The 57,671-nt window shown below is 39.4% G+C and carries 46 protein-coding genes (2 of these 46 only partly in view); 38 read left to right on the forward strand and 8 right to left on the reverse strand.

All coding sequences use genetic code 11. The features are described from left to right. Together QNH17_RS02330 and QNH17_RS02335 are read left to right on the forward strand one after the other, a co-directional pair. Positions 1 to 1,003 carry the 3' portion of a M28 family peptidase gene (locus QNH17_RS02330; RefSeq protein ID WP_283877216.1) on the forward strand. The gene continues 392 nt to the left of window position 1, outside the view, so 1,003 of the gene's 1,395 nt are visible here — the last part of the coding sequence; the start codon falls outside the window, past its left edge; the stop codon is at positions 1,001 to 1,003. 304 nt (positions 1,004 to 1,307) lie between these two features. After that, positions 1,308 to 2,768 (forward strand): PAS domain-containing sensor histidine kinase, encoded by a 1,461-nt coding sequence (locus QNH17_RS02335; protein WP_283877217.1) that lies wholly within the window; start codon positions 1,308 to 1,310, stop codon positions 2,766 to 2,768. A gap of 57 nt (positions 2,769 to 2,825) precedes the next feature. Here the strand turns inward: QNH17_RS02335 and QNH17_RS02340 are convergent, their stop codons facing one another. After that, the gene (locus tag QNH17_RS02340; RefSeq protein WP_283877218.1) at positions 2,826 to 3,362 is read right to left on the reverse strand and encodes a ribonuclease H-like YkuK family protein; all 537 of its coding nucleotides are present in this window, start codon (positions 3,360 to 3,362) and stop codon (positions 2,826 to 2,828) included. 316 nt (positions 3,363 to 3,678) lie between these two features. On the opposite strand from QNH17_RS02340, the gene QNH17_RS02345 reads away from it, so the two are divergent. Together QNH17_RS02345 and QNH17_RS02350 are read left to right on the forward strand one after the other, a co-directional pair. Beyond that, on the forward strand, positions 3,679 to 3,843 hold the full coding sequence (locus tag QNH17_RS02345) for a hypothetical protein (RefSeq protein ID WP_283877219.1): 165 nt from the start codon (positions 3,679 to 3,681) through the stop codon (positions 3,841 to 3,843). A 342-nt stretch (positions 3,844 to 4,185) separates the two neighbouring features. Further along, complete coding sequence (locus QNH17_RS02350) at positions 4,186 to 6,567, forward strand: M14 family zinc carboxypeptidase (protein ID WP_283877220.1); 2,382 nt, start codon at positions 4,186 to 4,188, stop codon at positions 6,565 to 6,567. 141 nt (positions 6,568 to 6,708) lie between these two features. On the opposite strand, the gene QNH17_RS02355 is transcribed toward QNH17_RS02350, so the two are convergent. Continuing rightward, positions 6,709 to 8,373, reverse strand: coding sequence for a M14 family metallopeptidase (locus QNH17_RS02355; RefSeq protein WP_283877221.1), 1,665 nt, complete (start codon positions 8,371 to 8,373; stop codon positions 6,709 to 6,711). Beyond that, the gene (locus tag QNH17_RS02360) at positions 8,334 to 9,116 is read right to left on the reverse strand and encodes a hypothetical protein (protein ID WP_283877222.1); all 783 of its coding nucleotides are present in this window, start codon (positions 9,114 to 9,116) and stop codon (positions 8,334 to 8,336) included. The genes QNH17_RS02355 and QNH17_RS02360 overlap by 40 nt, the downstream gene beginning before the upstream one ends. A gap of 1,107 nt (positions 9,117 to 10,223) precedes the next feature. Here QNH17_RS02360 and QNH17_RS02365 point away from each other — a divergent pair. From QNH17_RS02365 to QNH17_RS02375, 3 genes are all read left to right on the forward strand, one after another. Beyond that, positions 10,224 to 11,297 (forward strand): DUF2157 domain-containing protein, encoded by a 1,074-nt coding sequence (locus QNH17_RS02365; protein ID WP_283877223.1) that lies wholly within the window; start codon positions 10,224 to 10,226, stop codon positions 11,295 to 11,297. Further along, positions 11,290 to 11,820, forward strand: coding sequence for a GDYXXLXY domain-containing protein (locus tag QNH17_RS02370; RefSeq protein WP_283877224.1), 531 nt, complete (start codon positions 11,290 to 11,292; stop codon positions 11,818 to 11,820). The genes QNH17_RS02365 and QNH17_RS02370 overlap by 8 nt, the downstream gene beginning before the upstream one ends. Before the next feature lie 214 nt (positions 11,821 to 12,034). Continuing rightward, positions 12,035 to 12,631 carry a biotin transporter BioY gene (locus QNH17_RS02375; RefSeq protein ID WP_283877225.1) on the forward strand — a complete coding sequence of 199 codons (597 nt, stop codon included), beginning with the start codon at positions 12,035 to 12,037 and terminating at the stop codon, positions 12,629 to 12,631. Between the two features lie 91 nt (positions 12,632 to 12,722). On the opposite strand, the gene QNH17_RS02380 is transcribed toward QNH17_RS02375, so the two are convergent. Further along, complete coding sequence (locus QNH17_RS02380; protein ID WP_283877226.1) at positions 12,723 to 13,970, reverse strand: GGDEF domain-containing protein; 1,248 nt, start codon at positions 13,968 to 13,970, stop codon at positions 12,723 to 12,725. 429 nt (positions 13,971 to 14,399) lie between these two features. Here QNH17_RS02380 and QNH17_RS02385 point away from each other — a divergent pair, with 429 nt between their 5' ends. Further along, positions 14,400 to 15,275, forward strand: a complete 876-nt coding sequence (locus tag QNH17_RS02385) for a 6-phosphofructokinase (protein WP_283877227.1) — start codon at positions 14,400 to 14,402, stop codon at positions 15,273 to 15,275. A gap of 119 nt (positions 15,276 to 15,394) precedes the next feature. Here the strand turns inward: QNH17_RS02385 and QNH17_RS02390 are convergent, their stop codons facing one another. Then, positions 15,395 to 16,342, reverse strand: a complete 948-nt coding sequence (locus QNH17_RS02390; protein WP_283877228.1) for an iron-hydroxamate ABC transporter substrate-binding protein — start codon at positions 16,340 to 16,342, stop codon at positions 15,395 to 15,397. 361 nt (positions 16,343 to 16,703) lie between these two features. Here QNH17_RS02390 and QNH17_RS02395 point away from each other — a divergent pair, with 361 nt between their 5' ends. The 4 genes from QNH17_RS02395 to QNH17_RS02410 are packed head-to-tail and all read left to right on the forward strand — an operon-like array spanning position 16,704 to position 20,515. Further along, positions 16,704 to 17,660, forward strand: a complete 957-nt coding sequence (locus QNH17_RS02395; RefSeq protein ID WP_283879409.1) for a FecCD family ABC transporter permease — start codon at positions 16,704 to 16,706, stop codon at positions 17,658 to 17,660. Beyond that, the gene (locus tag QNH17_RS02400; RefSeq protein WP_283877229.1) at positions 17,660 to 18,679 is read left to right on the forward strand and encodes a FecCD family ABC transporter permease; all 1,020 of its coding nucleotides are present in this window, start codon (positions 17,660 to 17,662) and stop codon (positions 18,677 to 18,679) included. The genes QNH17_RS02395 and QNH17_RS02400 overlap by 1 nt, the downstream gene beginning before the upstream one ends. A gap of 17 nt (positions 18,680 to 18,696) precedes the next feature. Further along, positions 18,697 to 19,521, forward strand: a complete 825-nt coding sequence (locus QNH17_RS02405; RefSeq protein ID WP_283877230.1) for an ABC transporter ATP-binding protein — start codon at positions 18,697 to 18,699, stop codon at positions 19,519 to 19,521. Between the two features lie 19 nt (positions 19,522 to 19,540). Further along, positions 19,541 to 20,515, forward strand: a complete 975-nt coding sequence (locus QNH17_RS02410) for an NAD(P)/FAD-dependent oxidoreductase (RefSeq protein WP_481858563.1) — start codon at positions 19,541 to 19,543, stop codon at positions 20,513 to 20,515. 139 nt (positions 20,516 to 20,654) lie between these two features. Here QNH17_RS02410 and QNH17_RS02415 read toward each other — a convergent pair whose 3' ends face one another. Next, the gene (locus QNH17_RS02415; protein WP_283877232.1) at positions 20,655 to 21,857 is read right to left on the reverse strand and encodes an MFS transporter; all 1,203 of its coding nucleotides are present in this window, start codon (positions 21,855 to 21,857) and stop codon (positions 20,655 to 20,657) included. A 197-nt stretch (positions 21,858 to 22,054) separates the two neighbouring features. After that, a complete protein-coding gene (locus tag QNH17_RS02420) occupies positions 22,055 to 22,789 on the reverse strand; it encodes an IclR family transcriptional regulator (RefSeq protein WP_283877233.1) in 735 nt (244 codons plus the stop codon). A 182-nt stretch (positions 22,790 to 22,971) separates the two neighbouring features. Between QNH17_RS02420 and QNH17_RS02425 the strand changes: the two genes are divergently transcribed. The 22 genes from QNH17_RS02425 to QNH17_RS02530 all read left to right on the forward strand — a co-directional run bounded on the left by QNH17_RS02425 (position 22,972) and on the right by QNH17_RS02530 (position 52,278). Next, positions 22,972 to 23,826, forward strand: coding sequence for a dimethylarginine dimethylaminohydrolase family protein (locus QNH17_RS02425; RefSeq protein WP_283879410.1), 855 nt, complete (start codon positions 22,972 to 22,974; stop codon positions 23,824 to 23,826). Between the two features lie 17 nt (positions 23,827 to 23,843). Beyond that, positions 23,844 to 24,605, forward strand: coding sequence for a dimethylarginine dimethylaminohydrolase family protein (locus QNH17_RS02430; protein WP_283877235.1), 762 nt, complete (start codon positions 23,844 to 23,846; stop codon positions 24,603 to 24,605). A 46-nt stretch (positions 24,606 to 24,651) separates the two neighbouring features. After that, positions 24,652 to 26,058: an amino acid permease gene (locus QNH17_RS02435; RefSeq protein WP_283877236.1), complete on the forward strand. Its 1,407-nt coding sequence runs from the start codon at positions 24,652 to 24,654 to the stop codon at positions 26,056 to 26,058. 100 nt (positions 26,059 to 26,158) lie between these two features. Further along, entirely contained in the window at positions 26,159 to 27,778 is a 1,620-nt protein-coding gene (locus QNH17_RS02440; protein ID WP_283877237.1) for a M20/M25/M40 family metallo-hydrolase, read from the forward strand. Positions 27,779 to 28,086: 308 nt separating this feature from the next. Beyond that, the gene (locus tag QNH17_RS02445; RefSeq protein ID WP_481858606.1) at positions 28,087 to 29,466 is read left to right on the forward strand and encodes an alkaline phosphatase; all 1,380 of its coding nucleotides are present in this window, start codon (positions 28,087 to 28,089) and stop codon (positions 29,464 to 29,466) included. A 114-nt stretch (positions 29,467 to 29,580) separates the two neighbouring features. After that, positions 29,581 to 30,252: a DUF4352 domain-containing protein gene (locus QNH17_RS02450; protein ID WP_283877239.1), complete on the forward strand. Its 672-nt coding sequence runs from the start codon at positions 29,581 to 29,583 to the stop codon at positions 30,250 to 30,252. Positions 30,253 to 30,769: 517 nt separating this feature from the next. After that, positions 30,770 to 31,150: a GntR family transcriptional regulator gene (locus tag QNH17_RS02455; protein WP_283877240.1), complete on the forward strand. Its 381-nt coding sequence runs from the start codon at positions 30,770 to 30,772 to the stop codon at positions 31,148 to 31,150. After that, a complete protein-coding gene (locus QNH17_RS02460; RefSeq protein WP_283877241.1) occupies positions 31,147 to 32,049 on the forward strand; it encodes an ATP-binding cassette domain-containing protein in 903 nt (300 codons plus the stop codon). The genes QNH17_RS02455 and QNH17_RS02460 overlap by 4 nt, the downstream gene beginning before the upstream one ends. Continuing rightward, positions 32,030 to 32,779, forward strand: coding sequence for a hypothetical protein (locus tag QNH17_RS02465; protein ID WP_283877242.1), 750 nt, complete (start codon positions 32,030 to 32,032; stop codon positions 32,777 to 32,779). The genes QNH17_RS02460 and QNH17_RS02465 overlap by 20 nt, the downstream gene beginning before the upstream one ends. Before the next feature lie 2 nt (positions 32,780 to 32,781). Then, positions 32,782 to 33,501, forward strand: a complete 720-nt coding sequence (locus QNH17_RS02470; RefSeq protein WP_283877243.1) for a hypothetical protein — start codon at positions 32,782 to 32,784, stop codon at positions 33,499 to 33,501. 252 nt (positions 33,502 to 33,753) lie between these two features. Further along, positions 33,754 to 35,313, forward strand: coding sequence for a response regulator transcription factor (locus tag QNH17_RS02475; RefSeq protein WP_283877244.1), 1,560 nt, complete (start codon positions 33,754 to 33,756; stop codon positions 35,311 to 35,313). A 13-nt stretch (positions 35,314 to 35,326) separates the two neighbouring features. Further along, positions 35,327 to 37,090 carry a sensor histidine kinase gene (locus QNH17_RS02480; protein WP_283877245.1) on the forward strand — a complete coding sequence of 588 codons (1,764 nt, stop codon included), beginning with the start codon at positions 35,327 to 35,329 and terminating at the stop codon, positions 37,088 to 37,090. Positions 37,091 to 37,265: 175 nt separating this feature from the next. Next, on the forward strand, positions 37,266 to 38,552 hold the full coding sequence (locus QNH17_RS02485) for an ABC transporter substrate-binding protein (protein ID WP_283877246.1): 1,287 nt from the start codon (positions 37,266 to 37,268) through the stop codon (positions 38,550 to 38,552). Positions 38,553 to 38,775: 223 nt separating this feature from the next. After that, on the forward strand, positions 38,776 to 39,645 hold the full coding sequence (locus QNH17_RS02490; protein ID WP_283879411.1) for a carbohydrate ABC transporter permease: 870 nt from the start codon (positions 38,776 to 38,778) through the stop codon (positions 39,643 to 39,645). After that, complete coding sequence (locus QNH17_RS02495; protein ID WP_283877247.1) at positions 39,638 to 40,462, forward strand: carbohydrate ABC transporter permease; 825 nt, start codon at positions 39,638 to 39,640, stop codon at positions 40,460 to 40,462. The genes QNH17_RS02490 and QNH17_RS02495 overlap by 8 nt, the downstream gene beginning before the upstream one ends. A gap of 38 nt (positions 40,463 to 40,500) precedes the next feature. Further along, complete coding sequence (gene lacZ / locus QNH17_RS02500; RefSeq protein WP_283877248.1) at positions 40,501 to 43,536, forward strand: beta-galactosidase, LacZ type; 3,036 nt, start codon at positions 40,501 to 40,503, stop codon at positions 43,534 to 43,536. 213 nt (positions 43,537 to 43,749) lie between these two features. After that, positions 43,750 to 45,993, forward strand: coding sequence for an alpha-galactosidase (locus QNH17_RS02505; protein WP_283877249.1), 2,244 nt, complete (start codon positions 43,750 to 43,752; stop codon positions 45,991 to 45,993). A gap of 221 nt (positions 45,994 to 46,214) precedes the next feature. Then, positions 46,215 to 47,486: an ABC transporter substrate-binding protein gene (locus QNH17_RS02510; RefSeq protein WP_283877250.1), complete on the forward strand. Its 1,272-nt coding sequence runs from the start codon at positions 46,215 to 46,217 to the stop codon at positions 47,484 to 47,486. Positions 47,487 to 47,569: 83 nt separating this feature from the next. Continuing rightward, positions 47,570 to 48,460, forward strand: a complete 891-nt coding sequence (locus QNH17_RS02515) for a carbohydrate ABC transporter permease (protein WP_144555350.1) — start codon at positions 47,570 to 47,572, stop codon at positions 48,458 to 48,460. A gap of 6 nt (positions 48,461 to 48,466) precedes the next feature. After that, complete coding sequence (locus QNH17_RS02520; RefSeq protein WP_283877251.1) at positions 48,467 to 49,297, forward strand: carbohydrate ABC transporter permease; 831 nt, start codon at positions 48,467 to 48,469, stop codon at positions 49,295 to 49,297. Between the two features lie 31 nt (positions 49,298 to 49,328). After that, entirely contained in the window at positions 49,329 to 51,137 is a 1,809-nt protein-coding gene (locus QNH17_RS02525; protein WP_283877252.1) for a glycoside hydrolase family 2 protein, read from the forward strand. Positions 51,138 to 51,234: 97 nt separating this feature from the next. Continuing rightward, the gene (locus QNH17_RS02530; RefSeq protein ID WP_283877253.1) at positions 51,235 to 52,278 is read left to right on the forward strand and encodes an aldose epimerase family protein; all 1,044 of its coding nucleotides are present in this window, start codon (positions 51,235 to 51,237) and stop codon (positions 52,276 to 52,278) included. Positions 52,279 to 52,323: 45 nt separating this feature from the next. On the opposite strand, the gene QNH17_RS02535 is transcribed toward QNH17_RS02530, so the two are convergent. Continuing rightward, positions 52,324 to 53,502: an ROK family transcriptional regulator gene (locus tag QNH17_RS02535; RefSeq protein ID WP_283877254.1), complete on the reverse strand. Its 1,179-nt coding sequence runs from the start codon at positions 53,500 to 53,502 to the stop codon at positions 52,324 to 52,326. 291 nt (positions 53,503 to 53,793) lie between these two features. On the opposite strand from QNH17_RS02535, the gene QNH17_RS02540 reads away from it, so the two are divergent. The 4 genes in view from QNH17_RS02540 to QNH17_RS02555 are tightly spaced (at most 18 nt apart) and all read left to right on the forward strand, a layout consistent with a single transcriptional unit that may run on beyond the window. Beyond that, positions 53,794 to 54,975: a galactokinase gene (locus QNH17_RS02540; protein ID WP_283877255.1), complete on the forward strand. Its 1,182-nt coding sequence runs from the start codon at positions 53,794 to 53,796 to the stop codon at positions 54,973 to 54,975. Then, positions 54,976 to 55,965 carry a UDP-glucose 4-epimerase GalE gene (gene galE / locus QNH17_RS02545; protein ID WP_283877256.1) on the forward strand — a complete coding sequence of 330 codons (990 nt, stop codon included), beginning with the start codon at positions 54,976 to 54,978 and terminating at the stop codon, positions 55,963 to 55,965. 12 nt (positions 55,966 to 55,977) lie between these two features. Continuing rightward, positions 55,978 to 57,462 carry a UDP-glucose--hexose-1-phosphate uridylyltransferase gene (gene galT / locus QNH17_RS02550; RefSeq protein ID WP_283877257.1) on the forward strand — a complete coding sequence of 495 codons (1,485 nt, stop codon included), beginning with the start codon at positions 55,978 to 55,980 and terminating at the stop codon, positions 57,460 to 57,462. An 18-nt stretch (positions 57,463 to 57,480) separates the two neighbouring features. After that, positions 57,481 to 57,671 carry the 5' portion of an aldose epimerase family protein gene (locus tag QNH17_RS02555; protein ID WP_283877258.1) on the forward strand. The gene runs 868 nt beyond the window's last position, so 191 of the gene's 1,059 nt are visible here — the first part of the coding sequence; it begins with the start codon at positions 57,481 to 57,483; its stop codon lies beyond the right edge, outside the window.

The following is a 57,671-nucleotide window of genomic DNA, read 5'->3' on the forward strand; positions in this document are numbered from 1 at the left end:
GCTTGTGAATGTTGGGAAAGCAAAACTTGGGGAAATTCCAGATGGAGTTGCAGGGAAAATTGCTTTGGTGGAACGAGGGGACATCACGTTTATTGAAAAAGTACAAAATGTGTTAAACAAAGGTGCAGTTGGTGTCCTCATGTATAACAGCAATCCAAATGGTAACAACTTTGGACAAGCGGCTGAAGGGCAAAATATACCGGCAGTAGCGATTACACGGGCCCAAGGCTTGGCTTTGGTGGAGCAATTAAAGTCTGGACCAGTTGAGGCAACCTTAGATGTAGATATCGAAAAGATCGAGAAAACCTCTTATGTTGTTGAAGCTAAATTGAAGCCGAACAAGAATAAGGATACTGGCCAAATCGTTACAGTCGGTGCCCACCATGATTCTGTTCATGGGGGACCAGGGGCAAACGATGATGCTTCAGGGGTATCCGCCGTTCTAGAATTAGCAAGGATTTTCGCAAAAGCGCCAATTGATACGGAGGTTCGTTTCTTAACCTTTGGTTCAGAGGAAAGAGGTTTAGTAGGATCATCTTTTTACGCTTCACAGCTTCCGCAAAGTGACGTGGATCGTATGGTTGCCCACTTCCAAATGGATATGATCGGCGGCCGTGATGCCGGAGCGGATCATCCGGCGGGCGGCTTAATTATGTATACGATTGACGGTAAGAAGAACCTAGTTACCGATTTAGGTGCTGCAGCAGGAGTAAGGACGATGAATGTGGCTATTCCTTATGGACAATTAGGGCGAAGCGACCACCAGCCGTTCCATGAATTAGGAATTCCATCCGCACTATTCATCCACTCACCGGTAGAGCCGTGGTACCATCAGCCAACAGATACATTAGATAAAATCAGCAAGGAAAAGCTGCAGCAGGCTGCGGAGATTGTTGGTGCATCCGTCTATCAAATTGCGCGTCCGGAAACACCAGCATTAGAAAAGGCACATGTTGCAGCAGGAACTGTTGACTACGATTTTGAGGACCGCCCAGTCGATTAATCAAATTTCAAACAGTCCTAAAAAGAAAGAGACACGCTTGGCCACCTTCCTGTGGTCTAAGCGTTTTTTTGTATCAACACCTACCCGCGGTGGTCCATGTATGGTGGACAAAATGTACAATAGTGTCCTTTTATAGTGTCCTTTTATAGTGCCTGACACCCCACTTTACACCCTACCTGACACTCCACTTTACACTGTCCTAACACCATACTGATATCCGACTTGTAAAATTCTTCTTTTCTTTATCGAAAAACTCTGTAAAATGGAGATTAAGAGTATAATTGATGTGTTTGGAGAGATCTCTATGTCAAAGTTTTTCCCGATTTTTACAAATGAGAAGGATTCTGTGGTTTATAATCCAGATGATTTAATTGACTTATTTTTAGACTGTACAGCGGACGGGATTTGTATGGTTGATATGGAGAATCGGTTTATTCGAGTGAACCATGTATATACGAAAATATTTGGCTATACAGAGGACGATGTAATAGGTAGAAGAATTGATGAATTTCCAAATCCGGACATAGTGAATGAAACGATAGAATCAGTTAAACGTGGTAAAGCATTTTCCGATATGGTTACTCAACAATACCATAAAGATGGGTCCATTCTTGATATTGCAGTTTCGTATTCCCCTTTTCGAAATCGTTGTGGGGAGATTATTGCCGTCCTGGCAATCTTTCGGGATATTACGGAGCATATTAATATTGAAAGAGAATTAAAAAGAACACGTGAGATGTACAAGCTAATTACAGAAAATACAACAGATATGATTAAGGTTTATACAACAGATGGAAAGGTCCTTTATGCATCTCCATCCCATGAAGAAGGAATTGGGTATACTCCTGATCAATTATTAGGTAAAAATGTCTATGACCTTATCTTGCCAGAGGAAATTGACCATTTTGAAAAAGTTTATCAACGCCTGATAAAAACGAAGGAACCTCAATTGCTCCAAACGCAGGTCAAAACGGGTGATAATGAAGTAATCTATTCAGAGACAATGATTTCTCCCATCTTAAATGAACAAGGCGAAATCGATTCGTATGTTACGGTTGGCAGAAATATTACGGACCGAGTTAAAAATGATGAAGCCCTCCGAAATTTAGATCGTCTCTCTATTATCGGACAATTAGCAGCAGGGGTTGCTCACGAGATCCGAAATCCTCTAACTTCATTAAAGGGATTTTCAAAGTTGTTAAAAGAGACACTTAACAAAGAGAAACAAGGTGAATATTTATCAATCATCATGAACGAACTAGATCGTATTGATATTATCGTCAATGAATTTATGTCGTTGGCAAAGCCACAGGCGATTCTATTTGAACAAGAAAGTTTACATACAATCTTAGAAAGTACGGTTAATATTTTACATCCACAGGCATTGTTGCATAATGTTCAGATTAAAAATCATTATCGAAAAAATGATATCATTTTAAATTGCAATCCTAATCAATTGAAACAGGTTTTTGTTAATTTTTTAAAAAATGCAATTGAATCGATGCCATTTGGCGGGAATGTCAATATTCATGTCCAAAGGATGGAAGGCAATTACGTGCAGATACGTTTTTCAGATGAAGGGATGGGAATTGACACCGAATTGATGCGCTTTTTGGGAACACCGTTCTATACGACGAAGGACAAAGGAATTGGACTCGGCCTAACCGTCAGCAATAAAATTATCCAGGAACACAACGGCACCATGAACATTGAAAGTAAAATGGGCAGGGGCACAACCGTTAAAGTTGAACTGGAATGTGTTTAAATTTGGAGAATAAAAAAGGGTGTCAGGCACCACGGAGTTACGTGATGTCTGATACCCTTATTTGGTGTATCGATTTGCGTAGCTGGAAGCAACAAAGGCGTTTGGTTTGATTTTTGGTTCAACGCCCATAGATTCAATTCTGGTAACCATTTCTTTCACAAACTCACTTGTCTTGTTCCGCTTTCCTGCACCAATATCAATATGCCCCTCCATGGTGAAGGTTGCTCCTTGATAGATATAGGGAAGGACAAGATTGATTAACTCATTTTTCCTATCTTCGGTGAACATCGAAACAATTTCTTCCGTTAATGATAGTTCAAGAGATATCCGCTCATGCAAGTGTGTCATTTTCCTAGGAATGACCACCTTCCTTATGCACGCCCATACGCCTTTTCCCTTATTCTGAATAACAAGCCCGGTAATAAAAACAGTCGTAGATTTATGGACTTGAGAATCTGTGCCGACCATTAGTTTATAGTTTCCATTAGGATCTACCTTCATGAATGATACGATTCGTTCAAATACCTGCTCGAAGGACATCCCATTTTCTTGGAGATTTTGAAACAAATCTTGATAACCTCCGCTTTTTTTCATATTGAAGCACCACATCTTTCCTTTCCAACTGAAAAAGTTTAGTCTCGCCTCTTATTCCTATCTTATGGAAAGAGTTATATAGTCGTGCAGCCATTGAAATAAATGATCTTCTTAGAAATGTATGTAGAAAGGTGCGCAAAAATGCCAGATGGTTGTCTAAGGTGTCAGGCACCGCTCGTGGACAAATGCTTCACTTGTACGAAAACGAAAAATTCGATCAGCTTTTTTTCTAAAAACAATTATATGCCTAACAATATTTGTGCCAGTCCATCATTAGATAAAGAAAAGAAACTAAAAAGAATAGGGATGGATGGAGATGGCAAAGAGAAACCGAGGGAAAACAATCAGCTACCTGCCTTCAAATGGGCGCGGAACCTGCCCGATATGTGAAAGAACAAGAATCAAACTACTATATCCACATCAAACAGAAACAAACGAAACCATTAAAGTTTGCAAATATTGCCGGGATAAAAAATATTAATAAACTAAAGGTGTCAGGCACCACTCGTGGACATTTTTCTTTTTTGAGTGGAACGTTAGAAACAAATTTATAATGAGAAAACAAGGGCACCCTAATTAATATAGGTGCCTTTTTGTGCCTTAAACTGGCTTATAGAGTCCGCGTGAGACGGAAAAATTGCCGCGAGTGTCTTTTTACGGTGCCTGACACCAAACTATATCTTTTGACCCATATTTGGTAATGAATGGGTTTTCTGTTTGGTATTTTGGTAGGATGGAATTATTTCAGGTTTCGTAATAAAATAAGTCTCACGGAATAAAAATACATAGAAACTAATAATGATACATAGGCGGAGGGGTACATATGAAAAAGAAGAAGGCGGTTGCTGGTCTACTGACTATAGGTTTGTTAACGTCAGCTCCATGGTCTGTTGGACTTGCTGAGGCTCCAAAATGGACAAACGTTAATGCATATGAAGAACAAAATGGAAGCTTGTTTAATAGTGAAAACTATGATTTTGTTAAATTCTCGCAAATTGGCTCAAAGTTAGCTGACATACAAAAGCAGTCTAATAGAGTTAAAGTGGAGGTACGCGGAAAATCAGCGGATGGCCATCCTCTATATGTTGTAACGATTGCAGACCCAACTACGCAAGGAAAGTTTGGAAAAATCCAATCCCTAAGAAAACAAATGTTTAAAAACCCTGGTAAGGCGCAAGATTGGATTAAAAATAACCCTGACTTTAAAGTTCCAATCATGATTAACGGTTCTATTCATGGAACAGAATTCGTTGGTTCTGATGCACTTCTTCAGCTTATTGAACGCTTTGCAACACAGAATGACCAGGAGACCAAAAATATTTTAGAAAATAATATTCTGATCTTCAATGTCGTTCAAAACCCTGATGGACGTGTGAATGCTACTCGTTTTAATGGAGAGGGTATTGACTTGAATCGTGACTTTATTACCCAGTCACAGCCAGAAACGAAAGAAACGGTTGAACTTATTAAAGAATGGAATCCGATGGTATTCCTTGATACACATGGATACGTGAAAAACTACGGTCCGAACTTACAAGGATTAATCGAACCATGTACGCCGCCGCATAACCCTAACTATGAGTATGACCTTTATAATAAGTGGGCTATTGAACAAGCGAAAGCAATGGAAGCATCAATAATGAAAGATAAGGTTAATTATAAGGGAAACCTATATCAAAGCATGTTAGGTGCTTACGTTCCACAGCGGGATGATGCTGCTGGATGGGATGATTATCCGCCAATCTTTACACCAATGTACGCCATGTACCACGGGGCTTATGGCCATACATTAGAGGCACCGACCAATGATTTAGACGGTGTTCGCTGGCAATACAACGCCATATTAGGCGCGTTAAAATTTGCTACAGAAAATAAACAAGGCATGATCACAGACCAAATCGAAATGTTTAAACGAGGGATTAACTTTGATCATCCATTCCATCAAGATGGTTTCTTCCCGAAAGCCTATATCCTACCAGTTGACGAGAAGGACCCAACTGTAATGAATAAGGCTGTTAATCACTTAATTAATAATGATATTGATGTGGTTCAAGCTACGAAGGCCTTTACGGCAGATGGAAAAACCTATCCAAAAGGAACCTATCTTGTTCAAATAGATCAAGCAAAGGCTGGTCTAGCTAATACAATGCTGTGGGATGGAGAAGATATCTCTAACGATACGCCAGCAATGTATGATATTTCTGCCTGGAGTTTACCAGAGCTTTGGGGCTTTGAAGCGGTGCCAACACAAAGCACGGTGGATGTGTCAGCAACAAAGGTTAATCAAGTCACAGGTCAAGGATCCGTTTCTGGTAAGGGGCCATTCTTGATTCCAAACAGCTCCGTTAAAGCTGTTAATCTAGTAAATACATTGTTACAACAAGGTGTTTCTGTAAAGCGTGATGCAGAGGGGAACTTCTACACAGAAGCGGCGGCGAACCAAATTTCAGCAGCTGTGAAAGCATCAGGATTACAGGTTGCATCTACAGATAAGGTGCCTGCTGATGCAGTGGGGTTAACTAAATTGAAGGTAGCCATTTTGAAGGATGGCGGAATGGGCAAAGTCCAGTCCCATAGCGGAACGAAGCTTGCTTTGAAACGACTTGGCTTTGATGTGACTGAAGTGACGCCAGTGGAAGTAGCAGAAAAAGGGCTCGAAGGGTTCGATACCTTTGTTTATAGCGGTACAGAAGGCCTTATTTCAAAAACTCCAACCGCAGCTAACAAAGAATTCGGCTTCCAAAATGCAGGGCAGTTCGATTTGTTTAAGGCAAATGTTAATAATTTTGTCAGCAACGGCGGCAAGTATATTGCTGTGGGAGCAGGGGCATCAAACGCAACAAAAACTCTTGGTCTTACCGACGATGGAATTAATCCTGCTGGATCAAATAGCAATGGAATCGTGAAGGTTAACTATGAAGGAACTGGCCTAACTGCTGGCTATGGCCAGAACGACCTTGGTTTTGTTTATCGCCCGGTTTGGTATACCGGTACAGATAATGATGAAGTTGTTGCAACTCTAGCAAACACTGATGATTTCTTTATGGCAGGCCATTGGATTAATAGAAAAGAAGAGGCCAAGGGTCAGGCTGTAATCGTCAAAGAGAAGGATAAGGATGTAACAATGATTGGTTTAGAAGCAGGCTTCCGTGATCATACAGATTACCTATTCCGCCTATTATCTAATGCCATTTTTGAAAAGTAAAAAAAAAGCGAAAGCCCGGATCAGATAAATGAACCGGGCTATTTGTTATGCATTAAAGGTAAGTAAAGTGCGTCATAAAAATCCCTTAAAAGTAAGGCCAAATAAAAAAAGAGCTGACCTAAGGGCCAGCCCTTCCCTAGATTACTTGATTGTAATTGTAGCAGAATTATAGTTATTCTTCTCTTTACTAATTGGGTTATAATTCTTTTCAATGTTTCCTGCTGCGTCTATAGCGAACCATTTCAATGTTGTCGTTTTATCAATTTTTAAAGCTTCGGCATCTTCACGAATGCCGCTTAAATTAATTTTTGCAGATTCAAAGGTAGGACGGCTGCCGTCAAGGGTATAATAAATAGTCGCAGGCTCGCTAGTCTTAAAGGTAACATCTACTGGTCCAGTGAATTTACCGCTTCCTGGTACAACTTGGGAAGTCGGACGCTGATGGTCCTTCGACTGATTGTAGGCAACTTTAAACATCCCTATTAAACCATTTGCAAATTCCATGGCTTCTTCGTGCCCTTCTTCAAAAGATGGCTGGAATCCAACTGCTTGCCATTGTTGTGTCTCCTTATTCCATAAATCCGCACCAACTTCAAAATCCCAAGCATAGATCCCTTTTTCATACCATAGGTAGTCTGCGGAATTTCCCGCTGCAGAGTAAAGAACATCTGGAACTGGACCAGTGCGGCTCGGAAGAATGACTGTGCCGCGATAATCCTGAATATCGTTTAGAATCGTATCGGAAGCTGCCCAGTAAAAGGCTTCTTCACCAGCAGTTGGACGTGGCAGAGTTGTACGATTTGCATCGTAGGCACCAGGTGACCACATAAAGTAACCCCCATAGCTATGAATATTCATGGCAAATTTAATGTTAGGATTTTCATTGGCTAACCAAACTATGTTTTTAGCTTCTGGTTCAGAGGTTTCCGCAGGGCCTGCATAGGTTCCACTAGTACAATTTGTTGTGGATGCACCAATAAATCCATCAAATGCAGAACCTACAGAATGGTTTCGATTAATATCAACTCCCCAAGAATTACGGGATCCTGGATCAGATTGAGCAGGACCACAATAATTGGTCATATTTTTCCGCTGCATGTTGTAGTCATAGAAAGTGTAATGCGCACCATCAGGATTTACAGACGGTACAAGGAAAATATCCAAGTTATCTACAAGGCGTTTCGTTTCGCCGTCGTGTGCATAATTTCGGAGTAAGCGCTCTGCTGTTTCAATCGTCACTAGCGGTGTAACCCATTCACGGGCGTGCTCTTGTGCATACCCTAAAACACCTGGTTTCGAGCCATCACGATGTTTCCCAATACGAATCGCTTTTACGGTAAAAGGCTCACGGGAAATGTTTGCTGGTGCTTTTAAACCGTCCGTTAATTTCGCAGTAGCTGGTAAAACAGTTCCTGTCCCAGCATTGCCGCGATATGTATTAGCGGTGATGAGTGAACTTGCAGAAGAGTCAGCATTTATGGCATCTATCACTTGTTTCGCCGTACTGGTAATCTGGCCAGAAGAGTCAGATGCTAAAGAGACTGAAACCTTTTTCCCCTCGACGTTAATTTTTAAGGAAGAATCATTACTTTTAGGATCCTTGAACTCTACTGAAATATCATTACCGCCTTCATGGCCCCATGCTTTGGATGTAACTACAACAGAGGTAGCCTGGGTGCTGCCTATTTGAGCTTGTGCAAGTCGTCTATATCCATTTGTTTTATTAGGCATTTCAATGATATCTACTAAACCAGGAAACTCTTTTGCTAGTTTTTCAGCCCGTTCATATAATTCTGTTGGATCCATATATGGTCAACAAAGTCTTTGACATAGTGTGTCTGCGGATTCCCAGGCTTGTCCGCTCCGAGCCATTCCGTAACAGGGCTTGAAACAGTTCCACCAAGGTTACTTGCTAACTTTACAGAAGCTGGGATAGTGCTCACGGGAACCTCAAGATAATGATATAAGTATTCACCGGCATCCACCTTTCTGGAGAGTGTGGCCGATTTTTCAACGCCGTTTTCTGTCCAAGTAGCTGTAAGTGCGGTGCTTGCTGAAACACCTGCAGTTGATTTCGCCTCGATATAGAGAAAGGTTTCAGATTGGTTTGTGTAGTAATTGGCGCGAAGGATTTTAAGAGAATCCTCAGAAGCCGTCAAGTTTGACTCTTGTTGTAAAGCCGTTTGTCTCTCTACCGTTCTCGTATTCCATTGCTTTTCTGTGATCAGTGTGTCTTTTACCTTAATTCCAAATGTTTTTAACATGGCAATCTCAGTTGGTGTAACAACCGCATCCATTTCAAAAATTCCATTGTTTTCACTGGCCCGGTGTGTAAGGTCAATGCCTAACTCTAAAAGTTTATCCTTTGCATTCTGATTAGGTACCTCTAGTTGAACGATTGAGAAGGATTCTGCCTTTGGCAGCGGTAGATCGGGCTGCCCAGCTGCGCTGGCGGATGTACTAAAATCTGGATTGAATACCGAAAAGCCTAATCCAGTCATAGCAGTCATGACCATCAAATTCTTTTTCCATTTTTGTCTCTTTTTCACGAAATTACTGCACCTCCTGATTTATCACTAAATTTTGATGATACAAGCCAATATTAAATATAATTTTGAGAATACCTTGTCGAAATTACCGAACGGTACTCATAATTCGTCCTACAAAAATTTCGGTGTTCGAAGAATTGAATATTATTTTAGAAAATTGATTATTTAGGAAATATTATCCAGTACAAAAGTTTTAGGTATATCTAGGAAACTGTCGAATTAGGGAATAAATGCTTCGAAGTGCGCTATTTTATAATATTGTTATGACAAAATCCAACTTGATTTGTGTCTCATTCCCTGTAGCTTTCTGTCGAATCCTACAAGTTTATGAAGATTCTTTTTTTAGCAATTTGCACCACATTTTGCTGATTGCCCGGCTTTAAAACTTTTAAAAAAACTATATTGAACTTTATAAAGAACGATCTTTCTGTAAAATAGGAGTTTTCCCATTATGGTTTGGGAGGATACGGTAAAAATCGCAATATTGATTGTTTAACTATCCAATGCCTAACCTAGATATTTTATATAGAAGGGGGAAATTGCTGTTGCAGCACTTCCCGTGGAGGTAATATTATGCTCACAGCGGTAAATGAAGGGGGCGTCCATTGCCCCTGGAGGTAAAATTATGCTCCCAACGGTAAATGAAGGGGTCTTCCATTGCCCGTGAAGGTAAAATTATGCTCCCAACGGTAAATGAAGGGGTCTTTCATTGCCCATGGAGGTAAAATTATGCTCACAGCGGTAAATGAAGGGGGCGTCCATTGCCCCTGGAGGTAAAATTATGCTCCCAACGGTAAATGAAGGGGTCTTCCATTGCCCGTGAAGGTAAAATTATGCTCCCAACGGTAAATGAAGGGGTCTTCCATTGCCCGTGAAGGTAAAATTATACACTCAACGGTAAATGAAGGGGTCTTCCATTGCCCATGAAGGTAAAATAAAGCTCCCAACGGTAAATGAAGGGTCTTACATTTCTCCCAGGCAATTGATGCACTCTTTTATAAAAGGATATAAATACTACTTGTCGAATAAACATAATTGTAAAGAATTGGTTTGGAGTTGGTTGAAGGGGAGCAATTAGAAAAATAGATGCGAAAAGGGGTGGGATGATTGACAAAACGTATCGTAAAACAGAATGAATTAAATTTTTTAAAGAGGGAACTTAAGTACTTAGAAGATTCGGAGATTCTGCCAGAAGGTAAGGCCCAAGAGATAGAGGCACTTTACGAAGTGCAGAAACTTTCGTTTACAAAAACACTTTTGTATGTGGGTTCGATTTTAATTGGGGCAGGAGTGCTCAGTTTTATCGCGAGCAATTGGGATGAGATTGGAAAAACCGTGAAATTCCTTCTAATTATCGCCTTGTTTATTGCCTGTAATCTTGCGGGCTATAAAATGGAGAAGAACTTTCCTAAGACATCGAAGAGTCTTTATTATTTAGGCTGTCTTGTATTTGGGGCGGGGATTTTTCTTGTCGAGCAAATGTTTCATCTCGGAACCAATTCTCAAAATGCCTTTTTATGGTGGTCGCTTGGCATTTTGTCCTTGGCTTGGGTTTTACGGGAAAAATGGATTTTACTAGCATCTTCCCTTTTTGTCCTCAAGTATATGCTTGATGGCCAATACCTCCTAGGTGTAGACATCCCTTTTTGGACGCTGCTATGGATTGCAGCGATATATATTCTTAATGAAAAAATAGGTTTTTCAAAGTTGACTGGTTTTGTCACTGGCTTGCTGTCGCTGGCATTCATCGGGACAATCATTAGCTATTGTATCAATGGCTATAATTTTGATGATCTTGCTTATGTATACGGTCTAACCTATTTGATTATCGGTGTCGCACTGGTTCTTTCGAAAGGGAAAATTAAAGACGTTTACGTTGTATTAGGCTACCTCGTTCATGGAGCGGCAGCACTTTTATTATCTTTTGAAGACAGCTGGCCGCTCGATTGGCTGTATATTCCTTTTTCCATCCTCTACCTGATTTATGTCTTGTATTTAATCAATAGAGGAAGCCTGCTCAGTATCATCATTCTTTGCGTTATGATTTTTCGTTTTTACCTTGATTTATCCTTTGAGTTTTTACCAAAATCGTTTGTCTTTATCATTGGAGGATTCCTGTTGCTAGGTTTCGGCTTTTATTTTGAAAAACAAAGGAAAAAAGGGGTGAGTGTGCATGAATAAGCGTGCAAAGCAGTTAGTTTTGGCTTGTTGCGTGCCAGTGCTCATTCTTTTAGGTATGTGCGTCAAGCCCCTTTATACCTTGCTTACGGGGGAAGAAATGATTCTTCAAACGAAACCACTGGATCCATCTGATGTATTTAGAGGCGACTATGTGACACTAAAGTATGAAGCGGAAGAAGTCCCGAAAAAATTGGTGGAACAATCAGTGGTCACAAGATTACAAGACCGGGGCGGAGAGTTTGAAGTGTACGTTCTAATGGAGAAAAAGAATGGGGTCCACACACCTATTAAAGTCACCCTTACGAAACCGGATAAGGGAGAATTCCTCAACGGGACGATCAGCTATATCGATAAAGACAACCAAGGCCAAGAAATCGCCTTTATTAGCTACAACTTGGATAACTATTACCTTGAGGACAACACAGGAACAGAATGGGAAAAAGCCTCAGCAAAAGGAGAAATACTAGCAAAACTAAAAGTAAACAACGGCTACGCCATCCTGACCGATATATTCACGAAGTAAAAGAAAGTGTTAAAAATGAGTTTTAAAAGTGGATGTTAAAAGTGGTGTCAGGCACCGTTTGTGGACGAAATCCTTTGTTTTGTCTGCGTGGAGAGGACAGTGGTTCCCCTTGGTGCCTGACACTTTTTTATTGTTAACTATAATTATATTTTAGTTGACAATTGGGCGACCTACCCTTTATTTTAAGATTATAACTATTAATCGGGGTGGGAGTATGAATCGTAAATTAAGAGCGTTGGATTTAACATTAGTGGGAATGTTTGTGGCCCTTATGGCAATAGGGGCTAACATCACCTCTTTAGTACCATTTATGGTGGTGGGCGGAGTTCCAATTACGCTTCAAACTTTTTTTGCTATTTTAGCAGGGGCAATTTTGGGGAGCCGCTTGGGGTCAATTGCCATGGTTGTTTATATGTTAGTAGGACTTGTAGGCGTTCCTGTTTTCTCTAGATTTGGAGCAGGACCTTCAACCATTTTCAGTCCTACCTTCGGCTTTATATTATCGTTTATTTTCACAGCGTTTATTATTGGAAAAATCGTTGAAAAGAAGAAAACCGTGCCAGCCTTTATCATTGCGTCCCTAATCGGAATGGCTGTGAACTACTTCTTTGGTACAAATTGGATGTACTTTGCCTACAAGATATGGGCTGCTGCACCGGAAGGTTTTACTTACAAAATGGCCTGGCTATGGATGGTAGTGCCATTGCCAAAGGACATCATCTTAGCAGTCTTAGCGGGAATCATGGCTCACAGACTCGAAAAATCAGTCCTATCCAAAGGGCAATTTAAACATTTAAAGCGTGTTTCTTAAGATAAATTGGACCAAACAAAATGTCCGCCTAAGGCGGACGTTTGTCTTTTGTTGGTGCCTGACACCACTAACGACACCATTAATGCTACCATTATTTCAATTCCACTGATAAGAGGGCATTTTCGTAGGATACTTTGTTTCGTCCAAGTTGTTTGGATTGTAACAGGAGTTGGTCCGCTTGTATGTATGCCTTTTCCATGGAGATTTGATCATTTGCTGTATAGAAATACAGTCCAAATGATGCTGTGTAAGAAATAGACAAATTCTCCCCATTAAATTCTACATCTACATAATTGTTTTTGACCCCGTTTAGCATCCTATGAACAAGTTCCAAAGTAACCTCGAAATTTCTTTTTCTAAGACAAAGAGTGAATTCCTCACCACCGCTTCGGAACAAATAATCATTTTCACTGAGATAGCTCTTTAATGTCCTGGCGAAGTGCTGAATCACTTTATCACCAACCGCGTGATTGTAATTATCATTAATACGTTTAAATTTATCGATGTCAGCAACGACAATCCCAATTCTTTCCCCGGTTCGATTTAACTCGGCCATTTTTTTATCCATAAAGGTTCGATTGAAAACTCCAGTTAAAAAGTCTGTATAGGCCATCTGCTCGAACTTGTCACGTTCCAGTTTGTGTTGAATACTTTGTGATTTGGAATGGTAGGAACGGCTTACAATGTAATTCAGAATAAAAAGGCTAATCAACATCTCCCATTTATCCTCTTTTAAAAAGAGAAATAAAAGTCCATTTGTAAAGGCCACTGTACCATAATCAAGCCAACTTCTGCTTTTTAAAACAAATTTGATACCCTCTTTTATGGTTTTAAAATCTCCAAGAATATATAAGGCAACTACCAAGGAGATGCTTGAAAGAATCAAAGAAATACTTACTATAATCAACATTAAAATCCAAAAGCCAAAAGGGAAGCCATTAAAGCTCGTCTGTAAGTGGAGAAACAAAAAATAAGCTATTGAGTTAGTAATTACGAATGAGCCAATATTATATAAGGTATCTAAAAATTCATTTGGATCAGCAGTTTTGGTCCACTTTTTATAAAAATATACTGTAAAACGATAAATAAATTCAAATACGAATAAGCCTACCGGCCCAGCAAATAGTGCAAAGGAAGAATCGTAACTAATTCCATGTTCCCAACTCGTGCTGCCACTTTTAGATAAGACTCGAAGGTGATAATACAGACTAGAGAATAACCAAAATAATGCTAATGCTTTAAAAAAATCAGTTTGATTAATTAAAATACGGTCTGAACTAAAAGCTATGCCAAGGGCAATAAGAAATAGTGAAATATCATATAGTCTAGCTTTTAGCATAAAAGTTCAGCTCGCTTTCCGAATGCCTAGCCATTCGTTTTTAGTTGCATAATACTATATTTAATAATATCTCCACATTACCAACCGCTTTAACATCATTTCTTAAATTACAATCAAATTAAGAAAATTAAGTTTAAAGAAGCCTGCCTTAAAAATGGTGCCTGACACCAGCTGAAATACGCAGGGCACCATTTTGGATTTTACCCATGGTTTTATATTCAAAGTGGAAAAACTAATCAAACGTTTGATTAAATTGTGTTAGATGTCGTAAAAGTAAAAATAGTCTTGAAATAAAAAATAGTTATATATTTGGTCTGTGAACGATTACACATAGAATGGGCAAAATAATTACTTAATTGTCTGCTTTTACCTATAATGTTAGAAAACAGTATTACTTGTTTACATCAGAAGAGGAGGCTTGACAGCAGCATGAATGAGAAAAATGTTGGAATAGTGAAAGTAGGGACTATTCCACAAGTTGTTAGTACGGTAATCGATCAATTGGTCTATAGCCTGCAAAAGAAAGGCAATTATCATGTTACGGGAATTCAAACAAATATATTAGTTGACAACCAGTTAGAATATCTTTTCTTTAAAGAGCCAGAGAGCGGAAAAAGGCTATGCTCCTTTTCCAATGCTAGTTGGTTACAACAGCATGACAACATGGTAAAGAATTTTGATATCCTTTATATTTTTTATAACGAGGAAGAAGAAATAGACCTTACTAATCTTAAAAAGGATGATGGATGCCAGATTTTATTCATTCCTATTAATATATTTAGTGAACAGAACTCGGATATCTATCATCTTGGGTTTGATAGTGCAGTAAATGAAGTTGTAAATAATATCCTAAAAGTTAAAGATACGGCTGGTTCCCTGCTATTCTCAAATAAAAGGTTATTCTTGATTAATATTCCTGGAAAGAAGGCAGGAGTTTTCCTAAAAACTGCTGCGGCAGCTCTTCAATGTGAAATAATTGAAGAGGTCTCAAATGCGGAAATAGAACGGGTAACTGATAAGCTTACACAAAGATATCAAGAAGGAAGCAACTATGCTCTTATTTTATTTAATGAAACGATTGCCGAAGTTGCCATTAAGGAGCAAATTTCGGCTGCTTTAGATTTGGATTTTCGTTCCGTCGTGATTGATGAAGCTCAATGTATTGGAGGATATCCAACAGTAAGTGACCGGGTCTATGCGAACGAATTAGCAGAGAAAATGGTTCAATGGGCAGGAGAAGGTCATTCATTCGAGATAGTGCGACTTGAAAGATCTAACCAGATCAGAATAAATTCGTTTGAATGATAGAAGAACTTATACCTAATTCCATTAATGGTTGTAATAATTTCTAAAAAAGTAATTGATAGATCAAAAAATAAAAGGTGTCATCCCACAGGGATGACACCTTTTAGGTATTTTGACCATTATTTTTTAAGGGCAGTTACTACTTCATCAATCGTTTTTTCACTTGCTTTTAGACCGTTAATGGTCCAGTTGGATGGGTCGTTCATTTCATATACATGTCCATTTTTAACCGCATCAAGACCATTCCAGATGGAACTCTTCGCCAATATGTCTAAACCAGCTTCGCCTTTTTTGCTGACAAGGAAGATGTGATCTGCTTTGATTTCTGGTAATTTTTCAAGAGCAATCGGATCCCACTGGACAGCAGCTCCGCCAAGACCTTCAACGAAAGCAGGCTGTTTAATGCCTAAATCCCCATAAAGGACATTGGCACTGAAACGATTGTTTTCCATTAAATAAAACTTATCAGCCATAACCCAAAGAATAGCGGCTGATTCATCACCAATAGCATCATGAACTTTCGTTTTCGCATCCGCCACTTTCGTATCGTAATTGGCTAGAGCCTCTTTTGCTTCTTTCTGTTTACTTAAGATTTCACCCATTTGAGTCAGTTGTTTACGCCAATCAGCATTTACTTCGTCCTTATAAACGTAGGTTGGAGCAATTTTTTTATACTCTTCATATTGTCCCTTTTGAATGGCAGTTGGAGAGCTGAAGATAATTAAATCTGGGTTGTTGTTGATTACTTGTTCAAGTGGAAGGTCCCAGCCGATTTTGGGAACATCTTTTAACTCTGGCTGTAAATAATCTAAGACCGTATCTCCGATTGACCATTGTGCAGCCGGTCTTACCCCTAATGCTACTAGTGAATCCTCTAAATAAGGAGCGATGATTCGTTTTGGATTTGCTGGGATTGTCACTTTACCCTTTGCATCCGTTAATGTCACCTCGGCATTTTTCTTTTCTGTTGTTTTTTCTGTTTTTGTATTATCAGAATTACTGCAAGCACTTACCAAAAATAACATCAGTAATAAAGTAAAAGATAAATAAAAGCGCTTTTTAAGCATGCTTAAACCTCCTAAGATAGTGAATACCTGTTATAATGGTAATGATAATCATTTTCATTTGTAGTGTCAATCAACAAAACCCTTCAAATTAGGTTAATTTGTGAAAGAAGTTTGAAGGATATTATTGGGAGTCGCTTTTATACTGTAAACGTATTGAAAAATGGGTGGTTACTATCTATACTTAATGATAATGATTATCATTCCTTTTACTATTTCGATTTAATAATATATCCAATTTTTCTTTTTTTATCAGAAGAGGTGTTAGTTTTTGAATGCAAAGCAGCACGAGGGCGATTCGTTTGCTCTTCATCATAAAAGAATAAGAACATCCATTAAAGGAACTTTCGTATTAATCACAGGAATGATACTAATCTTAATCTCGATGGGATTATCTATTGCTTACGGGGCAGCGGATATAAAAATGACTACTGTTTGGGAGGCTGTCTCCCATTTTAATCCTGATATGACAACACATCAAATTATTCAAGAAATTCGGATGCCACGAGCAATCGGGGCTGTATTAGTTGGTGCTTTCCTTGCTGTTTCAGGTGCAGTCATGCAGGGCTTAACACGGAATCCGCTCGCTTCCCCATCCATCATGGGCGTGACGGATGGAGCAGCTTTTGCATTAGTCATCACTCTTGCTTTTATTCCAACCGCGACAATGCTGGGGTTGACCTTTTCATCATTTGCAGGGGCAGGTCTTGGCGTAATCCTCGTTTTTACGATTGGAGCTTTTTCAAAGGGAGGATTGACCCCAGTAAAACTCGCTCTGGCCGGGGTGGCAGTGGGTTCGATGCTTAGTGCATTCTCAAGCGCCATTGCTCTTCATACACAAGTGGCAAAGGACATGAGCTTTTGGTATGCTGGAGGATTAACCACCGTAACTTGGGAATCGATTAAGATTCTATTGATCACTGGTGGGATTGGGTTATTACTCGCCCTTTACATCTCAAGGTCAATCACTATCCTTAGTTTAGGCGAAGAAGTTTCAAAAGGGCTTGGACAAAATACACTTTTAGTAAAATCACTTGGCGTGATTGTCGTATTAGTGCTAACTGGTGCTGCTGTATCGGTAGCCGGTGCGATTGGATTTATCGGATTGGTAATTCCGCACATTACCCGATTTATCATTGGTTCAGATTACCGTTGGATTATTCCGATTTCCGCTGTACTTGGAGGACTGTTACTTGTTCTTGCGGATATTGCAGCTAGAATGGTGAATGCTCCGTTTGAAACACCCGTTGGAGCCGTAACGGCAATCATCGGTGTTCCTTTCTTCTTATACCTGGCTCGTGGGGAAAGGAGGGGGCTGTAATGAACCAATCGAAAGCAAAACAGAAAAAATTTATCGTCCTAATTAGCCTTTTATTTATTTTAACAATTATCACTTTTATCATAAGTTTAAACCTTGGTGTCGTACGGATTGCTCCCATCGATGTTTTCAAGACATTAATAGGGCAGGGAACAGCCCGCGACCAACTCGTTTTAGTTGATTTCAGATTACCAAGAATGGTTTTGGCCTTACTGATTGGTGCAGGATTAGCAGTCTCTGGCGCCATTTTGCAAGGTGTGACGAAAAATGAACTAGCCGATCCTGGAATATTAGGTATTAATACTGGAGCAGGATTCATGGTTATCTTGTTTATCTACTTTTTTCAAGGTTCCATGAACAGTGTCAGCACATTTGGTATTTTCTTAATGCCCTTATTCGCCTTAATAGGAGCGGTCATTGCGGCTTTTCTAATTTACGTATTGGCATGGAAAAAAGGAATTGATCCTGTCCGGTTAATTTTAGTCGGGATTGGTGTGAATTCAGGGTTTGGCGCTGCGATTGTTATATTTCAACTCAAAATGAATCCGCAAGACTTCATGCAGGCGGCTGTCTGGCTTTCTGGTGATATTTGGGGAACGAATTGGAGATTTGTCGCCATTCTCGCACCCTTAATTTTGCTGCTTATTCCTTTTGCTTTATACAAAGCACACATCCTAAATATCATGAATTTAGGTGACCAGGTCGCGACTGGCTTAGGGATTTATGTAGAAAAGGAAAGAAGAATCTTGCTTCTAGCAGCAGTGGCGCTTGCAGGTTTCAGTGTCGCAGCTGGGGGAGGAATTGCTTTCCTAGGCTTAGTTGCTCCGCATATTGCGAAAAGATTAATTGGGCCAAAGCACCAGTTATTTTTGCCGCTTACTGCGGTGTTAGGGTCGTTTGTGCTTTTATTGGCAGATACGATTGGCAAAAACCTGCTGGCCCCAACCCAAATACCAGTGGGAATTGTAGTGGCAATATTTAGTGCACCATATTTTATTTTTTTACTAATGAAAGCCAAATAAAAAAGGGGGAACGGATTGTGGTTTCACTTTCTACCGAGAATCTTCAGATTGGTTATGGAGACAAAACGATTGTTGAAAATTTGAATTTACACATAAATAAAGGGGAAATCACAACCATTATCGGCGCAAATGGCTGCGGTAAATCCACCATTTTAAAAACATTAGCACGAGTCCATGCAGCCAAGTCTGGGATCGTCTATTTGGATGGAAAGATGATTCACAAGGTCCCAACAAAAGAAATCGCCAGGAAAATGGCTGTTCTTCCGCAAAGCCCTGAGGCACCCAATGGATTAACGGTCTATGAATTGATTTCATTTGGACGTTCCCCGCATCAAAGTGGATTTGGCAAACTAACGGATAACGACCGGCAAGTGATTGAATGGGCGCTAGAGGTGACTGGACTTAGTCTATTTGCCGATCATCCAGTTGATGCTCTTTCCGGCGGACAGCGTCAACGCGCTTGGATTGCAATGGCCATTGCCCAAGAAACCGATCTCTTGCTGCTTGATGAGCCAACCACCTACCTTGATATGGCGCACCAGCTAGAGATTTTGCAGCTGCTTGAAAAATTAAATAAGGAACAAAGCCGGACAATTGTGATGGTGATTCATGATTTGAACCATGCGTCGAGGTTTTCTCACCATATGGTTGCACTAAGAAAGGGGACTATTGTCAAAGAGGGAAGTGCAGACGAAGTGATGACCCCAGACGTACTAAAAACGGTCTTTCAAATTGATGCTGAAATTGTTAAAGATCCACGGACGAAAAAACCAGTCTGTCTTTGTTATGATTTAATTCAAAAAGAGCCGGCGTTAGATAATCGAAAGGTCATGAATTTCTAGTGAAATGGGATTAGATGGGGTGGGGAATGAAATGAAATTATACGATGTTACCATCATCGGTGGTGGTCCAGTTGGCTTATTTACTGCTTTTTATTGCGGGATGAGAGAGATGGAAACGAAAATAATAGAATTTCTCCCATACTTAGGGGGGAAGGTTTCTTACTTCTATCCAGAAAAGGTGATCCGCGATATTGGCGGGATTCCGGCTGTTTCAGGGGAAAACTTAATTAAACAGCTGGTGGAGCAGGCGCAAACCTTTCAACCAACAATTGTTTTGAATCAACAGGTTGTCGGGTTAGAAAGGCTACCAGATGGGACGTTCCTATTAAAAAGTCACAATGGAGAACAGCACCATACCCGGTCGATTATCTTAGCGACTGGATTCGGAACTTTAAAAAGTGCCAAGCTTGACGTAGAAAATGCAGATCAATATGAAGGACGAAACCTGCGGTATGCGGTGGAAAAGCTGAATGACTATAAAGATAAACATGTGCTTATTTCTGGTGGAGGGAATTCCGCTCTTGATTGGGCGAACGAGCTGCTCCCGATTGCGCGGCATATTACCGTGGTCCATCGCAGACAAGAATTCTCAGGACTTGAACGATCAACCGCGACCATCTTGACTCCGCATGTTTTGGATGCGTTACATGGGGAAGATGGAAGAATTGGGAGTGTTACCGTTAAAAATATTGTAACAAACGACACTCAGATCATTGAAGTGGACGAAGTTCTCGTCAATCATGGTTTCTGTATTGACCTTGGCCCCATCAAGGGATGGGGATTAGAGTTTGAATTTGGAAACATCAAAGTAGACAGCAGAATGCAAACTAATATCGAAGGTATCTTTGCAGCAGGAGACGTCGCAAACTACACAAATAAACTTCACCTGATAGCAGGTGGATTTTCCGAAGGTCCAACCGCCGTAAATAGCGCAAAAGCCTACATAGAACCCCAAAAAGAACTAAAACCCATCTACTCTACCACTCATTTTTAAATGGGTGATATAAAGTGAAGATATAAAGTAGTGATATATAGTGGTGTCAGGCACCGATCGCAGACACTTGTCCTCTCCAGGGGGACACTTCACTATGAAGCAGGCACCATCCAAACTGTCGGATGGTGCCTGCTTGTTGTTAGGTGTTTTGTTTAATTGAACGGGTTTGAAGGTATTTATGTCTGATATAAAAAATTGCTGTCATGATTATCGATATTCCTCCAAAAAGGACGCACATGACCTGCAGGCCGATTAGGTCTAAGAGGAAGCCGCTAATGAGCAGGACAATCTGATAGCTAACACGATCAAGCATGTTTCTAAACGAAAAAAAGCGGCCGTGGAACTCTTTTGGTATCTTTGTTTGAAAAATGGTCGCAGCTGTCGGGAAAAAACAGCCGACAGAAAATCCAAAAAACGCAAAAGCTACGATAGTTATTACCGGTGCATCAGCAAAATAAAGCAGCAGCTGAGAACCCCCGATTAAAAACGAACAGGCAAATAAGATAATGTAGGGGGATGTCCGGTCGCTGATCAACTTAATAAGAAAAGCGCCCAGCATAAAAGAGATTCCTTCAGTTGTGTAAATCCAGCCTTTTATGGCTGAACTATCTTGGAGTTCACTAATGTTAATAACCACAAGGTTAAATCCGCCAAGAAAAAGGACCGGGACCAGTGTCATGATAAGCGTCATCAAGACAATCGGCAGACCTTTAATAATTGGAAAAACATCTTTAAAACTTGTCTTTTCAGTGGGACTATTCTTTTCTATCTGAAGATCCTTTGATTCATCGATACTTAAGAACCAAGTAAGGATAAATAAACCAATATACGCGACCAAAGAACCAACATAAAGCATTGATAAAGGCAGGATAACCAATAAAATCCCGGCCACCGCTGTTCCGATAATGCGAGACAGGGTTGAGACATTCATATGAATACCGTTTAATTGAAGCAAATCCTTTTCAGACACAACCAAAGGAAGCGCTGCTTGAAGTGCTGGAAAATAAAACGCTGCGGAAATCTGCAGCAAGACGAGGAACACAACCATCCACCAGATCGAACCTGTGGCAATCGCAATTAACATGAAGACAACACTGATAGCCCTTACAAATCCAGCCAGAAGCATAACGGTTTTCTTACTTACTTGGTCGGTAAGTCTGCCAGCATAGGGGCCAAATGCAATCCCAGCCAGCAAGCCTGCAGCAAGAAGAAGCGATTTTAGAAAGTCTGATGGGAGTTTCTCTTGCATAAATTCCAAATTTCCAATAACACCGAGCCACAACCCAAGACCCGCAATAAATTCCCCTGTTAACAAAATCCAAACATTCTTATTCCTCAACATACACAGTTTCCCTCAATCCTCTATACAAATCGTACAATCTGAAAATATAATACTATTCAAAATAGTAACAGAAAAGGGTGTCCGGCACCACCTGCAGACAAATGTCCACAGGTGGTGCCGGACACCCTCGTTTGACACCCTCGTTTGACACCCTCGTTTGACACCCTCGTTGATACATTCGCTATTTAAAGCGGAACCTATTTAAATCGAAGTTTGTTAGAAATTTTCCTTCCGTATTCAATGACTCTTTCGATTAGGAAGTTTTTTCGTTCTATTGTTATATTGAAATTGACATATCCAATGCTAATTGCGCCAATTAGTTCATTTAATTGGTTAAAAATAGGCGCAGCTACGGATGATGTGCCTTCTGTTCTCTCCCCGTGGCTCTCCCCATAGCCCATTTTCATTATTTGATTTAATTCAGTTAAAAAAGTATCTCTATCTTCTGCGGCGACTAACTCATTTACGATTTTTAGCCTTTCACTTGGGGGCATATGGGCTAACATGACTTTATTTGCTGCTCCAATGTTTAGTGGAATGCGTAATCCTAATTGATCGTAAATGCGGATCGGATTTTGCTGACAGTCAATTCTTTCAACGATTAATGATTCTAGGCCAATTGGTTTACTGAAATAAACACTCTCTTCAACCTCAAGCATTAATTTTTCCATCTCGGGCCGAATTAATCCTACAAAATCAAAGGTATCATACATCTGTAAGCCATATTCTAGCCAGGTGTTCCCCATTGAATAATGTTTTAGATTTGGATCCTGTTGTATAAGTCCATGATTTTTCATTGATTGTAATAGACGATGCATAGTGCTTACAGGAAGGTCACACTCCTTAGATAAATCAGTAATTGAAAACCATTTCTTTGTTTCATTTCCAACAAGAACTTTGATTACCTGCATGGCTCGATCGATAGTTTGCATATCTCCAGCTCCTATTTAAATTAAGTATCTAAAAAAATAACGAGAACGATTATTCAGTAAATTCAAAATATAAATTGACATGAAATTATTACTACTATAATATCATATTATAAGTTTTCCTGTCAGGGGAAATGAATTCCACTATGCGGAAAAAGAAAGGAGGATCTTCTTTGGCATCATCTATGTATAAAAAACTCAACACAGTTATTGTTAAACACCCAAAAGAAGCTTTTATTAGTCAAGAACATTTAAAAAAGGAATGGAAGAAATTCAACTATATTCATGAACCTGATTTTTCAAAAGCAGAGCATGAATTTGAACAGTTTCTTTCTATTATTCAACAGCATGTCGATCATATTGAATATTTACCCGCGTCAGAACTTGTAGGATTAGATTCTCTCTATGCCCATGACCCTGTTAAATTTACGAAAAAGGGTGCCATTATTTTAAAATCAGGAAAAAAATTACGACAGCCTGAAGCCGAAGTGTACAAACAATTTTTAAAAGAAAAGGACATTCCTATTTTAGGTGAACTTACTGGTAAAGCATTAGCTGACGGGGGAGATCTTGTTTGGCTGGATGATCGCACATTATTAATTGGCCGTGGCTATCGAACGAATGATGAAGCGATCCGCCAAATCAAGGAAATAACTAAAGGTTTAGTGGACGAATGTATCGTTGTCCAGCTTCCGCATGACCAAGGTGAGGACGAATGTCTACATCTTATGTCTTTTATTAGTATCGTAGATGAAAACCTAGCTGTTGTTTACTCTAGATTAATGCCAGTCTTCTTAAGACAAATTCTAATTAAGCGAGGCTTTGAGTTAATTGAAGTTCCCGACGAAGAGTATCATCAACTAGGCTGTAATGTACTTGCCTTGGCACCGAGAATTTGTATGATAGTTTCTGGAAACCCTTACACTAAGCAAAAATTAATGGATGCAGGGGCAACCGTCTATGAATATGAAGGAAATGAAATCTCTTACTTAGGAACAGGTGGTCCAACATGTCTCACCTGCCCTGTTATCCGCACATAATTGAAGGAGGAAAAAATATGTTTAAAAATACAATTGTCAAAACACCCGGGGAGAGCTATATCCATGGCTTAACGACTTCTGACCTAGGAAATCCTATTTTAGAAAAGGCACTCGAGCAGCATAAAGCTTACATCGATGCACTAAAAACCTGTGGAGTAGAAGTAACTGTCCTGCCTAGTCATACGGATTTCCCAGACTCCACCTTTGTAGAAGACACGGCAGTCCTGACGCCTAAGTTTGCGGTTATTTCAAACCCAGGGGCCCCTTCACGTAACGGGGAAATTATCGAGATGGAGTCGACAATAAAGTCCCATTATGAAAACATCTATTATATTAAGTCACCAGGAACCCTTGACGGCGGCGATATTTTACAAATTGAAAATCATTTTTATTTAGGACTTTCTGAAAGAACAAATTTGGAAGGAGCTGAACAATTAAAGCAAATTCTTGAATTGGAACATTACCAGGCGACTATTGTTCAACTAGAAAAGTTTTTCCACCTTAAAACAGGTATTTCTTATCTTGGAAATCAAACAATTGTTGTCGCAGGCGAATTTATAGATCATCCAGTTTTTAATTCCTATACGAAAATTATTGTTCCACCCGAAGAGGAGTATGCAGCGAATTGTATTCGCGTAAACGACTATGTCATCATCCCAGCAGGTTTTCCTCAAACAAAGCAAAAAATGAACGAGGCTGGTTTTCAGACGATTGAGCTCGACATGTCTGAATTTCGTAAATTAGATGGCGGCTTAAGCTGTTTGTCACTACGTTTTTAAGAAACATTGGATTGGAGACTGCTAGAATACAAGGGGTGTGTGGGAGATGGTTGAACGAGAGGGTCAGCAGAATCAATTAAATCGATCAATGAAACGTCGACATTTGTTTATGCTTTCGTTAGGCGGAGTCATTGGAACAGGGTTGTTTTTAAACGCTGGTTATACTATTAATCAGGCTGGAGCTGGCGGTGCATTAATAGGTTATTTATTTGGTGGGATCATTTTATACTTGGTCATGGTATGTCTAGGAGAACTGGCTGTCCACATGCCTGTAACAGGCTCATTTCAAACATATGCAAGTAAATTTATTAGTCCTTCAGCCGGATTTTCGTTAGGCTGGATGTATTTCGTCGGTTCTGCCACTACGGCTGGGGTTGAATTTACCGCAGCAGGAATCCTAATGAAACGGTGGTTTCCTGATGTTTCAGTCTGGATATGGTGTGCTGTTTTCATCGCCCTGTTATTTGTCCTCAATGCTCTTACAACCAGGGGATTCGCAGAGGCAGAATATTGGTTTGCAGGTATTAAAGTGGTTGCTGTTATTTTCTTTATTATTATTGGTTTCGCTGCTATTTTTGGAATCATTCCATTGGCTGACCGTCCTGCACCATTTTTAGAAAACTTAGCACCATCAGGATTGTTCCCTGCAGGTTTTGTCATCCTTTTTGTTACAATGATGAATGTTATCTTTTCCTATCAAGGGTCTGAACTGATTGGAATTGCTGCTGGAGAAAGCGAGGAGCCGGAAAAGAATATTCCGCGAGCCATTCGAAATGTCCTTTTTAGAATTATCGTCTTTTATCTAGCTTCTATTGTGATATTATCGGCCATTTTTCCATCTAAGGAACTGGGACTATTGGAAAGTCCATTCGTAACCCTTATGGATATGGCGGGTATTCCTTTCGCTCCAGATATTATGAATTTTGTTATTCTGACAGCGATATTATCGGTGGGAAACTCATGTATTTACGCGTCGACCCGTTTACTATGGGCAATGGCACAAGATGGAATGGCTCCAAAATGGTTTGGAAAGCTATCAAAACGCAAGGTTCCATTTGCTGCACTAGTATTTACGATGATTTTTTCTCTATTATCCTTGTTAACTAGCGTCATTGCAGCCGACACTGTGTTTGTCTTGTTAATGTCGATTGCCGGCATTTCTGTTACGATTTCGTGGATCGGTATTGCCCTCTCGCAGTTGTTGTTTCGGAAGAAATACCTGCAAGCTGGTGGGAAAATAGAGGATTTACAATATAAAGTCCCATTCTATCCTTTAATACCAATTATTTGTATCGTATTCTGCGTTTCGATCTTAATATTCTTGGCCTTTGATCCGACCCAATTAGTCGGTTTACTAGTGGGTTTAGGATTTTTAGCCGTATGCTATATTTCCTATTATTTTAAGAACAAAAAGGTCAAAGTGAGCACAAATAACGATGTGGACTATCGATAGGGTGTCAGGCACCATTCGTGAACAGTTGGTTGTATTTGTCCATCTGAGGTGGACAATCTCGAATCACCATTTTTAAAATTAATTAAAGGAGTAACGGGTAATGAATCAGCTAAGTTGGGGGACACCAGAGGCACTTCGTAAGCTTTTGTGCGAGGTGGTGAGCTGGAGAAGCATGACATTAACAGAGGGTGAACGTAATTTTCCTTCAAAGGTAGAAGCAAAACTGCAAGGCTTGGACTATTTTCAGGACAATCCTACTCAATTGCTTCTTCACGATGCCGATCAGGGCAGGCGGTTTTTAACTGCTTTATATAAACATCCTGCAGCGAAAGAAACCATCGTTCTCATTAGTCATTTTGATACAGTAAATACAGAGGAATATGGGGATCTAGAGGTTTTTGCTTATCAGCCAGAAGAGCTAACCAACATGCTCCATGAAAGATTGGATGGGCTGCCAGAAGATGTGGTTCAGGATCTGAAATCTGGAGAATATTTATTCGGCAGAGGTACCATGGATATGAAAATGGGACTTGTTATGCATATGGGATTAATCGAAAAGGCAACTGTCGAGCAATGGCCGATTAATCTTCTCTTGTTAACCGTGCCAGATGAGGAAGTTAATTCAGCAGGTATGCGTGCCGCTGTACCGAAATTATTAGAACTAAAGGAAAAGTATGATCTCACCTATAAGCTATTCTTGAATGGAGAACCAGTATTTTCACAAGAACCGGGTGACGAAAATTATTATGTATATACAGGTTCCATCGGTAAAATTATGCCATCTGCGCTTTTTTACGGGAAAGAGACACATGTTGGTGAACCACTAAGTGGAATCACAGCGCCATATATCGCATCGTTTTTGACACAGAGGATGGAGTGGAATTTGATCCTCCAAGAAACGGTGATGGGAGAAACAACCCCACTTCCGGTCACACTACAACAAAAGGATTTAAAACTTGAATACTCCGTTCAAACACCATACCGCTCATCAGCCTTATATAATGTGTTTTTAATGGAGCGGAATGCGGAAGAAATTATGGATATCTTTGAAAAAGTTGCAGTCAATGCTGCTAGAGCTTGCAATAAAGCCTACACAGAAGTCTGCAAAGAGCAGTCCGTCGACCCTGTGGGTGAAGTTCGTGTATTACGCTATGAAACTTTACTTACGCATGCGATAAATAAATTTGGAACGGATTTTATCGAAGGAATCAAAGCCACCATTCATGCAAATTCAGAATGGGATGACCGTGAAAAGTCTATTCGAATTACCGATGCTTTAATGATTCGATGCCAGGAACTTGCACCGGCGATGGTTTTACTATTTGCTCCACCATATTATCCAGCAGTAAATTCATCAAATGATGAACTCATTTCACAATGTGTGAAATATGTGAAAGAGCAAGGTCTAGCAAAATTTGAGTTGCCTGTTCAGCAAGTCCACTATTTTAATGGAATTAGCGACTTAAGCTATGTTAATTATCAGGACGATGGGGAAGGATGGACCGTTTTCAAATCAAATACCCCGGTATGGGACACAAGCTACAGCATCCCATTCGATGCGATGAAAGAACTCCAAGTCCCTGTCTTAAATATCGGTCCACTCGGAAAAGACGCCCACAAACGAACGGAGCGTCTTCATATGAAAAGTGCATTTGAAGAAGTTCCAACACTTGTCGAAGGTATGATAAAAATGATGATTAATGTAGAGACAAAAAACTGATTCGAATCATTGAATCAGTTTTTTGTTTATCTAGAGAGTCTACCCGAACTCAAATGTTCAATTTTTGTTAAGAAAATATAAAGAATAATAGGCCGTTTTCAGGAGGGGATGGGTAGAGAAGAATATGGAGAAAAAAGGCTTCACTGATAAAAAGTCACTAACATTCATACCAATTGCCTATATTTTAACATTCAAAAAGTTAGCCGTCTTTACAATTGTTTACATTGTCTTAATAACCCCCCTCTATAATGAGAGTCGTAATTACAACTTTCATTTAGGGGGAAATCCAATTGTTTAAGAAAAAACTAATGAATAAAGTTCTTCCAGTCGCTGTTCTTTCTACTATAGCATTTAGCAGTCTTATTGGACCGGGAGCTGGTACTGCAAGCGCGAAATACGAAAAAACAACTAAAAATAATGCAGAAATTAAAAATGTCATTTTTCTAATTGGCGATGGTATGGGCGTTTCCTATACTTCGGCCTATCGTTATTTAAAGGATAATCCTTCTACCAAAAAAGTAGAACCAACCGAGTTTGATAAATTTCTAGTTGGACAACAAACTACATATCCTGAGGATGCGAAGCAAAATGTAACAGATTCAGCATCTGCAGCAACGGCAATGGCTGCCGGTGTCAAAACCTATAATGCTGCCATCGCCGTAGACAACGACAAATCTGAAGTGAAAACTGTCCTTGAAGCTGCAAAAGAGCAAGGGAAATCCACAGGTCTAGTTGCTACTTCAGAAATTACACATGCAACCCCGGCATCCTTCGGTTCTCATGATATAAACCGTAATAACATGAATGCCATCGCTGATGATTATTACAATGAGATGGTCAACGGAAAACACAAAATTGATGTCCTTTTGGGAGGCGGCTCTGATTTATTTATCCGTCAAGATCGTAACCTTACAAATGAATTCAAAAAGGACGGATACAGTTATGTTTCAACCCTTCAAGAATTGAAAAAAGACAAAAATGACCAGGTTCTTGGTCTATTTGCAAAACGCGGCATGCCTAAAATGATTGATCGGGATTCAGAGACGCCTTCCCTTGCAGATATGACTACTTCCGCCATTGAGCGGTTAAATCAAAATAAAAAGGGTTTCTTTTTGATGGTAGAAGGAAGTCAAATTGATTGGGCTGGCCATGATAATGATATTGTTGGTGCGATGAGTGAAATGGAAGATTTCGAAAAAGCGTTCAAAGCAGCCATTGACTTTGCTAAAAAGGATAAACATACATTGGTTGTAGCAACAGCTGACCATTCAACTGGCGGCTACTCAATCGGTGCCCGCGGGGAGTATAACTGGTTTAGTGCCCCTATCAATGCTGCACAACGTACGCCTGATTATATGGCGGAGCAGATTGCAAACGGTGCAGGTGTGAAAGAAACGTTGAATAAATATATCAATCTTACTTTAACAGATAAAGAGATTAAGTCCGTTGAAGTTGCCGCTGCTACGAAGAAAGTAGTGGATATCGATAATGCGATTGAACAAATTATTGATACCCGATCATTCACGGGATGGACGACTGGAGGACACACGGGTGAAGATGTAAATGTATATGCATTCGGCCCTGCCAGCGAACGTTTTGCCGGCCAAATCGATAATACAGACAATGCGAAAATCATCTTTGATCTGCTTGAAAAAGGCAGTAGAAAAACAGTCATTGAAGACAAGTAAGGCAAGTTGCTCACGATAAAGAGGATTAGGAATTGGCAGTAAGCTATCCCGTTGCGTTTTTAGCAACGGGATAGCTTGTTAAAAAGACGTATTAATTTGATAGGAGGAATCGATGTGAAACAGGCAATGATAATTATTTTATTTGCTTTCCTACTAACTGGCTGTTCATTTGTTTCAACTCAGACGACTCATAAGGATTCTGATTCTAAATCAGAGAACACCTCCACAGCACCCAAAAAGATCTCTGCAGATGATCATGACGCTTATTATAATAGCCCTCAGGTTACCGATGATTCAACGTTACAAAAACCAGACCAGTCTGTTACGGATGAAAAAGGAGAGGCTACTTTAAAAACAATGAAACAAATTAATAAGGTCTATCATTTTGGAGATATCGAGTACACAATCAAAGAAATGAAACTTCTGCACTACCGGCCAGATTATAGCTTAATTGACTATTTCCACCCGCTAACAGAGGACGAGGAGTTTGATTTTATCAAAATAAGTGTCGATATTAAGAATCATTCCAAGGAAAAGCGAAGTTTTGCCCCTGTAGCCCTGTTTGAAACGAATACAGGAGCGAAAATGGATTGGAAACAGGATATGTATCTTGAACACTTGAATGGGGAACTCCAAGGAAACCAGATAAAGCGAGGAAGTCTAGGTTTCATCGTCGACCAAACAAAGGATAAAGATATTAAATGGATAAAAATCCTAACAAGTGACGTATTTAATGATCAACAAGAAAAACTAGAAGAGGCACAAAAAATTCAATTAAATTTTTAAGGAGAATGAAAAGGTGTCAGGCACCCTATTAAGTCCTATTAAATAAAAAACTGCCCCAAAAGCAGTCGTATCATCGGACTGATTAGCCCACCAGCCAAAATGATAATATCTGCTTGTGAAAAGCATAATCGGGAGAATGTGGAAAGACCTAGCAAAGGGGACAACAATCAAATATAAAATTAAGGAATGGAGTTTTCCTTTTATAGGAAGCTCTATTTTTTTGAGTAAAAATTACTGCCTCAATCATATACCTCAAACCGACCATTGCTAAAAATAGCAGGAGGCCCCTTCTGATCCCTTTTTTTATAACATACATAAATCAACAGAATGATACTCAAACATCCTAATCCGAGATAGCATAATGAATTAATAATCCCACCGCCTGTGGACAATTGTCTCTCAGATGCGGACGAGATTAAAAAGGTATTATTGAAGATTACCAGTATTGTTTTTTATTTCCATTTATTATATACTACATTACAACACTAATGCACTATGCTAGGAGAAGGGTGATAGCTTGAATCTTAATCTGGATGGGACGAAGCCGATTTATTTACAGATATCGGAATGGCTTGAGCGTGAGATTCTAAATGGACACTTTGAGAGTGATCAAAAAATTTACTCCCAATACCAACTGGCCGAAATCTTTAATATTAATCCAGCGACTGCTGCGAAAGGCCTCAATATTTTGGCAGATGAAAATATTCTCTATAAAAAACGCGGACTTGGGATGTTTGTAGCCAGCAGCGCCAAAGAAATGATCCTTAACAAGCGAAAAAATGAAACATTAAAAAGGTTAGTTCAGGAAATTGTCCTCGAAGCGGAGCGGCTAAACGTAAGTAGAGACGAACTATTTGAAATGATAAAAGCAGCAAAAATAGGGGAGGTAGAGACATGAGTGTCGTCACGTGCAATGGATTGACAAAAGAATTCGGGAGAAAAAGAGCGTTAAACAATCTTTCGTTTCAGATCGAAGAAAATAAAATAACCGGCCTGATTGGTCGAAATGGGTCAGGGAAAACCACGCTGTTAAAAATTATTGCCGGCTTAATAAAAGAAACATCCGGTAAGATCGAGGTTTTCTCAGAAAAACCGTTTAATAATCTAACAATCTCAGCGAACGCCATATTTATTCATGACCAAATGAATCTGCCTGCAGCATTAAATCTTAAAGAAATTCTAGGGGCCGCAGCAAATTTCTATGAAAATTGGGAGTCAAATCTTGCCCAACGTCTTTTTGACTATTTCTCCCTCAACCCATCGCAGCATTACCAAGACCTATCCAATGGAATGAAAAGCACATTCAATACAATTTTAGGATTATCTGCACGGTGCCCATTGACGATTTTTGATGAACCTACCACAGGGATGGATGCGGCAGTTAGAAATGATTTTTACCGTGCAGTGCTCAAAGAATATATCGCCTATCCACGCTCAATTATTATTTCAAGCCATCATTTAAACGAGATTGAGGATTTACTAGAGGATATCCTTCTAATCAAAGACGGAAAAGAGCATCTGCACCTCCCGGCAGAAGAGTTTAAGGAGTGGGCGATTGGTATTCAAGGAAAGAAAGCAATCATCAATGAATGGACAAAAAACAGAGATATTATTTATACCAAGAACATCGGTCATGATCAGTCCTATGTGGTTGTTAGGAGTCAATTTTCTAATCAAGAATGGCAACAGGCCCGTGCAAATGGAGTTGAATTTTCACCGGTTACCGCTAGTGACCTATGTATTTATTTGACTAGTAAAACCGAAGGGGGAATTGATGATGTCTTTAACCAGGGTTAGGCTAACTTCTATTGTGAAGAAGCAATATATCTATAAAGTGAAGGCATATGTTCAGGTATTTTGGAACCTCGTCTTTCTTCAACTGCTGGCCATCCTTTTTTCACTAAACGGCGTGAGCATGTCGGGATCAAGCAGTGAAACACTTGAGGTGGAGGTTCATTACTATTCGGCTGATATGGTTGTTTTTTTCACCATGCTATGGGGATTTATCATAGCGATCATCATTACCACGAAGGCGTATCGAAATGATGACTTCACCTTTGTCACTAATCGATTAAGCAGTAATCTTTCTAATCTACTGTTTTTGCTGACAGCCAGCATCATTGGCGGCCTGACAGCCATGCTGTCACCCAATTTACTGAAGGTGATTATGTATCTCTTTGATCGTCAGCTTACGGTTGCTAGTACAAGTGCAGCGGGTGCTCTTAATGAATTTATATTAGGCGCCTGCACAACAAGTCTCTATATTTTCCTATTTTGTGCGCTCGGATATTTGATCGGAACGCTTGTCCAGATTCATAAAGTATTCGTTGTCCTAGTGCCGGCGCTATTTTTCGGTGCGTTGTTTCTGGGCGAGGTTAGTGGGAATACAAGAATCGTGACCAACTTCTTCGGATTTATCTTTACAGAATCATCTATCTTGTTATTTATGACTAAAATAATTATTAGTTGCACTCTGGTCTTTGCTAGTGCCTTTGTGTTGTCAAACCGATTGGAGGTTAGACAATAACCATGATGAACATAGGGAGCCTACTACCCATCTTATTTATTCTCGTTATTATCTCCATCTTCACAGCCAAAAGTATAAAGAGGACAGTCAATAACAAGGGGAAATCTGTTTCCAGCCCTTGGGTCCGAAGGATTTTTGGAGGGTATATTTCATTATTAATTATCTGTGCGATTGTCGTTCCGTTTATCAACGGAAAAGATATGTCTGATTTAAAAAAAGCGCCCATCGACACTATAGAGAAAGAAGGGAAGACTGTATTCGATGCCGCTGCTGCGGGGAAAAATGATACCATCGATAGAAACTTCATAGAGAAAAAATGGGACTTCGAGTATCGTGAGCCAAAACTTAATCTATCAGTTGAAACCGAAGAGTTTTTCGCGACACAGATTTTTGTGGAAAGAAAGAACACGAATGATCATAAAATAGAGGCTGTAGCCTATAGAACGAGATCAAGTGTAAATGACATGGATATCAGTAAGGTGATTAACCCAATCCGTCTGACATTAGCAGGGGATATATTAACTTTACAAAACTCAAAGAAAGCTAAACTTAAATTCTCCATCTTTAATCAGGTTTTTACAGTCACCCAATTTACTGAGCAGGCTTCGTTATTCGAGCACCATTCTAGTTTTTACGATGGGCAAAGCATACTCTACATGCGCATTCCAAAAGACCTTGAGCTAATTAATAAACCTGAATTAAACATTCAATTTGTGGAGTAAACAATGGGTAACCGTGAAGGTTATCCTTTTTTTATGGTGTAACTAATCAAACATTTCATAAATAGGTCAAAAGATTCGTATAGCCGTCTATAAAAATAAAAAAGCATGGAGTCCTATCCTTATATTTGGATAGGGCTATTTGTGTTCAGCAATTGTGTAACTAATTGGTACAATTTTTATAAAAGGATAGTCAATATTGGTATAGTATAATTAAATTACTAAATGTACAGGTCATCTTCTGGAGGGATCACGTTGACAGTCGGGGAACTATGCCGAACACTTATTGTAGACGATGAAATGTTAATCAGACAAGGGATTAAGCACTATATCAATTGGGAACAAGAAGGTTTTATGATTGTTGGCGAGGCTTCGAACGGCCAAGAAGCACTTGAATTAATTGAAGCCACCGATCCGCATATTATCATTACAGATATTGTGATGCCCATCATGGATGGGGAGGAATTAACAAGAATTGTGAAGGAAAGATATCCTCATAAAGAAATCATTATTTTAAGCAGTTTTGGAGAATTTGATTATGTTCGTTCCACCTTTCAAAGCGGTGTGGTTGATTATATATTAAAGCCGAAGCTTAATGCAGAAGGCCTTTTAAAGGCACTGAAAACGGCCGCAAGCCGAATTCCTGCCTTTCAGAAAATGGACCATAGATTAACAGGGAATCTCCCAATTGGGCAGATTATCGATAAGCTCATTTCAGGATATGAAGTAAATTATGATCCAGATTTAGTTTCTCAGGCTTTACCGTATAGCCACTTTTGTTTAATTGGAGTAGATTTGAGAAACCACCACCAATCTAGAAAAAATGCAGAATTTCTAACAGGAATCCAGGGAGAAATTGAAGAGGCATTTCAGAATAACGTAAGCCAAGTTGTTCTCGAGCCCTTACGTATGGAAGAAAATATCATTGGATACTTAATGAATATGAATATGGACAATTTTCCCGAGGTCATTAAATTAGCCCGCCAATTTGCACTGGCCAGTCCGGGAATTAGTCTTGCTTTGTCGAATGCGTTTACAGATCTCTCATTAGTAGGGAATATGTACAAGGAAAGTCTTATAAAATTGTTAGATTATCACTTTTATTTTTCGAATCAATCATTGTTAATGGAGCAGGATCTCCCTAACCTGACTTCCAAACCTGAAAAATTTAATTTGGATTGGTTTACCGAGGAATTAAAGCGAAAACATTTTGATTCAGCTTTTCAGTATTTACAAGAACATATTCAGGTCATGTCTTCTTGTTATACGATGGATGTCTTTGAATATAAAGCTTTCTTTGGCAACATTATTTTTAACATCACCATTCTCCTAAGTAATATGAAATATGATGTAACAGATTTGGAAAATGCGAAGTATTCCTATTTTAGATCGATTGATGAAGCGCCTTCATCAAAGGCTACAGTTGAATTAATGAATCGTTTTATCGAAGAAGCGAAAAAATGCATCTTTTCGGTGCAAAGCGAGCCGGAAGATTTAAATATGAAAAAATTAATGGAGTATATTGGAGACCATTATGCTGAGCCGCTTACCCTAACAGGCGTGGCAAAGCATTTTCATTTTAATCCATCTTACCTTTCTAACTATTTTTCAACCCATAGTAAGGAAGGATTCATTGAATATCTAAATAGAATCCGAATTGAGGAAGCGACGAAGCTGCTTTTGCATGGGACGGAATCGATCTCTGAAATTAGTGGAATGGTAGGTTATTCGGATCATAGTTATTTCTGTAAAGTTTTTAAGAAAATCAAGGGATTGTCTCCAAGCCAATACAAAAGAAAGCAAAAACTAAGATAAGAGATGGTGAACTATGAGATTTATTCCCGAACGTTTTAAACATAACGGATTATTTATCGTTATGTTTTTCATTACGGTTTTAATGATTATTACGGTGTCAATCACGATTACATGGACAACGATACGGATGTCGGAGCAATTTTTTATTAAAAAGTTTAGCGTGACGAACTCAAAAGTAATGAGTCAGGTAAAGGAGAGCTTCGAATCCTTTAACTATTCAGTCGTTCTTGCATCGAACAATCTCCTTCAAAGCACTACGATTAAAAGAATTCTTAAGTCAGAGCAATTCAGCAATAAAGAGAAACTAAGTGCTTATTTTAATACGGGTCAACAGTTAAAGCGAATCGAAACCAATTTAGATGCCTATGAGGAAAGCATTTTCGTCATGGGCAGAAATGGATTCAGCTTTGCAACGGATCGTACGTACTGGCCTATTACGGAGGAAGAGTTAAGGACTAGTCCCCTTACTAGTAATACGTTTAAGCAGCCGAAGAAACTAATATACCAATTGGACAAGCGAAATGATGGAACGAATCGACAGTTCATTGTCGCATCAAAGGTTCTAATGGAACGAATCAACGGTAATGTTTACGGTTCAATGTTTTTTGCGTTTGATGAACGTGAATTTAGAAAATTCTTCACAAGCTATACAGGCCCTGGAAATAATGTGTTTGTTGTAGATAAGAAGGGGGTCATTGTTTCGAGTAATCAGTCAAAGCTCATTGGACAAGCACCAAAGGGCTTACTTAGCTATGCAGCTAAAATTGAAAAGAGTTCAGACCGTTATATTATCGATACCTTTATGGGAAAGGATCAAATTATCTCGATGGAGTACCTTCCATCTTTTGACATGTACTTGTTTAATATCATTGATAAGCAAAAAGCAGTCGGAGACCTAATTGATAAAAAAGATATTGTGTTCATTTCGATGGGGATTGTCTTTGCGGCATTAATCATTGTTTTGCTCGCCACAAGGAGATTGACCAATTCATTATCAAGTCTGGTGAAGCAGATCGAAGATGCCTCAAAACATGAATTCCACCAATATGTTTCTGCAAGCGGCACCTATGAAACCATGAAAATTGGCAATGCCTTTAATTCCATGCTTGATGAACTTCATTTGTATGTCGACCAGCTAGTGGAATCCCAAAAACAGAAGCGTAATGCGGAATTAGCAGCATTGCAGCAGCAAATCAATCCACATTTTTTGTACAATACGCTTACTTCTATAAAGTTCATGGTGCAGCAAGGTAGTAAAGAAGAAACAGAAGCGACCATTAATGCGTTGATCTCCTTGCTTCAAAATACAATTGGCAATGTCAGTGAGACGAATACGATTGGCCAAGAAGTGGATAACTTAAAAAACTACGTTCTCATTAATCAAAAACGGTACGGAAATCGGATTAAAGTGAATTATTTTATCGCGCCAGATTGTATCGAGTACCATGTACCAAAGCTAATTTTGCAGCCTTTTATGGAAAACTCATTCTTCCACGGCTTCAATCATAAGCCTGGCGGGTACATCAATGTTCTTGTTTGGAAGGAGGAAGACACATTAATCTGTGAAGTTGTTGATAATGGAGATGGTATGGAGGTCTCTTCTGAAAATAAACTTCCAAATACAAAGCGGAAACAACAAATGTTTTCCGGAATTGGCGTCCGGAATGTTCATGAGCGTATCCAACTGATTTACGGGGAACCGTTTGGTGTTACGATTACCAGTGAGCTAGGTGAAGGGACAAAGGTTCGGTTGGAACTTCCAATTTCAATAAAGTAAAAATAGTCATAAAATCTAAAAATAATCCAAATGAATCCTTTGGAAGCGCGTTCATGTTACAAAGATATTACCACCCAATAAAAATATCGTCCTAACGATTAGGTTCAATCAGGTGATAACATAATACGTGTAGGTTAGATAACGCTTACAAAAATAGAATGTTGGGGGAATATCAATGAAAAAAGTACTAGCACTCTTTTTAGTTAGTATATTGATGCTAACTGCCTGTTCTTCGGGATCAAAAAATGAGACTTCCGACAAAGGCAAAGAGACAAATGAAGTAACTGTTTGGGCATGGGATCCAAATTTCAACATTAAAGCGATGAATCTAGCAAAAGATGCTTATAAATCTGAAAACCCAGATGTAAACATTAAAGTAGTAGAACACGCACAAGATGACATTATTCAAAAACTTAATACCAGCTTAAGTTCTGGAACAACAAAAGGACTGCCGAATATAGTCTTGATTGAAGACTATCGTGCGCAAAGCTTCCTTAAAGCGTATCCAGATATGTTCCATGAGTTAACAGGTTCATTTAAAGCGGACGATTTCGCACAGTATAAAATTGCCCCTACTAGCTTGGATGGTAAAAACTACGGTCTTCCATTCGACACAGGTGTAACTGGACTATATGTAAGAACTGACTATTTGGAAAAAGCAGGATACAAAGTTGCAGACTTACAAAACATGGACTGGAATAAGTACATTGAAGTAGGTAAAAAGGTTAAAGAAGCAACTGGTAAAGCAATGCTTACACAGGATCCAAAAGACCTAGGTCTTATTCGTATGATGATTCAAACGAGCGGTTCTTGGTACTTAAAGAACGACGGAGTTACACCTGACTTAGCAGGCAACGCTGCTTTAAAAGAAGCGTTCCAAACATATAAAGCGATTTTAGACGCAGACCTAGTAAAACCTGTTTCTGACTGGGGTCAATTCGTAGCAGGATTTAACAGCGGCGACGTTGCAACTGTTCCAACTGGTAACTGGATTACTCCATCAATCAAAGCAGAAGCCTCACAAGCAGGCAAATGGGCGGTTCTTCCGATGCCAAAACAATCTGGTATTGCAAATTCAGTGAACGCTTCTAACTTAGGCGGAAGCTCTTGGTACGTGTTAAACATCGATGGTAAAGAAAAGGCTGCGGATTTCTTAGGAAAAACATTTGGTTCTAATGCTGATTTTTATCAGACTTTGAATAAAGAAATGGGAGCTATTGGAACTTATAAGCCTGCTGCAGAAGGAGAAGCTTATACAGCTGCAGATGATTTCTTCGGTGGACAAAAAGTCGTTTCTGACTTTGCTGCTTGGACAGAGAAAATTCCTCAAGTTAACTATGGTATGCACACATATGCAATTGAAGACATTTTAGCGGTTGGCATGCAGGATTACCTAAAAGGTAAAGATTTAGATAAAGTATTAGAGGATGCTCAGAAGCAAGCAGAAGAACAAATTAAATAAAATAACAAAACAAGCTAGAAAGTAACAAATTTTCTTTTTAAAGAGATTATGCCTTAGAAATTCGCCGGCTCTGCCATTCATGTATTGGAGCTAACTGATGTATCAGGCGACTTTCTGAGGCGTTTTCTTTTCTTGAACTTACTACGTAAGGAGTTGACTAAAGTTGATATCAGCGAAAGAAAGCCACACTCAAGCCCTTCCAAAATCAAATTCCGGTCGCAAAATTCGGCTGAAAAATAATATCATTGGCTGGTCCTTTGTTATTATCGCTGCCGTAATGATCTTTTTATTTTACTTCTACCCAATGATTCAGGCTCTTATCTTATCTTTTCAAACAGGTGTTGGTGCAAATCTAACCTTTACAGGTATCGATAATTATACGCGGTTATTTAAAGACCCAACATTCCTAACTACAGTAAAAAATACAGTCATTTATCTAATCATTCAAGTACCGGTTATGATCTTACTGGCTTTATTTCTTTCTGTTCTACTTAATAATAAAACGTTAAAGTTTAAAGGCTTTTTCCGAACAGCCATCTTCTTACCGTGCGTAACCTCATTAGTTGCCTATTCCGTCATCTTCAAATATTTGTTTGGTCAAGATGGAATAATTAATATGATGTTAATGAAAGTTGCACTCATTTCGGAACCGATCCAATGGCTTACTGATCCTTTTTGGGCGAAAATCGCTATCATTGTGGCGATCACTTGGCGTTGGACAGGTTACAACATGATCTTCTATCTATCTGCTCTTCAAAACGTCGATGAGTCAATCTATGAAGCAGCTAGAATTGATGGGGCTTCGCCAGTTCAACAATTTTTCAAAATAACGATCCCAATGTTGAAGCCGATTATTCTATTTACATCGATTACTTCAACGATTGGTACACTGCAGTTATTTGACGAGGTCATGAATATTACCAAGGGCGGACCGGGGAATGCGACAATGACCATTTCTCAGTATATCTATAATTTATCGTTTAAATATACCCCGGACTTTGGGTATGCAGCTACTGTCTCATATGCAATCGTAATTATGATTGTCATCTTTTCGATCATTCAGTTTAAAGCGGCAGGTGATAATAATGAGTAAGCTAAAAAATACATTCAGTTATACAGTCCTAATCATCGCAGCGATTGTCTCAGTGTTTCCATTTTTATGGATGATTGTAAGCTCGACAAACAAGTCTGTTGACGTAACGCAAGGAAGGATGCTTCCTGGCAGTCACTTTATGGAGAACCTTCACAATCTGCTGGACACCGTTGATCTTGTGCCTGCATTAATAAATTCAACTAAAATCTCAGTATTAACAACCATCCTTGCGATGCTGATTGCGTCTTTGGCGGGATATGGATTTGAAATTTATAAAAGTAAATCGAAGGATTTTGTGTTTAATATTTTGCTGGTTTCAATGATGATTCCTTTTGCGGCTTTGATGGTACCGCTCTTTAGAATGTTTGCTTCCATCTCACAATCCTTCTCGATCATTGGGATTGATACAATCGCAGCTGTCATTTTACCAACGGTTACAACCGCCTATCTGATCTTTTTCTTTAGACAAAGCACCAAAATGTTTCCGAAGGAAATTCTTGAAGCTGGAAGAATTGATGGTCTATCGGAATTAGGATGTTTCTTTAAGATTTATGTTCCTACAATGAAAACCACTTACGCAGCTGCGGCTATCATAACCTTCATGGCTAGCTGGAACAGTTATTTATGGCCGTTGGTTGTATTGCAGTCACCTGAAAACCAGACGATTCCACTATTAATTTCAAACTTAGGTTCAAGCTATTCACCTGATTTTGGAATGATTATGACGGCAATTGTAATTGCTACTTTGCCAGCAGCTCTTATTTTCTTCATCATGCAAAAGCATTTCGTTGCCGGTATGATGGGATCTGTTAAATAGTAGATTTTTGGAAAAATGTAATAGAAAGAGTGATCATGATGACAACAATTCCAAAACTAGAGTGGCTTACGGATGTGAATGTGTTTGCTGTTAATCGATTACCGGCTCATTCAGACCATCTTTATTATGAGACGATGGAGGAAGCTAAAAACGCTGCTCCCATGGTTTTGCGCCATGATTTAAACGGAAACTGGAAATTTAGCTATAGCGTTAATCCGGATAATCGTCCGGAGAATTTTTACCAGGTGGACTTTAATTGTGCTGGCTGGGGAGACATCACTGTACCAGGGCATATCCAGCTTCAGGGTTACGGAAAACCACAATATGTGAATACCATGTACCCATGGGATGGCCTTAATGAGATTCGTCCGCCAGAAATTCCACAAGACCATAATCCGGTGGGCAGTTATGTGAAGATGTTTACTGTACCAGAAAACATGACCAATAAGCCGGTTTACATTTCTTTTCAGGGAGTAGAATCAGCGTTTTATGTGTGGCTAAACGGGAAGTTTGTCGGCTATAGTGAGGACTCCTTCACGCCAGCTGAGTTTGATCTTACCCCATTTCTAACCGAAGGTGAAAATAAATTAGCGGTCGAGGTTTACCAAAGAAGCACAGGAAGCTGGCTGGAAGATCAAGATTTCTGGCGTTTTTCAGGAATTTTCCGTGATGTCTATCTCTATACTGTACCAGAGATTCATGTCTATGATGCAGATGTTCGTGCGGAATTGAATGATGCTTTTACGCAAGGTACGCTTAAAGTAGACCTCAAGCTATTGTCTGGCAGCTCTTCACCTTCAAAAATTGTAACAGAGTTGTACGATAGAGAAGGCAGTTTAGTATCTACCCGTACGATTGACACCGGTGACGGAAAATGGTCAGTAACCATGGACGTTGAGAATCCAAAGTTATGGAGCGCAGAAAGACCGAATTTATACAAGCTTTATATACAAGTTTTTAACGAAAAAGGCAGTTTGGTAGAAGTTATTCCTCAGAAAGTGGGCTTCCGTAGATTTGAACTTATCGATAAAATTATGCACCTTAACGGTGAACGGATTGTATTCAAAGGTGTGAATCGTCATGAATTTAATTGCCGGACTGGCCGTGCGATTACGAAGGAAGACATGCTCTGGGATATTAAAACGTTAAAACAGCACAACATAAATGCTGTCCGGACATCGCACTACCCGAATCAGAGCTATTGGTACGATTTATGTGATGAATATGGTGTATATGTCATTGATGAAATGAATCTGGAAACGCACGGATCATGGCAAAAGATGGGGGCAGTCGAGCCGTCCTGGAACATTCCCGGGAATAAGCCGGAATGGGAGAATATTGTAATGGATCGGGCTGTCTCTATGGTTGAACGGGATAAAAATCATCCGTCCATCCTGATATGGTCGTGCGGGAATGAATCCTATGCGGGTGAGGTCATTCTTAACGTGTCTAAATATTTCAAGAAAGTGGACCCAAGCCGCTTGGTTCATTATGAAGGTGTATTTCATGCCCGCGAATATAATGATACAAGTGATATGGAAAGCAGAATGTATGCAAAGCCGGCTGATATTGAGGAATATTTGAATGCAAAGCCCCAGAAGCCGTACATTAGCTGTGAGTATATGCATGCCATGGGAAATTCACTTGGCGGGATGTACAAATATACAGATCTAGAGAAGAAGTATCCAATGTATCAAGGCGGTTTTATTTGGGATTACATTGACCAGTCCCTTATCAAAAAGGATCGCTATGGAAATGAATTTTTTGCCACCGGCGGTGACTTTGACGACCGTCCAACCGATTACGGCTTCAGTACAAATGGAATCGTTTATTCCAATCGAGAACTTTCACCTAAGATGCAGGAAGTCAAATATCTATATCAAAACTTTAAGCTAAACCCAGATCAGACCGGGGTATCGATTATTAATGACAGCCTTTTCGCTGATCTAACTGACTATGAATTGGAATACGCCCTTTATCTTGAGGGCAAGGAATTGTATCGAAACAAGCTAGAGGTTAATGTAGGACCTCAACGTTCAGGAAGAGCTGAATTTAAGCTGCCAGCTGATATCACGAGTGCTTCTGGGGAGCACTGTATTCAAACCTCCTTGGTCTTAAAGGAAAACACACTCTGGGCTGAAGCTGGTTATGAGATTGCGTTTGGACAATTTGTGTTTCAGGTAAAGGCGGAAGAAAAGTCTGCCGCTGTTCAGGGAGAGTTAAGAGTCGTCGAAGGCGATGTCAATATAGGTGTCCATGGCAGGGACTTTACGATTCTATTCTCGAAACAGGCGGGCAGTCTCGTTTCGCTTAATTACGCGGGGAGAGAGATGATTGCTCTGCCGCCAGCACCATTATTCTGGCGGGCAACGACGGATAATGATCGCGGCTACTCCCAAGGTTTCCATTCGGGGCTTTGGTACGCGGCCAGTCTGACCAGAAGATGTGTTGCTATTGAACTTAAAAATGACAAAGGTCAGGTGACCGTTGCCTTTACTTATAAATTATCAATAAGTGAAGAAGTGGTAGTGAAAATTAGCTATACGGTTTTTGCCGATGGCAGTGTCGGTGTGAAATCGGTGTATCATGGCGCAAATGATCTTCCGCAGATGCCGATTTTTGCCGTATCCTTTAAGGTGCCAGCAGATTATGATCAATTAGAATGGTACGCCATGGGTCCTAAAGAGAACTACTCAGACCGTGCTATGGGTGCAAGACTGGGCATTTTTAAAAATCAAGTATCAGATAATTTGTCCGGATATGTGATGCCGCAAGAGTCTGGCAACCGAACTGGAGTACGTCGTGTTAGGGTAACAAATAAACAAGGTCAGGGAATAAAAATATCGGCGGCGGCTGAACCATTAGAATGCAATTTTTCGCCATATACAGCTTTTGAACTCGAGAATGCTCAACATCATTATGAGTTGCCAAATGTTCATTACACCGTTGTGACGGTTGCAGGCAAACAGATGGGCGTTGGCGGAGACGACAGCTGGGGTGCACCGGTGCATGATGAACATTTGATTCATGCTGACAAAGACATAGAATTCGAGTTTGTGATCAATAGAATCTAATTATGAATTGAATCAAATACAGAAAAGAGCCTGATATTGCCAGGCTCTTTCCTTATAAGAAAGCATTGAAAATTTTATAGCCAAGTTGATTGTAGCGGAAGGCACGTAGACTCCTGCGGGAGGACGGGGCCGAGGAGGCTCCCCGGACCGCCCGCGGAAAGCGAAGTGCCTGGAGCGGAAATCAACTACTATGTTGAAAAAAAGGAGAAGGTTATGCTTATTCATGTGAATCAAGAGGACAAGCAGTTTCATTTAACAAATGGCCAAGTAAGCTATATTTTTCATGTTATGAAAAATGGGCAGCTCGGCCATCTTTATTACGGAAAGGCGTTACGCCACAGAGAAGATTTTTCCCATTTACAAGTGTATGATGTCCCAACAGGGGCAACTACGCATGTATATGCTGACGACCCGGCATTTGGATTAGAGACGTTGCGTCAGGAATTCCCTGCCTACGGAAATTCAGATTTTCGAGAACCAGCAATCGGCGTTAGTAAAACCACGGCTAATCATATTCCAAATTTCACATATGAATCGTATCAAATCCTAGAAGGAAAACTTCGTCTTGAAGGTCTTCCGGCAACTTATACAGAGGACAATCATGATGCAAGTACACTACAAATCCTCTTAAAAGATGAGTTCCTGCAAGCGGAATTGCAGTTAAATTATACAATTTTCCGTGACAAACCTGTCATCACGAGAAGTGCTTCGTTAAGAAATGCGGGTTCAGACGAGCTGGTTATTGATCGATTCATGAGAGCATCGCTCGACCTTCCGGATAAAGATTTTGTATTTACTCATTTAGCAGGGACATGGTCACGTGAACGGCATGTAAAGGAAAGAAGACTCGAAACAGGCATTCAGTCTATTTCCAGTCTGCGCGGGGCCAGTTCTCATCACCATAATCCATTCTTGGCACTAAAGCGTCCTGAGGCAACGGAGCATACAGGCGAAGTATATGGCTTTAATTTTATCTATAGCAGTAATTTCTTGATGCAAGTAGAAGTCGACCATTACGATATGGCAAGACTTACGGTTGGGATTCATCCATTCGGATTTAAGTGGAATTTAGAGCCGCAAGCGTCATTTCAATCCCCCGAAGTGGTCATGGTGTATTCCGAACAAGGTGTAAATGGGATGAGTCATGCTTTTCATGCTTTATACCGTGAGCATCTGATTCCAAGTCAATGGAGGAAGGCCGTGCGTCCGATTCTAATTAATAACTGGGAGGCAACCTACTTTGATTTCGATGAAGAAAAACTTGTAAAGATTGCACAATCAGCAAGTGAACTAGGAATTGAGTTGTTTGTTCTGGATGATGGCTGGTTTGGAAAACGAAATAATGATACCTCCTCACTTGGTGATTGGCATGTAGACTTAAATAAGCTTCCGAATGGTTTGGATAGTTTGGCTAAGAAAATTACCGAGACAGGAATGAAATTTGGGCTTTGGTTTGAGCCGGAAATGATCAGTCCGAATAGTGAACTATTTAACGAGCATCCAGATTGGGCAGTAGGTATCACAGGTCAGCACTATACTTTGGGGCGTAATCAGCTGGTCTTAGATTTTTCAAGACTGGAAATCGTGGATTATTTGTATGATAAAATGTCCGCTATTATTAAACAAACAAACCTAGCTTATATTAAATGGGACATGAATAGAAACATTACCGAAGCCTTTTCGAATAAACTAGCTGTCCACCAGCAAGGCGAGTTTTTCCACCGCTATATTTTAGGGGTTTATGATCTATATGATCGATTAACAAGTGAGTTCCCACATGTGTTGTTTGAATCGTGTGCGGGCGGTGGCGGACGGTTTGACCCCGGGATGTTGTATTATGCTCCGCAGGCTTGGACGAGTGATGATACAGATGCGATTGAACGACTTAAGATCCAGTATGGCACATCCTTTGCGTATCCGGTTTATAGTATGGGATCTCATGTTTCGGCTGTTCCGAATCATCAGACATTACGCCAGGCACCACTACAAACAAGGGCAAACACTGCTTACTTTGGAACATTTGGATATGAATTGGACCCAATCAAAATGACCGAAGAAGAACGTAAGGAAATTAAACAGCAGGTTGCTTTTTATAAAGCGCATCGAGAGTTGATTCGTGATGGTCAATTCTATCGCTTGTTGAATCCATTTTCAAACAATGAAACCGCTTGGATGGTAGTAAGCCAAGACCAGTCGGAGGCATTAGTTGGCTGGTATAAAGTATTAGCAACTCCGAATCCTAAGAAACAGCAAATGCTGCGACTCAGTGGCTTAGATGAGTCAAAAGTCTATCAAGTGACTGGAAGCGAGCGGACATATTATGGTGATGAACTAATGACTGTGGGGCTGCAGCTTCCGACAGAGTTTAATGGTGTCAATGGCGGCAGTTTTGAACGTGGGGGAGACTTCCAATCACAAGTCTATTATATAAGAAGTATAGAGGATAAATTAAATTAACATTATAATGACAGATGGCCTTGGACTGTACCGAGGCCATTTTTATTTTAAAAACAAAATTATAATCTTAAAAAATATGTATTTGACAAAAAGCGCTTACAATATTATGATAATACCAGAAAGTAAATTAATTTAATTAACTAATGAGGAACACATAATTTGTAAATATTTCCTCATCCTAGAAGTAACCAAAAATTTTTACCTAAATAAGGGGGATAAAAATGGTTAAGAAAAAGAAATGGCTTGGTATAGCTTTAACTGCTGCTCTAGCGCTCGGATCTTTAGCAGGATGTTCAAGTGCGAAGGACAAAGATAATTCAGAAGGCGGAAAAGGGGAAAAAATTACTTATTGGGCACCTTTCTCTGGTGCGGATGGTCCACGTATGAAAACGATCGTTGAAAATTACAATAAATCACAATCTAAGTATCAAGTGGATTTCCAAATTGTCCCTCAATCTGACTATTATAAAACCGTTGACCTTGCCTTTTCGGGTCAAAAAAATGCTCCAGATGTATTAATCATGCATACTGATCAGCTAAAAAATTATGCAGATAAGAATTTATTAAAAGATTTAACTGATACAGTCGAAAAAGCAGGTGTTAAAGCGGAAGATTATGCTGAAACTGCTTGGAAGGCTGGAGATATTGGTGGTAAGCACTATACCATTCCTTTAGATATTCATCCATTAGTAATGTACTATAATAAAGATTTATTTAAAGCAGCCGGTTTAGATCCAGAAAAGGCGCCGACAAATCGTGAGGAGTTCCTAGCAGCTGCAAAAAAACTAACAGATTCTAGTAAGAATCAATATGGTTTTGTTGTACCAACTCTATGGCCAAACCAGTTCATTTTCCCAACTCTGTTATTCCAGAATGGCGGAGAATTAATGAAGGATGGTAAGCCAAACTACAATAGCCCAGAAGCGGTTGAAGCGTTAACGTTCTATCGCGACTTAATTCAAAAAGAAAAGGTTTCTCCTGAAAATGTACAACAAGATGGTGAAGTAACATTATTCTTACAAGGTAAAAACGCGATGCACCTAAATGGTCCATGGATGATGGAACAATGGGATAAAGCCGGTATTAACTATGGAGTTGCTCCAGTACCTCAATTAGGCACTAAACAACAAGCGGTCTATGCGAATGGACATAATTTCGTGATTCCTGCCACTGTTACAGATTCAAAAAAATTAGATGGTATTACTGATTTCTTAAAGTATGTTGCTGGAAACACAATGGAGTGGGCAAAATCAGGACAAGCACCAGCTTCAAAAGCAATTTATGAACAAAGTGAAGAGTTTAAAAGTATGAAGCAACAGCCGATCGTAGCTTCAGAATTTGAATATGCTAAGTTTGCTCCTGTCGTTGCCAACTGGGGTCAATTGTCTGACCCGCTATGGGCTGAAATTAACCTTGCTCTTCTAGGCAAGAAGGATCCTCAAAAAGCATTAGATGATGCGAATAAAAAGGCAGAACAAGTAATGAATAAGTAATCATTAAAGGAGGCGGACGGTTGGTTGAATACCTGTTCGTCTCTTGTTTTTCTACTAGTAGGTAATCGAAAGGAGGAAGGTAAATGAGAAATACAAGTTGGAAATCCCAATTGACTTCAAGTCTTTTTGTAATCCCTTACTTGCTGTTATTTGTTGTTTTTCTTTTAATTCCTATTGGCTATGGAGCTTGGATAAGTCTGCATAACTGGGATTTATTAAATCCTGTCCATGAATTTGTAGGATTTAAGAATTATACAAAAATCTTTGACTCTAATTCATATCTTAATGAACTGTTTTTCGAGGGTCTTAAAAACACCTTCCAATTCGTTGTATATAGTGTTCCTTTATTGGTTGTAGTTGGATTAGGTTTAGCATTGTTAGTGAATGCACTGCCTGGTAAATTCAAAGGTTTTTTTCGTACGGTTTACTTTATTCCCTATTCTGTTTCTGTTTCGGTCGTAGCAATTATTTGGTTATGGATCCTTGATACAAACAGTGGGTTAATTAATCAATATTTACAAAAGATGAATCTGCCATTAATTCCATGGTTAACAGACATGCCGTGGGCATGGATTTCCCTCGCTATCGCCACTTTATGGTGGACGATTGGTTTTAACATGGTTATTTTTATCAATGCACTAAATGATGTTTCTGAAGAACTATATGAAGCTGGTTCTCTTGATGGCGCCAACCGCTGGCAGCGATTTGTGCATATCACGTTACCTAGTATTAAACCTACGATGCTATTTGTCGTCATTACATCAACAATTGCCTCTTTTAATATATACGGGCAGCCATATTTAATGACACGGGGAGGTCCAGGGACTTCAACAAAGGTTCTATTAATGAATATCGTCGATGAAGCTTTTAAACAGCGGCAATTAGGGAATGCAGCCGCCATGTCATTACTTATGGCATTGATTATGATCGTTATCTCAATATTGCAATTCCGAATCACAAATCGAAAGGAGTAGTTCAGCGTGCAAAAAACACCGTTTAAAATTTCCATTGTTATTCTTGCGATTCTTGTTGGCTTGATTTTTATCGTTCCAATTTTATGGATGCTGGCTACTTCTTTTAAAACGGATCAGGAAGCATTCACTGCCGGTCTAAAGTGGATTCCGAAAGTATTTACTCTTGAAAATTATCAGTATAGCTTAGCAGGAAATTCAGATACACCTGTCTTACAATGGATGGGCAATTCCCTTTTTGTTGGGATTATTGGAACACTAATTGTTCTTGTTGTAGACACACTGGCTGCATATGGTCTGGCCCGTTTAGATGTTCCTTTTAAAAAATTGCTAATTAGCATCTTTATTGGGTCGATGACGATTCCGTGGGTTATTACCTTTTTACCACTATATATGGAGTTTAATAAGTTCGGTCTATTAGATACTTATGCAGTACTGATTCTTCCATATTCTGCAAATGCTTTTGGTGTCTTTCTTCTCTATCAATATTTTCGCGGTTTTCCAAAAGAGCTGGAGGAAGCAGCATTCCTAGACGGTGCAAATAAATGGCAAGTATTTGTAAAAATCGTTTTGCCATCGGCACGACCAGTTATTTGGACATTAGCTATTTTTACATTTATGGGTATATATAATGACTTCTTATGGCCGCTTGTAACTACAAATTCTCCAGAAATGAGAACTATTACAACGGGTATTGCCATCATGCAGCAAGGAAGTTTCGTTTCTTCACCGGGTAGGTTAATGGCTTTAACATCAATTGCAACCATACCGGCAGTATTATTGTTTATTATTGGTCAACGTTCCTTTATAAAAGGCGTGAATCAATCAGGAATTAAATAGGATTATTTTTTTAGGAAGGATGGGAAACAACATGTCAGTACCCCGTAATGAGTATCCTAGACCACAATTGGTCAGACAAGATTGGGTTAATTTAAACGGCGAATGGGATTTTGCTTTTGATGATAACAATGTAGGGTTAAAGGAAAAGTGGTTTCAAAATGGGGAAACCTTTGATCGGAAAATTAATGTTCCTTTTGCCTATCAGACGAAACTAAGCGGTATTAATGACCCATCATTCCATGATTATGTATGGTATTCCCGAGAATTCACGGTGCCTAAAGGCTGGAATAATCAGCGGGTTCTCTTACATTTTGGGGCAGTGGATTACCGTGCATGGGTTTATGTCAATGGGGAGTATGCTTGTTTTCATGAAGGCGGCAACGTTTCTTTCTCTCTCGACATTACGGATCATTTAACTTGGGGCAATGAAAAGGTTGTTGTAAGAGTCGAAGATCCATCTACCGATGAGACGATTCCCAGAGGAAAGCAATTCTGGATTGAACAATCGGATTCGATCTGGTACACGAGAACGACGGGGATATGGCAAACCGTATGGCTTGAACCGGTTAGTCCTACACATGTTTCAAAATTAAGATTAACACCCGACATTGACCGTGGAGATATAATTGTAGAGTTTGAGGTCTCAGGTGAATTTATTAACAAAAAAGCAGACATCGAAATTAGTTTTCAGGGTGAAAAGGTAGCAAAGGATACGATTGAGGTTTTTGAACCGTATAATAAACGTTCAATTAATTTATATAATCGCCAAATTTTCAGAACTTCTTTTCACCATATCGGCTGGAATTGGTCACCGGAGAATCCAAATTTATTTGATATTAAATTCACGTTAAAAGATGAAGATAATCAGGTGATTTTAGACGAAGTGGAATCCTATTTCGGTATGAGAAAGATCCATATTGAAAATGAAATGGTTTATTTAAATAATAAGCCCTATTATCAAAAATTAGTTCTTGATCAAGGCTATTGGCCAGAAGGATTATTAACCGCTCCAACGGATGACGATTTGAAAAAGGATATTGAATTAGCTTTAGAAATGGGCTTTAATGGCTGCAGAAAGCATCAAAAAGTCGAGGATCCTCGTTTCCTTTATTGGGCAGATAAATTAGGATTTCTGGTTTGGGGAGAATGTGCAGCCTTTCCGTCCTATAGCGAGGACGCTGCATCTCGATTAACCAAAGAATGGATTGAAATCATTGAACGGGATTACAATCATCCATCTATCGTCGCATGGGTACCTGTCAACGAAAGCTGGGGAGTGCCTTTTATTAAAGCTAACAAACAGCAGCAGCACCATTCTTTAGCGATGTACCACCTTATTCATTCTCTTGATCCAACACGTTTAGTCATCTCTAATGATGGATGGGAGCTTACAGAAACGGATATTTGTGCGATTCACAATTACAATCATGGATCAAACGATGAAAAGATAAAATATGAGGATTTTAAAGAGTCCTTGCTCACAAAAGAAAATCTATTAAACTCAAAACCAGCTGGCCGTGGAATTTATGCGGATGGATTTGAACATAAAGGTGAACCAATCTTATTAACAGAATTCGGAGGAATTGGCTTCAAAGTTGGTGAAGACAGTGGCTGGGGCTATACATCTGTGAAGGATGAACAGGAGTTTATTGCAGATTATCGCAGAGTAATGGAAGCGGTCTATGCTTCTAAGAGTCTACATGGCTATTGTTATACACAGTTAACAGATGTAGAGCAGGAAATCAACGGATTATTATCTTATAACAGAGAACCAAAATGTGAGTTAACAAAAATAAGAGAAATAAATGATATGTGGCATTCTAATATTGTGAAAGCTTAAGTTAGGTTATTCTGCTTGCTTTTATAAAATTATTTCATGAAGGCTCGCCAGTCGGCGAGTTTTCTTTATACCATCGGGAACGAAGGGAGTTTAAATCATGAATTTGTTACAGGAAAAATTTGCAGAACTTGATGGACAGACAATAACTATTTTTACGATGATTAATGATCAGGGTATGGAAGTAAGCACCATCGATTATGGCTGCACGATTACCAAGATCCTCGTTCCTGATCGAAACGGGGTACTTGAAAATGTGGTTTTGGGATTTGATACAATCGATGAATATCAGCAGCATTCTCCATATTTCGGCGCTGTGGTCGGCAGGCATGCGGGCAGAATAGCTAATGCTGAATTTACATTAGATGGTATCACGTATCATCTCGCAAAGAATAACTACGATAATCATTTGCACGGCGGGATAAAAGGCTTCGACAAGGTGATTTGGGATACAGAGGTAATTGAAGATAAAGATTCAATGGCTCTTGTATTCACTTATTCAAGCAAGGATGGGGAAGAAGGGTATCCTGGAAATTTAAAGATGAAAATAACCTATACCTTAAATAACAATAATGAGCTTCAAATATCTTATGAAGGTGTCTCTGATCAAAAAACTGTAGTTAATGTCACCAATCATTCTTATTTTAATTTAAGCGGCAATTTAAAAAGAGACGCTCTTAATCATAAGTTAACTCTAAAAAGTAAGCAATTCCTTGAGTTGAATGAGGAGTTGATACCGACAGGGGAGGTTCTATCTGTAGATAATACATCTTTTGACTTTCGATTGGGACGGAAGATTATCGATGGAACTGCTACAAATGACGCGCAGAATATACTTGCAGGAAATGGGTATGACCATCCTTTTCTACTAGAGGATAATCAAAATAAAGAAATCTATCTGTATGAGGAAGAGAGTGGAAGAGGATTAATGATCGAAACGAATCAGCCTGCTGTCGTTCTTTACACTGGTAATCAGCTAGCAGACGATTTTTCAATTCGAGGTATTACCTCAAGAAAGTACCTTGGTTTATGTTTAGAAACACAGGGTCTTCCAGATTCGCTCAATCATCCACATTTCCCAACTGCCATTTTAGAAAAGGGTCAGGTATACTATTCCGTTACTAAATACACTTTTACAAATTGAACAAAAAAAGAGTTGAATCCTATGATCCAACTCTTTTTATTATCCTTATGCTTTAAATAGTTTCTTTAAAACTAATGTCACAGCTCCTAATACCATACCGGTTTTCCCTAATTCTGAACAAACCACTTTAATTTCTTCATGAGAGCTTTTAAAAGTATATTTCTCTATCCTTTTTTTTAGTTGGGACAAAACAAAATCTCCTACTTCGAAAATACCCCCTTCTACTATTATTTTCGAAGGCTTTAAAATATTAATCATATTAGCTGCGGCTAGTCCAAGGGATTGACCGGCCTTTTCTAATAGCGATATAGCAAATGGATCCCCTTTCTTAGCAGCTTTATAGACCATGTTTAAGGAGAGCTCAGTACTGTTATCTTTCAACCATTCTGTGAGAATTGTATCTTGATGATTTTTAAGTTCTTCCTTAGCTTTATTTAAGATAGCAACTTCAGATGCATAGGCCTCTAAACATCCATTATTACCACACTCGCATAGGGGACCATTCACATCTAAAATGGTATGCCCGACTTCTCCAGCTGTATAAAAAGTGCTTTTATAAATCTCACTATTTATAAAGATTCCAGAACCAATCCCTCGTCCCACACTAAGACAGATAAAGTCGGAGACTCCTTTACCTTGCCCAAACCAGCTCTCAGCAATAGCTAATGCTCGTACATCATTTTCGACAATAACAGGGATATTGAATTCTTTCTCTATTCTTTCTTTCAGAGGTATATTTTCCAAATGTAAGTGTGGAGAAAAGATGGCCAAGCCTTGCTCAGAGTCAACAAGTCCATGCATGGCAATACCGATACCAAGGATTAACTCCCGTTCTATATGTGCAGTTTGAAGCACATAATGAATGCACTCTATCATCATGCTCATAAATTCGGTTTTAGTTGGCAGTTCAGTAATATCTTTACTGAAATCGGTTACAATCTTTCCGTCCATTGTGGTTAAAATAACGCGAATAACCTCTGCTGCGGCATAGACTCCGATTATATAATAAGCGGAGTAATTAATACGGAGGAGAATTGGCTTTCTACCGCCTGAAGTTGCGCTGGTTGATTGTTCCTCTACAATAAGATTCTTCTCAATCAATTCAGCAACCAATGAACTTATGGTTGGCGGGGTTAATTTTGTTAATTTGGCAATTTCTGCTCTTGAAATCGGTTCTTTTAATCGAATCATGTTTAAAACGGTTGATTGATTAAGTAACTTCATTTTTTCGAAACTTCCAGTTTTGGGGTCGAAACTCAAATGACATCACGCCTTTTTTATCATTAGTACCATTAAGAATTTGTTTAAAAAGGTATTATTTAGTTTATTTATTACTATCAATTTTAACACAAATACTAAGTTAAAAATACCTAGTACAAAATTATATTCAAGATTTTATTGTGTTTTTAAGTAAAATTTTAGTAAAATACTTGAAGGTTTTTACTAGGGGTAGTAAAATTATGTTGAAAATAAAAAGTTAACGAACAAGACACAAGACTTCTGGAGGAATTTAAAATGAACGCAATCACACTTAATAAAGTATTTTTAGATATGTTTCAAGTATTACCCAAGCAAGCCTTTTTTGCTCCTGGAAGGATTAATTTAATTGGTGAGCATACAGATTACAATGGCGGGCACGTTTTTCCATGTGCAATTACCTATGGTACTTATGCTGTAGCAAGGGCGCGGGAAGACAAAGTGATTCGCCTCTACTCCACCAACTTTCCCGAAAAAGGAATCATCGAATTTAACTTAAGCGAACTAGACTATGAGAAGGAACATAATTGGGCCAATTATCCAAAAGGCATGGTCCGTTTTATTCTTGAGGCGGGATATGAAATTCCCTCAGGATTTGATTGTGTAATTGAAGGTAATATACCCAATGGTGCAGGACTTTCTTCGTCAGCATCCATTGAACTTTTAACCGGAGTGCTTATAAATGGCCTATTTAATTTTGAAATTCCGCAACTTGATCTCATCAAGATTGGCAAGCGGGTAGAGAATGAATTCATAGGAGTAAACAGCGGTATTATGGATCAGTTTGCGATTGGCATGGGAAAGAAAGATGCAGGTATCTTATTAGATTGCCAAACGTTGAAATATGAGTACGCACCGATTCACCTGGAAGACTACAAAATATTAATCATGAATACGAACAAGCGCAGGGAATTAGCTGATTCCAAGTACAATGAAAGACGAGGAGAATGCGAAGAGGCATTGGCTCAACTTCAGCAAAAACTGCCGATCGAAGCACTTGGCCAGTTAACGGAAGCGGAGTTCGATGAGAATCGGTATCTCATTACTAATGAAACAGTTCGTAAACGGGCAAAACACGCAGTCTACGAAAACATGAGAACAATTAAAGCACTCGAAGAACTTAAATTAGGTAATCTAGAAGCATTTGGACAACTCATTAATCAATCACACATTTCCTTACGTGATGATTATGAAGTTACTGGAATTGAGCTGGACAGTTTAGTAGAGGCTGCATGGAAACAGCCAGGCGTTCTTGGTGCAAGAATGACCGGTGCAGGATTTGGCGGCTGTGCGATTGCGATTGTTAGAAATGAAGAAGTTGATAACTTTATTGAGAACGTTGGAGCAGATTATCTTGACAAGATTGGTTACGAGGCTGAATTTTATGCAGCGAGCATTGGTGATGGGGCAAAAGAGATTCGATTGGAGGAAACGATTTAAATGAGCATTCTTGTATTAGGTGGTGCAGGCTATGTCGGTTCACACGCTGTATACCAGTTGATTGATCAGGGATATTCAGTCGTTGTCATTGATAATTTACAAACTGGCCATGAGGAATCGGTTCATCCAAAGGCTAACTTGTATAAGGGAGATATCCGCAGCCGCGAGTTTATGCGTTCTGTTTTTGAAAAAGAAAGTATTGAAGCGATTATGCATTTTGCTGCCAATTCCTTGGTTGGAGAATCAATGGTAGAACCATTAAAATACTTTGATAACAACGTATATGGAACACAAGTTGTCCTTGAAATGATGAAAGAATTTGGCGTCAAGTATATCGTTTTTTCTTCAACAGCAGCTGTTTATGGAGAGCAAAAAGTTGTGCCGATTACAGAAGAGGCCGCAGCCATTCCTACAAATACGTATGGCGAAACCAAGCTGGCAATGGAAAAAATGATGTCTTGGTGTGAAAAGGCATTTGATCTTAACTTTGTATCACTTCGCTATTTTAACGTGGCATCGGCAAGAAGTGACGGACAAATTGGTGAGGACCATAATCCTGAAACCCATCTGATTCCAGTTGTCCTCGAAGCAGCAATAGGGAAAAGACCAGCGGTGACGATATTTGGGGAGGATTATGATACAGCAGATGGAACTTGTGTCCGGGATTATATTCATGTTGAGGACTTAATTGATGCCCATATATTAGCCCTTCGCTATCTGCAAAATGGCGGCGAAAGTAATATTTTTAATTTAGGATCAAGTCAAGGATTCTCGGTAAAAGAAATTGTTGAGACGGCTAAAGAGGTGACAGGTATTGATATCCCTGTTAAAATCGGCGAACGCAGGTCGGGAGACCCGAGTACCTTAATAGCTTCTTCGGAAAAAGCCAAAAAGGTATTGGGATGGAATCCTACGAGAACATCGATTCATCAAATTATCAGCAATGCCTGGAACTGGCATCAGCATCACCCTAATGGGTATCAGAAATAGAGGGGATCATAAATGATTTATCAATTAGTACAACAATTAATTAATCAAGCGATTACCACTCAACTTATTGAGCGGGAAGATGAAATCTATGCGCGCAATCAAATTCTGGCATTGCTCAAGCTAGCCGAGTTTAAGGAAATAGATCAGGCGGAGGGCGGCCACGTTGAAATCCCTGATTTACTCGATTTAATTGTGGACTATGCTTGCAGTCAAGCGATAATTGAAGAATTATTTGATGAAAAAGAGATATTTTCTAGTAAAATAATGAACTGTTTTATCGCACGTCCATCGACGATCAATCATGTGTTTTATGAAAAATATAAACAGGATCCAAAAGCGGCAACCGAGTATTTTTATGAGTTAAGTAAAAATAGCAATTACATTCAAATGAAGCGGATTCGGAACAATATTGAGTATAAAACCGCCACAGAATATGGTGAACTGGACATTACCATTAATCTATCAAAACCTGAAAAGGATCCAAGAAGTATCGCGCTCGAGCGGTCGGTGCAAAAAACGGATTATCCAAAATGCTTACTTTGTGTTGAAAATGAAGGCTACGAAGGCAGAGTCGGACACCCTGCACGCTCCAATCATCGAATGATTCGTGTCAATCTATTAAATCAGCCATGGTATCTCCAATATTCACCGTATGTATATTACAATGAACATTGTATTGTCCTGTCAGAAAAACATACCGATATGGTTGTTAGTGCCACGTCTTTCTTACGGTTATTGAGCTTTGTTGATCAATTTCCTCATTACTTTGTCGGCTCTAATGCAGATCTGCCAATTGTCGGCGGTTCAATATTAACCCATGATCATTATCAAGGCGGGAATTATCAATTTGCGATGGCGAAAGCAGGAGATGACTGGACATTTAAAATGGCTGGCCATCCAAATGTTGAGTGTTCTGTTGTAAAATGGCCAATGTCCGTCATTCGTCTTCGCTCTTCTCAAATCAGTGAGTTGGTTGAAGCAGGTTCACATATTTTTGAGCAATGGAAAAATTACAGTGATGCGACGCTTGAAATTTTGGCGAGAACTGGAGAGACGCCGCATAATACAGTGACGCCGATTGCACGGAAAAATGGGGATGTGTTTGAACTGGACTTGGTGCTTCGTAATAATCGAACAAGTGATGAGCATCCACTGGGCATTTTCCACCCTCACGCCGATGTACATCATATTAAAAAGGAAAATATCGGCCTAATTGAAGTAATGGGGCTGGCTGTTTTACCTGCACGATTAAAGGCTGAACTTGGAGAAGTGGAGAAGTACATCCTCGGTAAAGAGGCAGATATTGCCGAATACCATTTAGACTGGGCAGAGGTGTTAAAATCCCGCTATCAAGATGTTGCCAATGATGCGAATGTGGAAGGCCTGGTAAGAGAAGAAGTAGGAAGGAAATTCTCAAGAGTCTTGGAAGATGCAGGAGTGTTCAAACGGGACGAAGCAGGGCAAGCTGGGTTCCAGCGTTTTATCAATTCTTTGTAAAAATATGGAGTGATATCGATGAAAATATTAGATAGAATATTCGGCAGTTACGAGGGAGAGTCCGTTACAGAATATACCTTAGTCAACGATTATGGCATGGAGGTCTCTTGTCTGAATTTTGGTTGTATAATTACTAAAATCATCGTCCCTGACCGCCGTGGAAACTTTGAAAATGTAGTCCTTGGTTTTGATAACTTCGAAGATTACAC

The sequence above is a fragment of the Neobacillus sp. SuZ13 genome (assembly GCF_030123365.1).
GTDB lineage: Bacteria > Bacillota > Bacilli > Bacillales > Cytobacillaceae > Neobacillus.

Excerpts from the sequence above, each read along its gene's own strand:
- QNH17_RS02335 (WP_283877217.1), top strand. The coding sequence starts at position 1,308 with ATGTCAAAGTTTTTCCCGATTTTTACAAATGAGAAGGATTCTGTGGTT.
- QNH17_RS02340 (WP_283877218.1), bottom strand. The coding sequence starts at position 3,362 with ATGAAAAAAAGCGGAGGTTATCAAGATTTGTTTCAAAATCTCCAAGAA.
- QNH17_RS02345 (WP_283877219.1), top strand. The coding sequence starts at position 3,679 with ATGGCAAAGAGAAACCGAGGGAAAACAATCAGCTACCTGCCTTCAAAT.
- QNH17_RS02350 (WP_283877220.1), top strand. The coding sequence starts at position 4,186 with ATGAAAAAGAAGAAGGCGGTTGCTGGTCTACTGACTATAGGTTTGTTA.
- QNH17_RS02355 (WP_283877221.1), bottom strand. The coding sequence starts at position 8,373 with ATGGATCCAACAGAATTATATGAACGGGCTGAAAAACTAGCAAAAGAG.
- QNH17_RS02370 (WP_283877224.1), top strand. The coding sequence starts at position 11,290 with ATGAATAAGCGTGCAAAGCAGTTAGTTTTGGCTTGTTGCGTGCCAGTG.
- QNH17_RS02375 (WP_283877225.1), top strand. The coding sequence starts at position 12,035 with ATGAATCGTAAATTAAGAGCGTTGGATTTAACATTAGTGGGAATGTTT.
- QNH17_RS02380 (WP_283877226.1), bottom strand. The coding sequence starts at position 13,970 with ATGCTAAAAGCTAGACTATATGATATTTCACTATTTCTTATTGCCCTT.
- QNH17_RS02385 (WP_283877227.1), top strand. The coding sequence starts at position 14,400 with ATGAATGAGAAAAATGTTGGAATAGTGAAAGTAGGGACTATTCCACAA.
- QNH17_RS02390 (WP_283877228.1), bottom strand. The coding sequence starts at position 16,342 with ATGCTTAAAAAGCGCTTTTATTTATCTTTTACTTTATTACTGATGTTA.
- QNH17_RS02395 (WP_283879409.1), top strand. The coding sequence starts at position 16,704 with ATGATACTAATCTTAATCTCGATGGGATTATCTATTGCTTACGGGGCA.
- QNH17_RS02400 (WP_283877229.1), top strand. The coding sequence starts at position 17,660 with ATGAACCAATCGAAAGCAAAACAGAAAAAATTTATCGTCCTAATTAGC.
- QNH17_RS02415 (WP_283877232.1), bottom strand. The coding sequence starts at position 21,857 with ATGTTGAGGAATAAGAATGTTTGGATTTTGTTAACAGGGGAATTTATT.
- QNH17_RS02420 (WP_283877233.1), bottom strand. The coding sequence starts at position 22,789 with ATGCAAACTATCGATCGAGCCATGCAGGTAATCAAAGTTCTTGTTGGA.
- QNH17_RS02425 (WP_283879410.1), top strand. The coding sequence starts at position 22,972 with ATGTATAAAAAACTCAACACAGTTATTGTTAAACACCCAAAAGAAGCT.
- QNH17_RS02430 (WP_283877235.1), top strand. The coding sequence starts at position 23,844 with ATGTTTAAAAATACAATTGTCAAAACACCCGGGGAGAGCTATATCCAT.
- QNH17_RS02435 (WP_283877236.1), top strand. The coding sequence starts at position 24,652 with ATGGTTGAACGAGAGGGTCAGCAGAATCAATTAAATCGATCAATGAAA.
- QNH17_RS02440 (WP_283877237.1), top strand. The coding sequence starts at position 26,159 with ATGAATCAGCTAAGTTGGGGGACACCAGAGGCACTTCGTAAGCTTTTG.
- QNH17_RS02445 (WP_481858606.1), top strand. The coding sequence starts at position 28,087 with ATGAATAAAGTTCTTCCAGTCGCTGTTCTTTCTACTATAGCATTTAGC.
- QNH17_RS02460 (WP_283877241.1), top strand. The coding sequence starts at position 31,147 with ATGAGTGTCGTCACGTGCAATGGATTGACAAAAGAATTCGGGAGAAAA.
- QNH17_RS02465 (WP_283877242.1), top strand. The coding sequence starts at position 32,030 with ATGTCTTTAACCAGGGTTAGGCTAACTTCTATTGTGAAGAAGCAATAT.
- QNH17_RS02470 (WP_283877243.1), top strand. The coding sequence starts at position 32,782 with ATGATGAACATAGGGAGCCTACTACCCATCTTATTTATTCTCGTTATT.
- QNH17_RS02480 (WP_283877245.1), top strand. The coding sequence starts at position 35,327 with ATGAGATTTATTCCCGAACGTTTTAAACATAACGGATTATTTATCGTT.
- QNH17_RS02485 (WP_283877246.1), top strand. The coding sequence starts at position 37,266 with ATGAAAAAAGTACTAGCACTCTTTTTAGTTAGTATATTGATGCTAACT.
- QNH17_RS02495 (WP_283877247.1), top strand. The coding sequence starts at position 39,638 with ATGAGTAAGCTAAAAAATACATTCAGTTATACAGTCCTAATCATCGCA.
- lacZ (WP_283877248.1), top strand. The coding sequence starts at position 40,501 with ATGACAACAATTCCAAAACTAGAGTGGCTTACGGATGTGAATGTGTTT.
- QNH17_RS02505 (WP_283877249.1), top strand. The coding sequence starts at position 43,750 with ATGCTTATTCATGTGAATCAAGAGGACAAGCAGTTTCATTTAACAAAT.
- QNH17_RS02510 (WP_283877250.1), top strand. The coding sequence starts at position 46,215 with ATGGTTAAGAAAAAGAAATGGCTTGGTATAGCTTTAACTGCTGCTCTA.
- QNH17_RS02515 (WP_144555350.1), top strand. The coding sequence starts at position 47,570 with ATGAGAAATACAAGTTGGAAATCCCAATTGACTTCAAGTCTTTTTGTA.
- QNH17_RS02525 (WP_283877252.1), top strand. The coding sequence starts at position 49,329 with ATGTCAGTACCCCGTAATGAGTATCCTAGACCACAATTGGTCAGACAA.
- QNH17_RS02530 (WP_283877253.1), top strand. The coding sequence starts at position 51,235 with ATGAATTTGTTACAGGAAAAATTTGCAGAACTTGATGGACAGACAATA.
- QNH17_RS02535 (WP_283877254.1), bottom strand. The coding sequence starts at position 53,502 with ATGAAGTTACTTAATCAATCAACCGTTTTAAACATGATTCGATTAAAA.
- QNH17_RS02540 (WP_283877255.1), top strand. The coding sequence starts at position 53,794 with ATGAACGCAATCACACTTAATAAAGTATTTTTAGATATGTTTCAAGTA.
- galE (WP_283877256.1), top strand. The coding sequence starts at position 54,976 with ATGAGCATTCTTGTATTAGGTGGTGCAGGCTATGTCGGTTCACACGCT.
- galT (WP_283877257.1), top strand. The coding sequence starts at position 55,978 with ATGATTTATCAATTAGTACAACAATTAATTAATCAAGCGATTACCACT.